The organism is Aestuariivita sp. (assembly GCF_021404545.1).
Lineage (GTDB): Bacteria > Pseudomonadota > Alphaproteobacteria > Rhodobacterales > Rhodobacteraceae > Aestuariivita.
The window spans coordinates 53,795-104,663 of the sequence record NZ_JAAWWD010000063.1; the positions used below are offsets into that span (position 1 = coordinate 53,795).

The 50,869-nt window shown below is 63.3% G+C and carries 49 protein-coding genes, 1 tRNA gene and 1 other RNA gene (1 of these 51 only partly in view); 25 read left to right on the forward strand and 26 right to left on the reverse strand.

Going from position 1 to position 50,869, the window contains the following annotated elements; translation table 11 throughout:
• Window positions 1–553 carry the end of an efflux RND transporter periplasmic adaptor subunit gene (locus HEP69_RS20325; RefSeq protein WP_290560338.1) on the forward strand. Its footprint begins 560 nt before the window's first position, so 553 of the gene's 1,113 nt are visible here — the last part of the coding sequence; its start codon lies beyond the left edge, outside the window; it ends in the stop codon at window positions 551–553.
• On the forward strand, window positions 553–3,714 hold the full coding sequence (locus HEP69_RS20330; RefSeq protein WP_290560339.1) for an efflux RND transporter permease subunit: 3,162 nt from the start codon (window positions 553–555) through the stop codon (window positions 3,712–3,714). Before HEP69_RS20325 ends, HEP69_RS20330 begins: the two co-directional genes overlap by 1 nt.
• Before the next feature lie 182 nt (window positions 3,715–3,896).
• Here the strand turns inward: HEP69_RS20330 and metG are convergent, their stop codons facing one another.
• Both metG and HEP69_RS20340 read right to left on the reverse strand, forming a co-directional pair.
• Window positions 3,897–5,615 carry a methionine--tRNA ligase gene (gene metG, locus HEP69_RS20335; protein ID WP_290560340.1) on the reverse strand — a complete coding sequence of 573 codons (1,719 nt, stop codon included), beginning with the start codon at window positions 5,613–5,615 and terminating at the stop codon, window positions 3,897–3,899.
• Between the two features lie 79 nt (window positions 5,616–5,694).
• The gene (locus HEP69_RS20340) at window positions 5,695–6,936 is read right to left on the reverse strand and encodes an MFS transporter (protein WP_290560341.1); all 1,242 of its coding nucleotides are present in this window, start codon (window positions 6,934–6,936) and stop codon (window positions 5,695–5,697) included.
• A gap of 219 nt (window positions 6,937–7,155) precedes the next feature.
• On the opposite strand from HEP69_RS20340, the gene HEP69_RS20345 reads away from it, so the two are divergent.
• The 4 genes from HEP69_RS20345 to HEP69_RS20360 all read left to right on the forward strand — a co-directional run bounded on the left by HEP69_RS20345 (window position 7,156) and on the right by HEP69_RS20360 (window position 12,293).
• Window positions 7,156–7,229: transfer RNA gene (locus tag HEP69_RS20345), tRNA-Gly, on the forward strand.
• A gap of 163 nt (window positions 7,230–7,392) precedes the next feature.
• Window positions 7,393–9,204 (forward strand): ABC transporter transmembrane domain-containing protein, encoded by a 1,812-nt coding sequence (locus tag HEP69_RS20350; protein ID WP_290560342.1) that lies wholly within the window; start codon window positions 7,393–7,395, stop codon window positions 9,202–9,204.
• A gap of 283 nt (window positions 9,205–9,487) precedes the next feature.
• Window positions 9,488–11,365 (forward strand): acyl-CoA synthetase, encoded by a 1,878-nt coding sequence (locus tag HEP69_RS20355; RefSeq protein ID WP_290560343.1) that lies wholly within the window; start codon window positions 9,488–9,490, stop codon window positions 11,363–11,365.
• Window positions 11,337–12,293 carry an alpha/beta hydrolase gene (locus tag HEP69_RS20360; RefSeq protein WP_366111713.1) on the forward strand — a complete coding sequence of 319 codons (957 nt, stop codon included), beginning with the start codon at window positions 11,337–11,339 and terminating at the stop codon, window positions 12,291–12,293. Before HEP69_RS20355 ends, HEP69_RS20360 begins: the two co-directional genes overlap by 29 nt.
• 158 nt (window positions 12,294–12,451) lie before the next feature.
• On the opposite strand, the gene HEP69_RS20365 is transcribed toward HEP69_RS20360, so the two are convergent.
• Window positions 12,452–13,288, reverse strand: a complete 837-nt coding sequence (locus HEP69_RS20365; RefSeq protein WP_290560344.1) for an alkaline phosphatase family protein — start codon at window positions 13,286–13,288, stop codon at window positions 12,452–12,454.
• 197 nt (window positions 13,289–13,485) lie between these two features.
• Here HEP69_RS20365 and HEP69_RS20370 point away from each other — a divergent pair, with 197 nt between their 5' ends.
• Window positions 13,486–13,794, forward strand: coding sequence for a hypothetical protein (locus HEP69_RS20370; protein WP_290560345.1), 309 nt, complete (start codon window positions 13,486–13,488; stop codon window positions 13,792–13,794).
• Between the two features lie 15 nt (window positions 13,795–13,809).
• On the opposite strand, the gene HEP69_RS20375 is transcribed toward HEP69_RS20370, so the two are convergent.
• The 8 genes from HEP69_RS20375 to HEP69_RS20410 form a co-directional block, all read right to left on the reverse strand.
• Window positions 13,810–15,447: an ABC transporter ATP-binding protein gene (locus tag HEP69_RS20375; protein ID WP_290560346.1), complete on the reverse strand. Its 1,638-nt coding sequence runs from the start codon at window positions 15,445–15,447 to the stop codon at window positions 13,810–13,812.
• A gap of 61 nt (window positions 15,448–15,508) precedes the next feature.
• Complete coding sequence (locus tag HEP69_RS20380) at window positions 15,509–16,366, reverse strand: ABC transporter permease (RefSeq protein ID WP_290560387.1); 858 nt, start codon at window positions 16,364–16,366, stop codon at window positions 15,509–15,511.
• A 106-nt stretch (window positions 16,367–16,472) separates the two neighbouring features.
• Window positions 16,473–17,429, reverse strand: coding sequence for an ABC transporter permease (locus tag HEP69_RS20385; protein WP_290560347.1), 957 nt, complete (start codon window positions 17,427–17,429; stop codon window positions 16,473–16,475).
• Window positions 17,430–17,440: 11 nt separating this feature from the next.
• Entirely contained in the window at window positions 17,441–19,036 is a 1,596-nt protein-coding gene (locus HEP69_RS20390) for an ABC transporter substrate-binding protein (RefSeq protein WP_290560348.1), read from the reverse strand.
• A gap of 122 nt (window positions 19,037–19,158) precedes the next feature.
• Window positions 19,159–21,132: a CocE/NonD family hydrolase gene (locus tag HEP69_RS20395; RefSeq protein ID WP_290560349.1), complete on the reverse strand. Its 1,974-nt coding sequence runs from the start codon at window positions 21,130–21,132 to the stop codon at window positions 19,159–19,161.
• Between the two features lie 100 nt (window positions 21,133–21,232).
• A complete protein-coding gene (locus tag HEP69_RS20400; protein WP_290560350.1) occupies window positions 21,233–22,324 on the reverse strand; it encodes a DUF4147 domain-containing protein in 1,092 nt (363 codons plus the stop codon).
• A complete protein-coding gene (dtd, locus tag HEP69_RS20405; protein WP_290560351.1) occupies window positions 22,321–22,764 on the reverse strand; it encodes a D-aminoacyl-tRNA deacylase in 444 nt (147 codons plus the stop codon). Before dtd ends, HEP69_RS20400 begins: the two co-directional genes overlap by 4 nt.
• 18 nt (window positions 22,765–22,782) lie before the next feature.
• Window positions 22,783–23,457, reverse strand: coding sequence for a nitroreductase (locus tag HEP69_RS20410; protein ID WP_290560352.1), 675 nt, complete (start codon window positions 23,455–23,457; stop codon window positions 22,783–22,785).
• Window positions 23,458–23,601: 144 nt separating this feature from the next.
• Here HEP69_RS20410 and HEP69_RS20415 point away from each other — a divergent pair, with 144 nt between their 5' ends.
• Window positions 23,602–24,021, forward strand: a complete 420-nt coding sequence (locus tag HEP69_RS20415) for an Hsp20/alpha crystallin family protein (RefSeq protein ID WP_290560353.1) — start codon at window positions 23,602–23,604, stop codon at window positions 24,019–24,021.
• 23 nt (window positions 24,022–24,044) lie between these two features.
• Here the strand turns inward: HEP69_RS20415 and HEP69_RS20420 are convergent, their stop codons facing one another.
• The 7 genes from HEP69_RS20420 to HEP69_RS20450 form a co-directional block, all read right to left on the reverse strand.
• A complete protein-coding gene (locus HEP69_RS20420; RefSeq protein ID WP_290560354.1) occupies window positions 24,045–25,151 on the reverse strand; it encodes a TFIIB-type zinc finger domain-containing protein in 1,107 nt (368 codons plus the stop codon).
• Window positions 25,148–25,573: a hypothetical protein gene (locus HEP69_RS20425; RefSeq protein ID WP_290560355.1), complete on the reverse strand. Its 426-nt coding sequence runs from the start codon at window positions 25,571–25,573 to the stop codon at window positions 25,148–25,150. Before HEP69_RS20425 ends, HEP69_RS20420 begins: the two co-directional genes overlap by 4 nt.
• 6 nt (window positions 25,574–25,579) lie before the next feature.
• Window positions 25,580–26,701, reverse strand: coding sequence for an SPFH domain-containing protein (locus HEP69_RS20430; protein WP_290560356.1), 1,122 nt, complete (start codon window positions 26,699–26,701; stop codon window positions 25,580–25,582).
• A gap of 26 nt (window positions 26,702–26,727) precedes the next feature.
• Entirely contained in the window at window positions 26,728–27,687 is a 960-nt protein-coding gene (locus HEP69_RS20435; RefSeq protein WP_290560357.1) for a DUF2927 domain-containing protein, read from the reverse strand.
• A 9-nt stretch (window positions 27,688–27,696) separates the two neighbouring features.
• On the reverse strand, window positions 27,697–28,887 hold the full coding sequence (locus HEP69_RS20440) for a toxic anion resistance protein (protein ID WP_290560358.1): 1,191 nt from the start codon (window positions 28,885–28,887) through the stop codon (window positions 27,697–27,699).
• 35 nt (window positions 28,888–28,922) lie between these two features.
• Window positions 28,923–29,819: a 5-bromo-4-chloroindolyl phosphate hydrolysis family protein gene (locus HEP69_RS20445; protein ID WP_290560359.1), complete on the reverse strand. Its 897-nt coding sequence runs from the start codon at window positions 29,817–29,819 to the stop codon at window positions 28,923–28,925.
• Window positions 29,820–30,024: 205 nt separating this feature from the next.
• A complete protein-coding gene (locus HEP69_RS20450) occupies window positions 30,025–30,873 on the reverse strand; it encodes a pseudouridine synthase (protein WP_290560360.1) in 849 nt (282 codons plus the stop codon).
• Window positions 30,874–30,935: 62 nt separating this feature from the next.
• On the opposite strand from HEP69_RS20450, the gene HEP69_RS20455 reads away from it, so the two are divergent.
• The gene (locus HEP69_RS20455) at window positions 30,936–31,388 is read left to right on the forward strand and encodes a nucleoside deaminase (protein WP_290560361.1); all 453 of its coding nucleotides are present in this window, start codon (window positions 30,936–30,938) and stop codon (window positions 31,386–31,388) included.
• 15 nt (window positions 31,389–31,403) lie between these two features.
• Here HEP69_RS20455 and HEP69_RS20460 read toward each other — a convergent pair whose 3' ends face one another.
• Window positions 31,404–32,096: a metal-dependent hydrolase gene (locus HEP69_RS20460; protein WP_290560362.1), complete on the reverse strand. Its 693-nt coding sequence runs from the start codon at window positions 32,094–32,096 to the stop codon at window positions 31,404–31,406.
• Between the two features lie 54 nt (window positions 32,097–32,150).
• On the opposite strand from HEP69_RS20460, the gene HEP69_RS20465 reads away from it, so the two are divergent.
• Window positions 32,151–32,801, forward strand: coding sequence for a ceramidase domain-containing protein (locus tag HEP69_RS20465; protein WP_290560363.1), 651 nt, complete (start codon window positions 32,151–32,153; stop codon window positions 32,799–32,801).
• On the opposite strand, the gene HEP69_RS20470 is transcribed toward HEP69_RS20465, so the two are convergent.
• The 3 genes from HEP69_RS20470 to HEP69_RS20480 all read right to left on the reverse strand — a co-directional run bounded on the left by HEP69_RS20470 (window position 32,798) and on the right by HEP69_RS20480 (window position 34,464).
• Window positions 32,798–33,433, reverse strand: a complete 636-nt coding sequence (locus tag HEP69_RS20470) for a ferric reductase-like transmembrane domain-containing protein (protein WP_366111723.1) — start codon at window positions 33,431–33,433, stop codon at window positions 32,798–32,800. The genes HEP69_RS20465 and HEP69_RS20470 overlap by 4 nt on opposite strands.
• Before the next feature lie 6 nt (window positions 33,434–33,439).
• The gene (locus tag HEP69_RS20475) at window positions 33,440–33,928 is read right to left on the reverse strand and encodes a twin-arginine translocation pathway signal (protein ID WP_290560364.1); all 489 of its coding nucleotides are present in this window, start codon (window positions 33,926–33,928) and stop codon (window positions 33,440–33,442) included.
• 128 nt (window positions 33,929–34,056) lie between these two features.
• Window positions 34,057–34,464 (reverse strand): VOC family protein, encoded by a 408-nt coding sequence (locus HEP69_RS20480; protein WP_290560365.1) that lies wholly within the window; start codon window positions 34,462–34,464, stop codon window positions 34,057–34,059.
• 184 nt (window positions 34,465–34,648) lie between these two features.
• Between HEP69_RS20480 and gatC the strand changes: the two genes are divergently transcribed.
• From gatC to HEP69_RS20520, 8 genes are all read left to right on the forward strand, one after another.
• On the forward strand, window positions 34,649–34,936 hold the full coding sequence (gatC, locus tag HEP69_RS20485; protein WP_290560366.1) for an Asp-tRNA(Asn)/Glu-tRNA(Gln) amidotransferase subunit GatC: 288 nt from the start codon (window positions 34,649–34,651) through the stop codon (window positions 34,934–34,936).
• Between the two features lie 71 nt (window positions 34,937–35,007).
• Window positions 35,008–36,495: an Asp-tRNA(Asn)/Glu-tRNA(Gln) amidotransferase subunit GatA gene (gene gatA, locus HEP69_RS20490; RefSeq protein WP_290560367.1), complete on the forward strand. Its 1,488-nt coding sequence runs from the start codon at window positions 35,008–35,010 to the stop codon at window positions 36,493–36,495.
• 41 nt (window positions 36,496–36,536) lie between these two features.
• Entirely contained in the window at window positions 36,537–37,337 is an 801-nt protein-coding gene (locus HEP69_RS20495) for a hypothetical protein (RefSeq protein WP_290560368.1), read from the forward strand.
• Entirely contained in the window at window positions 37,298–37,993 is a 696-nt protein-coding gene (locus tag HEP69_RS20500) for an N-acetylmuramoyl-L-alanine amidase (RefSeq protein WP_290560389.1), read from the forward strand. The genes HEP69_RS20495 and HEP69_RS20500 overlap by 40 nt, the downstream gene beginning before the upstream one ends.
• An 88-nt stretch (window positions 37,994–38,081) precedes the next feature.
• Window positions 38,082–38,483, forward strand: an RNA gene (gene rnpB / locus HEP69_RS20505) — RNase P RNA component class A.
• A gap of 395 nt (window positions 38,484–38,878) precedes the next feature.
• Entirely contained in the window at window positions 38,879–39,331 is a 453-nt protein-coding gene (locus HEP69_RS20510; protein WP_290560369.1) for a PAS domain-containing protein, read from the forward strand.
• 121 nt (window positions 39,332–39,452) lie between these two features.
• On the forward strand, window positions 39,453–39,620 hold the full coding sequence (gene rpmG, locus HEP69_RS20515) for a 50S ribosomal protein L33 (protein ID WP_050927593.1): 168 nt from the start codon (window positions 39,453–39,455) through the stop codon (window positions 39,618–39,620).
• A 106-nt stretch (window positions 39,621–39,726) separates the two neighbouring features.
• Window positions 39,727–40,251, forward strand: a complete 525-nt coding sequence (locus HEP69_RS20520) for a GNAT family N-acetyltransferase (RefSeq protein ID WP_290560370.1) — start codon at window positions 39,727–39,729, stop codon at window positions 40,249–40,251.
• A gap of 152 nt (window positions 40,252–40,403) precedes the next feature.
• On the opposite strand, the gene HEP69_RS20525 is transcribed toward HEP69_RS20520, so the two are convergent.
• Together HEP69_RS20525 and HEP69_RS20530 are read right to left on the reverse strand one after the other, a co-directional pair.
• The gene (locus tag HEP69_RS20525) at window positions 40,404–41,141 is read right to left on the reverse strand and encodes a Bax inhibitor-1/YccA family protein (protein ID WP_290560371.1); all 738 of its coding nucleotides are present in this window, start codon (window positions 41,139–41,141) and stop codon (window positions 40,404–40,406) included.
• 168 nt (window positions 41,142–41,309) lie between these two features.
• Window positions 41,310–41,519 carry a DUF1127 domain-containing protein gene (locus HEP69_RS20530; protein WP_290560372.1) on the reverse strand — a complete coding sequence of 70 codons (210 nt, stop codon included), beginning with the start codon at window positions 41,517–41,519 and terminating at the stop codon, window positions 41,310–41,312.
• Between the two features lie 128 nt (window positions 41,520–41,647).
• On the opposite strand from HEP69_RS20530, the gene HEP69_RS20535 reads away from it, so the two are divergent.
• Entirely contained in the window at window positions 41,648–42,529 is an 882-nt protein-coding gene (locus tag HEP69_RS20535) for a LysR family transcriptional regulator (RefSeq protein WP_290560373.1), read from the forward strand.
• Between the two features lie 107 nt (window positions 42,530–42,636).
• Here HEP69_RS20535 and HEP69_RS20540 read toward each other — a convergent pair whose 3' ends face one another.
• Window positions 42,637–43,596: an NADPH:quinone oxidoreductase family protein gene (locus tag HEP69_RS20540; RefSeq protein WP_290560374.1), complete on the reverse strand. Its 960-nt coding sequence runs from the start codon at window positions 43,594–43,596 to the stop codon at window positions 42,637–42,639.
• Window positions 43,597–43,953: 357 nt separating this feature from the next.
• Here HEP69_RS20540 and HEP69_RS20545 point away from each other — a divergent pair, with 357 nt between their 5' ends.
• The 4 genes from HEP69_RS20545 (at window position 43,954) to HEP69_RS20560 (ending at window position 47,107) form a co-directional block, all read left to right on the forward strand.
• On the forward strand, window positions 43,954–44,328 hold the full coding sequence (locus HEP69_RS20545) for a helix-turn-helix transcriptional regulator (RefSeq protein ID WP_290560375.1): 375 nt from the start codon (window positions 43,954–43,956) through the stop codon (window positions 44,326–44,328).
• Window positions 44,329–44,401: 73 nt separating this feature from the next.
• Window positions 44,402–45,202 carry a histidinol-phosphatase gene (gene hisN, locus HEP69_RS20550; protein WP_290560376.1) on the forward strand — a complete coding sequence of 267 codons (801 nt, stop codon included), beginning with the start codon at window positions 44,402–44,404 and terminating at the stop codon, window positions 45,200–45,202.
• A 124-nt stretch (window positions 45,203–45,326) separates the two neighbouring features.
• A complete protein-coding gene (locus HEP69_RS20555; RefSeq protein ID WP_290560377.1) occupies window positions 45,327–46,670 on the forward strand; it encodes an 8-oxoguanine deaminase in 1,344 nt (447 codons plus the stop codon).
• Window positions 46,671–46,675: 5 nt separating this feature from the next.
• On the forward strand, window positions 46,676–47,107 hold the full coding sequence (locus HEP69_RS20560) for a CAP domain-containing protein (RefSeq protein ID WP_290560378.1): 432 nt from the start codon (window positions 46,676–46,678) through the stop codon (window positions 47,105–47,107).
• Window positions 47,108–47,206: 99 nt separating this feature from the next.
• Here HEP69_RS20560 and guaD read toward each other — a convergent pair whose 3' ends face one another.
• Complete coding sequence (guaD, locus tag HEP69_RS20565) at window positions 47,207–48,514, reverse strand: guanine deaminase (protein ID WP_290560379.1); 1,308 nt, start codon at window positions 48,512–48,514, stop codon at window positions 47,207–47,209.
• A gap of 165 nt (window positions 48,515–48,679) precedes the next feature.
• Between guaD and mgtE the strand changes: the two genes are divergently transcribed.
• Complete coding sequence (mgtE, locus tag HEP69_RS20570; protein ID WP_290560380.1) at window positions 48,680–50,074, forward strand: magnesium transporter; 1,395 nt, start codon at window positions 48,680–48,682, stop codon at window positions 50,072–50,074.
• On the forward strand, window positions 50,071–50,655 hold the full coding sequence (locus HEP69_RS20575; RefSeq protein WP_290560381.1) for a 5-formyltetrahydrofolate cyclo-ligase: 585 nt from the start codon (window positions 50,071–50,073) through the stop codon (window positions 50,653–50,655). Before mgtE ends, HEP69_RS20575 begins: the two co-directional genes overlap by 4 nt.
• Window positions 50,656–50,869: the final 214 nt, after the last annotated feature.

Consider the following 50,869-nt stretch of genomic DNA (forward strand, 5'->3'; position numbering starts at 1 on the left):
TGTTGTGATCGAGGTGACGACGATTCCGGGCGCGTTCATTCAGGCCGGCTCGCCGGTTGTCCGGCTTCTCGATACCGATGCGTTCGAGGTGACGGCGGGCGTGCCTGCGCGCTACATTCCCTATCTTGAGGTGGGCCAGAGCGTGCGGGCCAGTGTCGAGACCGGCGTCGAGCTGGAGCTGGAACTGCGCGCCATCCTTCCGATCGAGGATCCGTCGACCAGGACGCGGTCGGTACGCTTTGCGGCGCCCGGACTGGCCGATCTCGACAATGTGGCGGTGGGTCAGTCGCTGACCGTGATGATCCCGGTCGGCGCCGCGCGCGAGGTCGTGTCGGTGCCCAAGGATGCGCTGGTACAGGCGCGCGGGGGCTGGACGGTCTTTGTGGCTGCCGAAGGCAAGGCGCAGCCGCGCCCGGTGACATTGGGTGTGCCGCTGGGCGACCGGTATGAGGTGCTTGGCGGGGTCGAGGCCGGTGATCTGGTCGTTGTACGTGGCAATGAACGCCTGCGCCCCGGTCAGGATATCAACCCCAGCCCGGTGGAAACCAACTGATGGATGTCATCCGCTATGCCATCGAGCGTCCCGTCGCGGTCGTGGCACTGGTTCTGATCGCATTGTTGTTTGGTGGTATCGCGCTGTCGCGCATCCCGATCCAACTGGCCCCCGATGTCCGCAAACCCATTGTTGTGATCGAAACCAGTTGGCCCGGTGCGGCCCCTTCCGAGATCGAGCGCGAGATCGTCAATCCGCAGGAAGAGGCGCTGCGCGGGCTCGACGGGCTGGAGATCATGACATCCCGCTCGCGCACCGGTTCTGCCGAAGTGACGCTGGAATTCGCGGTGGGCACCGATATGAGCCAGTCGCTCCTTTTGGTGTCAAACCGGCTCGACCGGGTCAGCGGATACCCCGATGAGGCCAATGAACCCTCGCTGAACACATCCGGCTCGGACGACAGCCCGATTGCCTGGATCCTGCTCACCGCGCAGGACGGCAACACGCGGCCGATGCCGACCTATGGCGATTTCGTCGAGGATGTGATCAAGGACCGGCTGGAACGGATCGAAGGCGTGTCGGCAGTCAATGTCTTTGGCGGCGTGACGCGCGAGTTGCAGGTGGTCATCGACCCGCGCCGCCTCTCGCGTTTCGGGCTGACGGTGCCGCAGGTGGTGCAGATCCTGCGCACCGAGAATATCTCGATCTCGGCCGGGGATGTGGACGAGGGCAAGCGCCGCTATGTGGTGCGCACCGAAGGCAACCTCAATACCGAAGAGGCGATCCGCGACGTGGTTCTGCGCTCGGGCGCGCCGGAGGGCGGGATCGGTCGGGTCCGGGTGGCGGATGTGGCGGATGTGGGGTTTGCCTTCAAGGAACCCGGCAGCCGATTGCGCTATAGGGGCGAGCCGGGGCTGGCCTTCAACGTGGTGCGCGAGGCCGGCGCCAACGTGATCAGCGTGATGGAGGAATTGCGCCTGGTGCTTTCGGAACTGGCGGACGGTCCGATCAACGATGCCGGGCTCGATGTGCAACAGGTCTATGACGAGACGATCTATATCAACGGTGCGATTGATCTGGTGACGCAGAACATCTGGATCGGCGGCGCCTTGGCCGCTCTGGTGCTGATGCTGTTTCTGCGCAGCCCGCGCGCAACGCTGGTGGTGTCGCTGTCGATCCCTGTGTCCATCGTGGCGACCTTTGTGGTGATGGCGATCACCGGGCGCACGCTCAATGTCATATCGCTGGCCGGCATCGCCTTTGCCGTCGGCATGATCGTCGATGCGGCCATTGTGGTGCTGGAGAACATCTTTCGCCTGCGTGAAGAGGGCAAGAGCCGTCGTGAGGCCGCCTATCTGGGCGCCAGTCAGGTCTGGGGCGCGATCCTGGTTTCGGCCCTGACCACGGTTCTGGTCTTTGTGCCGATCCTGATCATGCAGCTGGAGGCAGGGCAGCTTTTCCGCGATATCGCGGTTGCGATCTCGGTCTCGGTCCTGTTGTCGCTTGTCGTCGCCGTGACCGTGATCCCGGCGCTGGCCAGCCGCCTGCTGCGCCCGGGCGATCAAAAGCCGATGCGGATCTGGGGCCTGGATCATCTGGCGTTGGGGTTTCGGTCACTGGTGATGGCCTATGTCCGGATGACCGTGCGGGTGCGCCCGATCGGTATCTTGATGGTCGTGACCATCGCAGGCAGTGCGGCGGTGGCGAGCTATGCGTTCCTGCCGCGCCTGGAATACCTGCCCGAGGGCAATCGCAATCTGGTCTTTGGCCTGATCATTCCGCCACCGGGTTACAACCTTGAAACCACCGAGACCATCGCCGAACGGATCGAATCCGTGGCGCGCCCTTTGTGGGAGGCCACGCCTGCCACCGAATTGGAGGATGGAACACCCACCATCGAAAACTTCTTTTTCGTGGCCACGCCGGGCAATTCCTTCGTGGGCGCCTCGGCGACGGACGGTCTGCGTGCATCCGAGCTGATCCCGGTGCTCAGCCGCCCGATCTTTGCAGAGCCGGGAACGTTCGGGTTTATGGCACAGCCCTCGCTTTTTGGGCGCGGTGTCGGAGGGGGCCGGACGATAGAGCTGAATGTCTCGGGTCAGGATCTGAATGACATTCTTGAGGTGGCGGGGCGGGCCGCCGGGATCATATCGGGCATCTTGCCGCGCTCGGACGGGCATCAGTTTCGACCCATTCCCGGGCTGGAGCTGGGCGCCCCGGAGGTGCGTCTGATCCCCAACCGGGTGCGGTTGGCCGATGCGGGTCTCGACAGTTCAGGTCTCGCGGCGACGGTGGATGCCTTCAACGACGGGCTGCGGGTTGCCGAAATCACGGTGGGTGCAGAGCGGGTCGATCTGGTGCTGAAGGGCGACCCATCGGTCAGCGACGCGGTGCGTACCCAGGATATCGGCAATTACCCGGTGGTCACACCGGGCGGTCAGATCGTACCGGTCTCGGCGCTGGCCGATGTGGTCCTGACAGCCGGGCCGACCGAGATCCGCCATCGCGACAGGTTGCGCACCGTCACCCTGGAGGTACGCCCCTCCGACACGCTGCCGCTAGAGGAAGCGGTCGAGCTTTTGCAGCGCGAGGTCGTGGCGGTGCTGCAAGAGCAGGGCATTCCCGCAGATATTCGGCTCAGCGTGTCGGGCACCGCAGATCAGCTCAGCCAGACATGGTCGGCCATTCAGATCAATCTCGCGGTTGCGCTGATCATCGTGTTTCTGGTGATGGCCATCCTGTTCGAGAGCTTCGTGCTGCCGCTGGTGATCATGATCTCCGTTCCCGTCGCCGCGGCGGGCGGGGTTGGAGGCCTTGCGCTGCTGAACACATATCAGACCCAACCGCTCGATATGCTGACACTCTTGGGTTTTGTCATCCTGGTGGGGATCGTGGTGAACAATGCGATCTTGATCGTGCACCAGACCCTTTATCATCTGCGCGTCGACGGGATGGAGCCGATCGCGGCCATTGAAGAGGCCACGCATAACCGTATTCGTCCGATTTTCATGTCGACCCTGACCAGTGTGATGGGGATGATGCCCTTGATCATCTTTCCGGGCGAAGGGTCCGAGCTCTACCGGGGTTTGGGCGCGGTTGTGGTCGGTGGCCTGTCGATGTCTGCGTTCCTGACCCTGCTGACCGTTCCGCCGCTTTTGCGGCTTTGCGTGCGCAAACCCGATCCCAAGGAGCTTTCGGCCGGACAGGTTCGCGAGGCGTAGCGCGCCTGATCCTTCGCCCGAAAGCTGTTCGGCGTTCAGGCGGTCGGGGCCGTTCAAGCGCCGGTCTGCCTCCGGGCGTCCAGAAAATGACACATTTTCTGGGAAGATTTTGACGCAAAATCTGGGTCACGCGCATGTAGAAACTGCGTCAGTTTCTTCCCAGATTTTGCGTCAAAATCTGATCAGTCGCGCGTGCCGGAAAACCGTGTTTGCCAGTCTTCGCGTTGCTCGTCGGTGATCTTGGCAAACAAGACATCCGGCACCGTAAATGCATGCCCGCCGGGCAAAGCGCGCAGCGCCGCGTCCACATCGGTCGGCCAATCGGTCTCAAGCGTGTTCATCGCGCTCAGCATCCGGGCCGAGGCCGTGGGGATGAAAGGCGCCGAGATCACCGCATAGAACCGGATCAGGTTCAGACCCATCCGCACCTGTGCGGCGGCCCGCTCAGGGTCTTCCTTGACCGTGGCCCAAGGGGCGGCCGATTGCAGATACTCGTTCCCGGCCACCCAGATCGCACGCAGCTCTTGCGCGGATTTGCGGACCTCCATCGCCTCCATGCAGGTCTCGTAGCGGCGCAGACGGGCTTGCAAATCCGCAATCAAGACCTCTTCCTGCGCACCGTAAGCGCCCCCGTCGGGCACGGCTTCGCCGAATTTCGACCGGCAGAATTTGGTAATGCGGCTTACGAAATTGCCCAGTACATCGGCCAGGTCCTTGTTCACCGACGCCTGGAAATTCTCCCATGTGAACTCACTGTCCGAGCTTTCGGGCGCATGGCTGAGAAGCCACCAGCGCCAATAGTCGGCAGGCAGGATCTCCAGCGCCTGATCCATGAACACGCCGCGCCCCTGGCTGGTCGAGAATTGCCCGCCATCGTAATTCAGATAGTTGAACGACTTGATGTAATCGACCATCTTCCAGGGCTCGCCCGACCCGATCAGCGTGGCCGGAAAGCTCAGCGTGTGAAAGGGGACGTTGTCCTTGCCCATGAACTGGGTATAGCGCACATCCTGCGCGCCCTTGTCGGTGCGCCACCACCGCTCCCACTCGGCGTCCGCGCGACCCGTGGCTTCGGCCCATTCGCCCGCGCAGGCGATATATTCGATGGGCGCATCGAACCAGACATAAAAGACCTTACCCTCCATGCCCGGCCAATCGTCATCGCCCTTTTTGACCGGAATGCCCCAGTCGAGATCGCGCGTGATGCCGCGATCCTGCAACCCGTCGCCATCATGCAGCCATTTCTTGGCGATCGAGGTGGTCAGGATCGGCCAGTCGGTCTTGCCATCGATCCAGGCGTCGAGCTGATCTTTCAGCCCGGATTGACGCAGATATAGATGCTTGGTCTCGCGCACCTCCAGATCGGTAGATCCGGAGATTGCGCTTCGCGGCTCGATCAGATCGGTGGGATCGAGCTGTTTGGTGCAGTTCTCGCACTGATCCCCGCGCGCCTTGTCATATCCGCAATTGGGGCAGGTGCCTTCGATATAGCGGTCGGGCAGAAAGCGGCCATCGGCATTGGAATAGACCTGCTTTTCGCTGACCTCACCGATCAGCCCAGCCTCGGCCAGACGGCCCGCGAAATGCTGGGTCAGCCGGTGGTTCTGCGGGCTGGAGGAGCGTCCGAAATGATCGAATGACAGACCGAACCCCTTGGCGATCTCGGCCTGGATCGCGTGCATCTCGCGGCAATACTCCGCCACGGGCTTGCCTGCCTTGGCAGCGGCCAGCTCGGCGGGGGTGCCATGCTCGTCGGTGGCACATAAAAACAGCACCTCATGGCCACGTCCGCGCTGGTAGCGCGCATAGAGATCGGCTGGCAACTGGCTGCCTACCAGATTGCCCAGATGCTTGATCCCGTTGATATAGGGAATGGCCGAGGTGATAAGGTGACGGGTCATGCGCGCCTGCTTTGCAACAAAAAAGGGTCCGGGACTGAGCCGCTGCTTTAGCGTATTGACTGGGCGGTGACCAGATGGCTCAACTGTCCGCGTCGGTCTTTGAGCGGTCGCGTTGGCTGCCCATCAACCGGCCGATGATAAAGCTGGTGCGCGGTGCATAGACAAAGGCGGTGCGTTCGGTCCGGGTGGGCCGTGCCCGCATCCGGGTCAGGCCAAAGACCACCAGCACCACATGTCCCACCGCGATCAGCACAAAGAGGGCAGGCGGGCCATAAAGCCCGATCAGGACAGAGGCCAGATAAGGCGCTGCGATCGCCCCGGAAGCGAACCAGAACATCAGCGCCGCGGACAGCTCCACCCGTTCATGGCTCTGGGCGAAATCATGGGCATGCGCGGCGGCCACAGAATAGATCGGGAAGCTGGTGAACCCAAACAGCCCCGCCATCAGCATCACACCCATGGTGCCCACATCCTGCGCGGCAATCGTGATCCCGCAACTGATCGTGGCGGCGACCGACAGCCAGATCAGCACCCAGCGGCGGTCATACTTGTCCGCCAGCCAGCCGACGGGGTATTGCGCCAGTGCGCCGCCCAGAACGAAGGCGGCCAGAAACCAGGCGATCTGATCGATGCTCAGCCCGACCTCTTGCCCGTAAAGCGGACCCACCATCCGAAATGACGCGCCCGAAAGCGCCGCCACCACCACCCCTGCCGCCGCCAGCGGCGAGCGTGCGACCGCCAGCATCGGTTTCAGGCGTGGTGCGCTGGGGATCTCGGGCTGTTTGATCCGGGTCAGCGTGAGCGGCAGGATCGCGGCACAACAGATGATCGCCAGGATGTTGTAGGAGATGTACGAGGCGGGCTCCAATACGCTGATCACCATCTGGGCGGCCAGCGACCCGGTCATATCGACCAGGCGGTAAACGCCCATGGCGCGCCCACGCGTCGCGTTGGTGACCTTGGCCTGAAGCCAGCTTTCGATCACCGTATAACAACCGGCCACACACATGCCCGACGCGATCCGCATCAGGGCCCAGGCATAGGGATCGATCACCAGCATATGGGCCAGAAGGCCAATCGCCCCGGCTGCGGTAAAGGCCGCGAAGGCCCGCGAATGACCGACCGCCCCCATCAGCCGGGGCGCCCACCAGCAACCGATAAAAAAGCCCAGAAAATGCGCCGAGCCCAAAAGGCCGATCTCTTGCGTCGAAAACGACAGTGCAATGCCCGAGAGCGCATCCAGAGGGCCCAGACCGCCGGAGGAGAGTTGCATCAGCAAGACCGACAGGAACAGGGCCGCAAATGAAATCAGCATACGCATTTGCGCCCACCGTCGCAGTGTTGGTGCGCATCGCTTGTGCTTAATCGACCAAGTCAGGTCGTTTTTCGCCGTTCCTGCCCGGCAGATGCGCAGGCATCGTCAAAGCGGTCCTGGAAGGGCCGAACCGGACCCAATTTGCAGATCACCCTGTCTGTACCCGACGGGCAGACATCGCGCTTGACGCCGAAAATCGGTTGAAATATGCACCAACCCTGCTGGGCGGGTATGGTGAAATGGTATCATAAGAGCCTTCCAAGCTTAAGGTGCGGGTTCGATTCCCGCTACCCGCTCCAGCCTGTGCTCTCATACCAGACCCCTTTGCTTGAACATCGCTCCGCTCGCGGGGCGCGGCATCTGGCCGCTTGACCATTACGCGCCTGGCGGTCAAGAAACACCGACCTTAAATGCATGTTTGCGGGCATGACCCGCAAGCACGCCCGATACGCAAGAGCGCGAATGGCCCGAATGGATACCGCCGCCCCTCCCTCGAAACTTGGCGAGGAAGAGCGCGAGAAATCGAAGAACATGCGAGCGCTGTCCGCGCTCTGGCCATTCTTGCTGCCCTATCGCGCGCTGATGGGGGCGGCCTGCGCGGCGCTGATCCTGACCGCGATCGTGTCGCTGACCCTGCCTTTGGCCGTGCGTCGGGTCGTCGACAATTTCGAAACCGAAGATGGCGCGCTGCTGGATGTCTATTTTGCCGGCGCTCTGGGAATTGCGGCACTGCTCGCGCTGGGAACGGGCCTGCGCTATGCGCTGGTGACCCGGCTGGGCGAGCGGGTCGTAGCCGATATCCGCAAGGCGGTCTTTGGCCGGGTGATCGGAATGAGCCCCGCCTTTTACGAGCGCATCATGACCGGTGAGGTGCTCAGCCGGATCACCACCGACACCACGCTGATCCTGTCGGTGCTGGGCTCATCCGTGTCGATTGCCCTGCGCAACCTTCTGATCTTTGTGGGCGGGCTGGCGCTGATGCTGCTGACCTCGGCCAAGCTGTCGGGACTGGCGTTGTTGCTGGTGCCTGCGGTGATCGTCCCCATTCTGGTGCTGGGGCGCCGGTTGCGGGTGCTCAGCCGCGAGAATCAGGACTGGATCGCGGCCAGTTCCGGCAATGCATCCGAGGCGTTGAGCGCGGTGCAGACCGTGCAGGCCTTTACCCATGAGGCCGAGAACCGCGCCGCGTTCTCGGACGTGACCGAGCGCAGCTTCGACGCCGCGCGCAGGCGTATCTGGACCCGCGCCGTCATGACGGTGATCGTGATTTTCCTGGTCTTTTCGGGCATTGTCGGCATCCTGTGGATCGGTGCCAATACGGTCCGCGCCGGTGAGATGACGGTCGGCACGCTGGTGCAGTTCGTGATCTATTCGGTGATGGTTGCGGGATCGGTCGCGGCGCTTTCGGAGATATGGGGCGAGTTGCAGCGCGCGGCGGGCGCCACCGAGCGGCTTGTTGAGCTGTTGAACAGCATCGACACGGTCAGCGATCCCGCAACGCCGATCGCTGCGCCGGCGGTGATCGAAGGCCGAATAACCTTCGAGGACGTAACCTTCCACTATCCGTCTCGCCCCGGGATCGCGGCCCTCGATCATGTATCTTTGGACATCGCCCCGGGTGAGACGGTGGCCTTTGTCGGCCCCTCGGGGGCGGGCAAGACAACGATCATCCAGATGTTGTTGCGGTTTTATGATCCCGATAGCGGCCGCATCTGCCTTGACGGGACAGATCTGGCGGCGATGGCGCGAAGCGATTTTCGCAAGCATATCGCGCTGGTGCCGCAGGATCCTGTCATCTTTGCCGCCTCGGCCCGGGAGAACATCCGTTTCGGCAGACCTGACGCCAGCGATGCGCAGGTCGAGGCCGCCGCGCGGGCTGCGGCGGCGCATGAGTTCATCTCGGCCCTGCCGGACGGGTATGACAGCTATGTGGGCGAGCGCGGCGTGATGCTGTCGGGCGGGCAGAAACAGCGGATCGCCATCGCGCGGGCCATTCTGCGGGACGCGCCGGTGCTGCTTCTGGATGAGGCGACCAGCGCGCTGGATGCAGAAAGCGAACGCGCGGTGCAGCAGGCCGTCGATGAGCTGAGCGAGGGGCGCACAACCCTGATCGTGGCGCACCGGCTGGCCACCGTGAAGAAGGCCGACCGCATCGTCGTGCTGGATCAGGGCCGCGTCGTGGCCACCGGCAGCCATGATGCGCTGGTGTCCGAAGGCGGCCTTTATGCGCGGTTGGCGCGGCTTCAATTCACCGATGGAATTGCAGCGGAATAAGCCCGACAGGCACCGGAACCGCCCATTCAAAAGCCTGAACACGGACCAGATCTGAACCCTGAACACCGCTCTTTCAGCGGGGTCGGGGGTACGCCTTTCGCTGGTCGAAACGGGTGGTGCGCCCAGGGCATGTCAATCCTTGACGCGGCTTGGCGCAACGTCACCTTGCAAAATGACCCTGCGTGCAACCTTGCCAAAGCTTGCACGGATGCTCATTTGCCCCCATTTTGGAACGCAACAAGGAAGCCGCCCGAAAAACGGGTGAAATGGGGAGGATGTCGACATGGCCTTTACGGGTCTGCCAGACAAGCACGCAATCGAAACCGAAATGCCCTGGGCCGAACGGGACGTCGCCAAGACGCTCTATGCGCAACTGAGCCAGACCGCGGGCAAGTTCCCGAATCACAGCGCGATCAGTTATCAGATCTTTTCCGGCCCCGGCGACAAGGCCGAAACGCTGACCTGGTCAGAACTCAAGGATCAGGTGAGCCAGGCGGCAAACCTCTTTCGGTCGCTGGGCGTCGGTGAGACGGATGTCGTGGCCTATGTGCTGCCCAATTGCAACGAAACCGTGGTGACCCTGCTGGGCGGTGCGGTGGCGGGCATTGCCAATCCGATCAACCCCTTGCTGGAACCCGAACAGATCGGCTCGATCCTGCGGGAGACCAAGGCCAAGGTCGTGGTCACGCTGCGGCCGTTCCCGAAAACGGATGTGGCCCAAAAGGTGGCCGAGGCCGTGCGGCACGCGCCCAATGTCACAACCGTGCTCGAAATCGATCTTGTGCGGTATCTGACCGGCGCGAAAAAGCTGATCGTTCCGATGATCCGGCCCAAGCTGCCTGGCGAGAAACACGCCGATTACAAAAGCTTTCACAAGGAGATGGCCAAGCAGCCCAAGACATTGCGGTTTGAGGCCTCGACCGAGAATCGCGTCGCCTGCTTTTTTCACACCGGTGGCACCACGGGCATGCCGAAAGTGGCCCAGCACACCTATGAAGGCATGATCTATAACGGCTGGCTGGGGCATGAGCTGCTCTTTACCGAAGACGACAACATCATGTGTCCGCTGCCGCTGTTTCATGTATTCGCTTGCCATGTGATCCTGATGGCGGCGGTGTGTTCGGGCGCGCATGTGGTCTTTCCCACGCCGCAGGGCTATCGCGGCGAAGGGGTGTTCGACAATTTCTGGAAGCTGTGCGAGCGTTGGAAAATCTCGTTCATCATCACGGTGCCCACGGCGATTTCGGCCAAGATGCAGCGGCCGGTGGACGCGGATGTCTCAACCGTCAAGACCGCGTTTTCGGGCTCTGCCCCGTTGCCGATGGAGCTATTCCGCCGCTTTGAGGAGGCCGCGGGCATCACCATCGTCGAAGGCTATGGCCTGACCGAGGCAACGTGCCTGGTGTCGTGCAACCCGGTGGATGGCGAAAAGAAGGTGGGCTCGATCGGGATCCCGTTCCCCTATACGGATGTGAAGATCTTCACCGCCACCGATCAAGGCCCCATCGAGGCCGAGATCGACCAGATCGGCGAGATCTGCGTGTCCAATCCCGGCGTGACCGTCAAGGCCACCTACACCGAGACCGACAAGAACCGGGATCTTTATCACGGCAATTACCTGCGCACCGGCGATCTGGGCCGGATCGACGCGGACGGGTATCTGTGGATTACGGGCCGGGCCAAGGATCTGATCATTCGCGGCGGTCACAACATCGATCCCGCCGAGATCGAAGAGGCGCTGCTGGGCCACCCGGCCGTGGCCTTTGCCGGGGCCATCGGCCAGCCCGACAGGCATTCGGGCGAGATCCCTTGCGCCTTTGTCGAACTGGTCGACGGGGCAACCGCCGATCCTCAGGAATTGCTGGAATACTGCAAGACCCATGTGCATGAACGTGCCGCTCATCCCAAACATCTCGAAGTGCTTGATGAGTTGCCCAAAACGGCCGTCGGCAAGGTGTTCAAACCGGATCTGCGCAAGAGCGCGATCACACGGATCTACAATGCGGCGTTGGAAGACAGCAAGGTTCAGGCCCGCGTGGTGAATGTCATCGATGACAAGAAACGCGGGCTGGTTGCCCAGTTGCAGCGCAACGGCGCGGATGAAGACGATGTCGCCAAGGTGCTGGGCGGATTTGTCCGACCGTGGGAGTGGGCGGCCTAGGCCGTTGAATTACGACAGCTATCTGGATGAGGAGGTCCGCGCGTTCATCGCGCGGACCGATGCGCTCTCTCCCCCCGACGCGGTCAATCTGAGCATTTCCGATCAGCGGCGGGTCTATGACGATCTCTGCCGCGCGTTCGATACGGGATATCCCGACGGTGTTGCCACACGCGACCTGGACGCGGGGGGTGTACCGGTGCGCCTTTATGAGGCGGGCGCGCCATCGGTCTCGGTGATCTACCTGCATGGCGGTGGGTTTGTCGTGGGCGGGCTTGAAAGCCATGACAGCATCTGCGCCGAGATCTGTTCGGGCACCGGACATCGTGTGATCTCGGTCGATTATCGGCTGGCACCGGAGCATCCGCACCCGGCAAGCTTTGACGATGCCGTGACCGCGACCGCCTGGGTTCTGGAGCGGTTTCCAGGGCCGGTCGTTTTGGTGGGCGACAGCGCCGGAGGTACTCTGGCCGCCGCCGTGACCCATGCGATGCGGGGGCGCACGGATCGGATCACCGGACAGTTGCTGATCTATCCCGGCTTGGGTGGGGACATGACCAGAGGGTCTTATGTGACCCATGCCAATGCGCCTGGGCTGACCACGGCCGATATCGGGTTTTATCAATCCGTGCGCACAGGCGGGGCAATCCCCGAGGGCGATCCAAGCTATGCACCCCTACAGGACAGCGATTTCACGGGCCTGCCGCATACGATCATCGTGACCGCGCAATGCGATCCGCTGGCCGATGATGGTGCAGCCTACCGCGACGCGATCCGTGCTGCGGGGGGCAAGGTGCATTGGATCTCAGAAGCGGGGTTGATCCACGGATATCTGCGGGCGCGGACCCTGTCGACGCGGGCGCGTGACAGCTTTGCCACCATTGTCGCGGATCTTCAGTGTCTGGGCCAAGGCGTCTGGCCCTACGACTGACAGGGGCGGCTGCGCCGCATTCCATTTTATTCGTGCGCGGCCGCACGGGCCTTGGGACGCTGTCCCAAACCCTGGGAATATTGAGAGCCAGAAGAAGCAAGCGGGTTGTGAACCTCCCTGTTTCGGTTGCAGGCGTCGATGTGGCTGGGCGCTCGGTCTCAGCGGAGAAACGGCGATGCCTTCATCGTGTCGGGGATCGGCGCGCCCAGCCGTGACAGGATCGTCGGGGCCAGTTGCAACTGATCAATGACGGTGTCTTCGGGCGGCCCCTCTGCGGGTCCGAAATAGTAGAGCGCCGTCTCCTGTTGCAGGGCGCCCCGGCCGCCGTGATGGCCGCGCGCGTCCTGGCCATGATCGGCTGTGACGATCACCTCATAGCCCAATTGACGCCAGCGTGGGATGAAAGGGGCCAGCATTTCGTCCATCACGAAACAGGCGTGATCCATCTCATGGCTTTCGTGCTGAAAGCGGTGTCCCATGCTGTCGAGGGTGCAGGTATGCAGCATGCCATAGTTCAGCCCGAAGCGCAGGCAAAGGTTGGTAAGTGAGGCAAAGAGATCCACATCCGACGGTGTCATCTGATTGTCCCGGCCATAGCCGGTCATCGAATGGAACCGGCCATGTGCGATGGTCTGTGCCTCCGGTTCGTCATATTCCACATCGCGCACATAATCGAAGGGGTGGCGGTTGAAGAACTGGCTCCAGAAGCTGTGCGCGACTGCCCCCGTGACCCCACCAGCGCGCCGGGCTTCGGAGAAGATATCCGGATGCGTCAGGCGAAAGACATTGCCGTTGCCGGTGCAGCCATGCTCGGCCGGGGTCACGCCGGTGTGGATCGAGGCATAGCAGGAGGCTGAGATCGATGGCAGCACCGCGCGATGGGTCCAGACGCGCGCGTCCCCGCTGTCCACCCAGCCTTCGAGATTGCCAAAGAGGCGGCGGAAGTTGCGATGGGGCACCCCGTCGAGGATGATGAGAAGAAGCTTGGCGTCCATTGCGATCCTTCGGGATTATGAGGCGATCCGGTCCCGCAGGGGTAGGACGCTTTCTCACGGGCTGTCAACTTCCTGAAAGGACATGGCGATAATCGCACCCGGCGCCCCAAATGTAAGACAGGACGCGGGATCGTCCCGTGTCTTTGGGGCGCGGTTGACCCGTCATGTCGGCTCGGCCCGAAAGGGAGGGAAGATCGATGTGGAAGCGTCTCATTTCAATGTGTTTTGTGTTTGGGTTGGCAGCGACCGCGCCCCCCGTTCTGGCGCAATCCAGGTGTGATGTGCATGATCGGATCGCCGCCCGGCTGGATCAGACCTTTGGCGAGGTCCCGATCGGGCGCGGCTTGCAATCGCCCCAGCGCATGTTCGAGATCTGGCACTCGGCGCGAACCGGAAGCTGGACGATCCTCTTGGTCCGTCCCGATGGAATGGCCTGTATCATGGCGGCGGGCACCGCATGGGTAGAGGCGCGGCGGGCCACACCCAAACCGGATCCCGATCGTTGATCCTTTGGCAGGGCCTCAGTTCCCGGCGCTTTCCATCTTGCGATTGGCCAGAACGTCTTCGAGCCAGCCCAGCTTCATCTCCGGCACGGAGCTGAGCAGCAGATCGGTATAGTCATCAAAGGGTGGGCTGAGCACATCGGTTTTGGTGCCATAGCGCTGCACGCGGCCCTGATACATCACCGCGATACTGTCGGCGATCGCGCGCACCGTGGCCAGATCATGGGTGATAAAGAGATAAGCCACGTTTTCCGACGCCTGCAAATTCAGCAGCAGTTTGAGAATGCCGTCCGCCACCAGCGGGTCGAGCGCCGAGGTTACTTCATCGCAGATGATGAGCTTTGGCTTGGCCGCCAGGGCCCGTGCGATGCAGACGCGCTGTTTTTGCCCTCCCGACAGCTCGGCGGGATAGCGATCCTGAAACCCGTCGCCCAGCTCGATCTCGTCCAGAAGCTCCTGAATGCGCTTTTGCTTTTCTGCGCCCTTGAGGCCGAAGTAGAATTCCAGCGGCCGACCGATGATCGTGCCCACGGTCTGGCGCGGGTTCATGGCGGTATCGGCCATCTGGTAGATCATCTGCAATTCGCGCAGATCTTCGATCGGCCGGGAGGGTTGATCGGGGGTCAGCTCGCGCCCGTCAAACACGATCTTGCCCTGGCGCGGCGGCAAAAGCCCGGTGATCACGCGGGCGAGGGTGGATTTACCGGATCCGGATTCGCCCACCACGGCCAGCGTCTGCCCGGGGTAAAGCGCGACAGTCACGTCATGCAGCACGTCGAAACTGGTGCCCTTGTAGCGCGCGGTGATATGTTCGCATTTCAGCACCGGCTCTCCGGCGGGGGCTTTTTCGGGATGGTCGATGGACCGGACCGAGACGAGCGCCTTGGTGTAATCCTCTTGTGGATGGTTGATGATCTGATCGGTGGGGCCATACTCGACCATGTCGCCCATGCGCAGCACCATGATGTTGTCGCTGACCTGGGCGACGACCGCCAGATCGTGGGTGATATAGAGAGCCGCCACACCAGTGTCGCGGATGGCGTCCTTGATGGCGGCCAGCACGTCGATCTGCGTGGTCACATCCAGCGCCGTGGTGGGTTCGTCAAAGACCACCAGATCGGGTTCGGGGCAAAGCGCCAGTGCGGTCATGCAGCGTTGCAACTGTCCGCCCGACACCTGATGGGGATAGCGTTTGCCGATCGTGTCTGGGCCGGGCAGACCCAGTTTGCGGAAGAGGGAGACCGCGCGGTCCTCGGCCTCTTTCTTGCCGAACTTGCCCTGGCTGATCGCGGCTTCGGTCACCTGTTCCATGATCTGCTTGGCTGGGTTGAAGCTGGCTGCGGCGGATTGGGAGACATAGGTGACCTCTCCGCCGCGCAGTTTGCGGACATCGCCCAGGCTGGCCTTGAGGATGTCACGGCCATTGACCCAGACCTCGCCTCCGGTGATCTTCACGCCGCCCCGGCCATAGGCCATGGAGGCAAGACCAATGGTGGATTTGCCCGCGCCGGATTCTCCGATCAGCCCAAGCACCTTTCCCGGCATCAGATCGAAATCGACGCCATGCACGATCTCGATGTCATGGGGTTTTTCACCGGGGGGATAGACCGTGGCCCCGATCCTGAGGCCGCGGACTTTGACGAGGGGGTCTGTCATGAGCAGCTCCACCGGATAGGGTTCAGGGGCAGGGCCGGGCAGGGGGCGGGGTCAACGCGCATCATCCCCGACCCCCTTTCAGCGATGTGGTCCGGTTCAGGACCCAATCTGCCACCAGATTGACCGAGATCGCCAGCGTCGCAATCGCGAGGGCCGGGTAGAGTGCCGCGCCGATCCCGAAATTGATGCCGTCCTTGTTCTCTTTCACGATGCCGCCCCAATCGGCCAGCGGCGGTTGAACGCCGATCCCAAGGAAGGACAGGGTCGAGATGAAGAGCACCATGAAGATAAAGCGCAGCCCCATTTCCGCGACCAGAGGCGAAAGAGCGTTTGGCAGGATTTCGCGAAAGATGATCCAGGCGAGTTTCTCGCCGCGCAGGCGGGCGGCCTCGACATAGTCCATGACCGAGATATCGACGGCCACGGCACGGGCCAGACGGTAGACGCGGGTGCTGTCGAGCAGACCCATCAGCACGATCAGCGTCAGTACGGTGGCCTCGATCGACGACAAGATCACCAGCGCCAGGATCAGCGACGGGATCGCCATCATCAGATCGACGAACCGTGACATCAACTGGTCGAACCAGCCGCCCGTCACGGCCGCCAGAAACCCCAGAACCGAGCCTGTGACAAAGCTGAGGATGGTCGCGGCGGTGGCGATAAAGATTGTGGTCTGGCCGCCATAGATCATGCGGGTCAGCAGATCGCGCCCGATCTGGTCGGTGCCCAGCCAATACTCGGGCCTGGGCGTGCCTTCGGGCATAAGGCCCAGCATATATCCGATGCGCGACGGCTCCCACACATCACCCACGGTTTCGGCCATGCCATAGGGCGAGATCACCGAGGCGAAGATCGCCGCCAGAAAATAGCTTGCCGTTATAAACAGGCCGATTACGGCTGACAGAGGGACATTCTTCAGCACTGTGTTCCCCCCTTGGCACCGGGGGCGGTGGATAGGCAACGCGTTCCGCCAGTTTGTCTTGCAAGCCCGCCCGGTCGACGCGATACGATGTTTTGCAGAATACTCATTTTGGGTGCCTCAACCGCGGGTTGGCGAGGATCGACACCACATCGGCGATGATGTTGAGCACGATGTAGACGGCGGCGAAAATCACACCGCAGGTCAGCACCACCGGCACGTCGCGTTTGACCACCGCATCGACCAGATACTGGCCCATGCCGGGATAGGCGAACACCACCTCGACCACCACGACACCCACCACCAGATAGGCAAGATTGATCATCACCACGGTGACAATCGGTGCAATCGCGTTGGGGAAAGCGTGGCGATAGATCACGTTGAACGTGGTCAGGCCCTTCAGCTCGGCCGTCTCGATATAGGCCGATTGCATCACGTTGAGGATTGCCGCGCGGGTCATGCGCATCATATGCGCCAGCACCACCAGCGTCAGCACCGCCACCGGCAATGAGATCGCGTGCAACTGCTCCAACAGCGTCATGCCGTCATTGATCGACGCAAAGGACGGTGCCCAGAAAAGCTGCACCGCGAAGAAGAAGATCAGGATATAGGCGATCATGAATTCGGGCAGCGAGATGCTGGCCAATGTCACACCCGAGATCAGCTTGTCGGGCCAGCGGTTCTGATAGCGCACCGCGATCAGACCCAGCAGGATCGCCAGCGGGACCGAGATCAGCGCGGCCCAGAACGCCAGAAACAGCGTGTTCGACATGCGAAACGCGATCTGATCGGCAATCGGCAGCTTGTTGGTCAGGGCGTTGCCCATATCGCCGGTGACGATACCGCCCAGCCATTCGAAATATCGGGTCAGCGCCGGGCGATCCAGGCCCATCTCTTCGCGCAGGTTGGCGAGGTTCTCGGCGGTGGCGGCCTGACCCAGAATGGCCTGGGCGGCGTCACCGGGCAGGATTTCGGTCAAGCCAAAGATCAGCGCAGATGCGGCCAAGAGCAACAGGATGCCCAGCGCAAGGCGCTGGACAACCAGGGTAAGAACGGGATGCATGCCTGCGTCCCTTACGCTTTCCAGGTTTTCTTGGATGCGTACCAGTTCATCTGCGGGCCGTTGGGATCAGCCGACCAGTTCTGGATCTGGTTCGAGACGCCATCGACGAAATTGTTGAACATCGGCAGGATCAGACCGCCCTCGTCGCGCAGCATCCGACCCATTTTGGAATAGATCTCCTTGCGCTTGGCCTCATCCAGCTCGGCGCGCGCCGCCAGCAACATCTCGTCGAATTCAGGAACTTTCCAGCGCGTGTCGTTCCAATCCGCGGTCGACAGATACGCGGTCGTATACATCTGGTCCTGCACCGGACGCCCGCCCCAGTATGAGCAGCAGAAAGGCTGCACGTTCCACACTTCGGACCAATAGCCGTCATTGGGCTCGCGCCGGACCTCCAGCGGGATGCCCGCCGCCTGGCAGGACTGCTGAAAGAGCGCCGCCGCATCGACCGCGCCGGGGAAGGCCCCGTCCGCCGTGCGCAGGATGATCGGAGAGCCGTCATGGCCGGACTTGGCATAATGCTCACGCGCCTTTTCAAGGCTGTGTTCACGCTGCGGGATGGTCGCGTCAAAGAGCGGATAGGCCCCGTTGATCGGAAAGTCATTGCCGACCGAGCCATAGCCCTGGAGGATCTTGTCGACCATGTCCTGCCGGTCCAGCGCGTATTTCAGCGCCAGCCGCAACTCATTGTTGTCGAAAGGCGCTGTGTCGATATGGGCGATGAACACGTAATGCCCACGGCCTTCGGTCGCACGCACCGACAGGGTAGGGGCGCGGTCCAGCAGGGCGGCGATCTTGGGTTCGACGCGGTTGATCGAATCCACCTGGCCCGATTGCAGCGCCGCTGTCCGCGCCGTGGCGTCGTTCAGCACGATCACCTCGACCTCGTCGTAATGGGCGATCTCGTCCTGACCGCCAGCCCAGTAATTCGGATTGCGCTTGAAAGTCATGCGCACGCCCGGCTCGTCGGTCTCCAGCGTATAGGGGCCGGTGCCAATCGCGGCCGTCGGGTCGTCGAAGCCGCCATCGGGTTGAATTTTCAGATGATAATCCGTCAACAGGTACGGAAGGTCGGCGTTGCCGATGCCCAGGGTCACCTCAAAGACGTCACCGTCCACGCGCATGCTCTCGATGGATTGCACGATGCCCAAGGCGCCCGATTGCGAATCCTCGTTGGAATGACGCTCCATCGTGCGCAGCGCGTCTTCGGCTGTCACGGTCTTGCCGTTGGAGAACTCGATGCCATCGCGGATCTTGAACCGCCAGGTCTTGGCATCCGCCGTGCTCTCCCAGCTTTCGGCGACGAACCCTTCGATAGATCCGTCGGGTGCGACCTCGACCAGGCTTTCGCCCCAGCAGTTGCCGCCCGCGATCGGCACATCCGAGGCCCAGCTGGCCGGATCCTGGCTGTTGGTGGATTCTCCGCCCTGTACGCCCATCCTAAAGACACCGCCCGCAACCGGGCTCATGGCGCGGGCCGCAGCGGCAAACAGCGTCGATGCCATCGCCGCACTTACCCCCAGCGCGGCGGCCTTGCCCATAAATTCACGACGGTTCATTTTGCCGGCGGTCACACGCGCGGCGTAATGGTCGAGTTGATCTTTCATGAAAATCTCCCAGTTTATTTATGATCCGCGTCTTGGATGAGCGGTTTGTTGATTGGCCGGTCAAGGTTTGCGTATTTGGCCCAAGGTCGCAAGGGCTAATGACCACCAGGTGGCTGGCATCCCTAGATCTGGTCCCGTTCGATCCGGTCCGTGACGCTGCGTTCATAGATGAGCGCGTCGTTCTCATAGGCGTGCAGTGTTGCACTGAGATGAAAGTGGGTGGTGTCGGACCACATCCGACATTTGGCCTCGGTCCGCAACCGGATAGCGCCGCGTTCGATCTCGTCCGTCCAGTGGCAGTCGCCCCGCGCAGAAAGCGGATCGTCGGGGTGGATGGTCCAGATCTCGCGCGCCACCGATCCGGTGACCAGATCGTGATCCGCATCGCGCAGCTTGCCGAAATCATCCTCAATAGAAAGGGATACCGCGCCCGTGACATGATCGGTGCTGGACCGGCGGGTATGGCGTTCCGGGCGCAACGTCTCGGCCCGCCAGGGGGCCTCTGCGTCGGGCGGCGGAAAGCTGCGCTCGCTGCCCGCGGCGGTGGGTCGGACCGGCAGGTCGATCCGCCCTTGGGTCAGGGTCAGCCGCGCGCGCGCCGGTCCAGGCCAGATCAAAGGCCAATAGGCGTTCGAGATCGCCAGCCGCAGCCGGTGCCCTTTGGGCACATGATAGGCGATGTGATCCAGCGACAGCGTGATGATCTGGGCCTCTCCCACCGGCATCGGGGTCGGATCTGCGGGATTTGCGCGGTGGGAAAGGTTCAGCACGCCATATGTGATTCGCGTCGAGGCGCCATCGGGGTGCACATGGGTCAGCCGTACGGCGATCCGGCCCTGGGGTCGGTCTGAGGTCAGCCTCAGCGTGACCCGGGGCGCACCCGCGATATCCGCTCCGGTCTCCAGCGGCGGGGTGTCGAAACACACCGATTTGCCATCGTCGGCGCGCTGATCGCCGGGCAGTTCGGGGCCCAGCCAGATCGCGCAGTATTCGCCCGCGTCCGCCCCGGTATCCTGCGGGGAGGCGATCACTGCCTCAAAGGGGGCTGCCTCGCCCAGACGGCCCTGTGACAGATGCAGCACCTCGATCGCCTCCGGTGCGGGTGTTGTGTTGATCCAGCGCCCCGGGCGCTCGGTATACCAGGTGGCGGGGCGGACCCCATCCATCAGATAGACGGAGTAATCCGGATCTGCCTCGACCCCCGTCTCGATCCCCTTGAGCCAGCGGTCCCACCATCTCAGCGCCTCCTGCAAGAACCCGATGCGTGGCTCGGGCACGGCGAAGTGGGGGTACTTGTGGACCCAGGGGCCGATGATCCCCTTGGCGCCGGGGATGTTCTCGACGATCTGCGGCACGGCATTCTTATAGGCATCCCCCCAGCCACCCACGGCCAGCACCTTGGCGGTGATGGCCGAGAAATCCTCGCAGACCGATCCGTGGCGCCAATAGGCATCGCGCCGCTGGTGACGCAGCCAGAGCGCGGGCAGAAACGGTTCGGCCTCCAGCCGTTCGAGCCACATCTCGCGCCAGTCGGGGCGCAGCGCGGGATCCGGTGCGCGTGAGGAATAAGACCACATCGTGGCCCCCCAGCCGAGGTTTTCATTCAACAGGCAGCCGCCCTTGTAGTGAATGTCATCGGCAAAGCGATCCACCGTCGAGCAGAGCGTAATCACCGCCTTCAACGCCTCGGGCCGCATCGCCGCCACTTGCAAACCATTGAACCCGCCCCAGCTGATCCCCATCATGCCCACCTGGCCCGAACACCAGGGCTGCGTGGCGATCCAGCCGATCACCTCGACCGCATCGCTCAGCTCCTGGGGGCTGTATTCATCCTCCATTACTCCCTCGCTGTCGCCGTTGCCGCGAATGTCCACACGGATGCAGGCATAGCCGCGCTTGGCAAACCAGGGATGGGTCAGCGCATCGCGCGCGCAGGTCCCGTCGCGCTTGCGATAGGGCAGGTATTCCAGGATCGCGGGCACCGGATCGGCATCGGCATCCACCGGCCGCCAGACCCGGGCCGAAAGGCGGGTGCCATCGGCAAGCGTGATCCCCAGATCGGGCAGCTCTTCGATGTCGCGCAAGGTATTGATCATGCCGCGACACTCAGAGCGCGCCACCCCCCTGTCAAGCGCCCCTGCTTCTTCTGGCCCAAAATATTCCCGGGGGTTTGGGGGCAGAGCCCCCAGGCGCGGCTCATGCTTTCACCGCCACCAGCAGATCCATGACATTCGTGCCCGTGGGCCCGGACACCAACAGCGCCTCATGTGCCGCCAGATAGGTCCCACTATCGGCGGCGCGCAACGCATCTGCGGCGCCATCTCCCCAGGTGGCACCGTCGACACAGCCCCCCGCCGCCTCGGTCGGGCCGTCCGAGCCATCTGTGCCGCCCACCACAACAGCGATATTGTCGTGACCGGCAATCTCGCGCGCCAGCGCCAGGGCGAGGGCCTGATTGCGCCCGCCCTGACCGGGTGTGTCGGGCAGGACCACAGTGGGCTCGCCCCCCAGGATCAACACGCCCGGTGCCATCTTCCGCAGCCGCGCGCCGATCTGCAGGGCCAGCACGCGCACATCGTCGTAAAGACACTCCTGATTTGCCAGAACAGGCCGATCGCTCGCAGCCTCCGCCGCAGCCCGCGCGATCCGGTTGGAGGCCACGATGCGGCAATCATAGGCAAAACGCACGCTTTGCGGCGCCGCCCCGACGCCGGATCCGATCACGGCGATCTCGTCGCGGGGCACATCGGAAATGGCCAGCACCCGCACCTCCGTGCCCTTGAACCCCGACAAGAGCCCGCCCCCCTTGATCCGCGAGATCTCTCTGCGCCGCGCGTTCATCGCCCCGATATCCAGCCCCTGCGACAGAAGGCTCCGGTTGAGCGCGGCAAGGCTCTCCAGCGTTTCGCCCGGCACCAGATCCTCGGCCAGGGACGACGCCCCGCCCGAAACCAGCAGTATCAGCCGCGCGGTGCGCCCAAGCTCCGTAACCGCCTGCCTCAACGCGGCCCCCGCGACAAGGCTGCGCGCGTCGGGGACGGGGTGGGCGGCTTCGATCACGCGCACATGGCCCGGCAAACCGGGGCAATGCCCGTCCTTGGTGACCACCAGACAGGGCACCGGCCCGTACCGGTCAAGCGCCGCGCGCGCCATGGTCCCCGCGGCCTTGCCGACCGCCAGGATGCAATCCGGCGCAGGCCCCTCCAGCGCGCGGGCGGTCGCGGCATAGCCGTCGACGGCCGCCACACCGGCTTGCCAGAGGCCGAGCGCCTCATCGCGCAGGGTCATGTGGACGTGTCCAGCCAGATCGTGACCGGCCCGTCATTGACCATAGACACGGCCATCTCGGCGCCGAATTCTCCGGTTTCGACCGTTATGCCAAGATCCGCCAGCGCGCGCGCGAAATAGGCATAGAGCCGTTCGCCCTCCGCCGGGGCGGCGGCCTGGGAAAACCCGGGCCGGTTGCCGCGCGACGTATCGGCGGCCAGTGTGAACTGGCTGACCACAAGGGCGGCCCCGTCCATATCCGCGACAGACAGGTTCATCTTGCCCGCCGCATCGCGAAAGATGCGCAGCTTGGCGATCTTGGTGGCCAGCCGATCGGCCTCTAGCTCGCCATCGCCCTGCATGGCGCAGATCAGGATCATCAGCCCCGGACCGATCTGCCCGACGGTGGTGCCCGCCACATCGACGCGGGCCTCGGACACTCTCTGGATCAATGCGCGCATGTCGGTTCCTTTCTGTGGTCAGCCGCGCCAGTCGACGATATCGGCGACCTCTGCACGGGTGGTGCGAAACCGGTTCGCGGGAGCCTGCGTATCCGCATAACCAAACGAGATCGCACACAGCACCAGACGATCATCGCCAATATCGAAATGGCGATGCACGAAGGGCGCATAGGACGCAATCGCCGCCTGCGGGATGGTGGCGATGCCCAGAGCCTGCGCCGCGACGGTAAAGGCGGTCACGAACCCACCGCAATCCATCGCGCCATAAGGCCCCAGTTCGGTCGGTGAGGTGATGATGGCCACATGCGGCGCATCAAAGAGCGCAAAGTTGCGCAGCATCTGGGCGGAGCGTCCGGCGCGGTCCGACTTCTCGATGCCCACCGCATCGTAAAGTTGAAAACCACAGGTCCGGCGCCGGTCCTGATAGATGCCGGAATAGCCATCGGGAAAGGCGATGTCGGGGCTGTGGTTGGCGGTGGCGACTTCGGCCAGAAGGGCAGAGCGAAACCGCTCGGTCTCTGCCCCGCTGGTTAGGGTCACTTGCCAGGGCTGGGCGTTGCACCAGCTGGGTGCGCGGCGGGCCAGCGCCACGATCCGCTCGATATCGGCGCGCGGCACCGGGTCGGGGCGAAAGGCGCGGCAGGAAAACCGCGCGGCAAAGACCTGCTCCATCGTGGTGTAGGCGTCGCTCATATCCCTCTCCCTCGGGGTCGTTTTCGCGGCACAATGGCGATGGGCGCGGGCAATCGCAAGGGGCCCGTTTTGACGCGGATCAATGAGCCCGGTCCCGGCCTCGGCGATAATATGGGCGTTCTCAAAGCAACAGGAGCATTCGACATGGTGGAGAAATCTGAAACCGGGCATTTCTGGCCTTCGCTCTACGAGCCATTTCGCACCTTTGGCACTCGTCTGGCCGACTGGCTGAGCCCTGCGGCCGAAGCCTCCGGCGACGGGCAGGCCTATGTGATCGACATGGAGCTGCCCGGTGTCAGCGAAGCCGATATCGAGCTGATGATCGAGGATGGTGTTGTTACCATCCGTGGAGAGAAGAAGACCGAGCAGGAGAAAAAAGGGGACACCTGGTATTTCAGCGAGCGGCAATACGGCGCTTTCCGCCGGTCGTTCCGGTTGCCCGCGGATGCCGATGCCGACGGCGTCAGTGCCCGAATGAAGGATGGGGTGCTGCGCGTGAAGGTGCCGCGGACAGCGCCGCAACCTTCTGAAAAGGCACGTAAGATCGAGATCGCCAAGGGTTAGCGGGCAGATCCAGACGGCGGCTGCTACTGGTTTTGGGCCACGACAAAACCGATGGCGCCCGCCACCACCAGACCCAGCACGACGGCAATCGCGATCTTGACGACCGACCAGGGGCGTTCGCCCTGCACCCGCCCGGTGCGCCCATTGACCACGAACCGGTATGTCTCACCCCGGTATCTGTAGGCCGCCAGCCAGACCGGCAGCAGGACATGCTTGAAGGTCACATCGCGGATATCGGTGTCGATGGCATGAATGCGCTGGCGATCGCCACCGATGTCGAACCGCACGTCACGTTCGATCACCCGGGCCATTTTCTGGCGCGCCTCGTCATGACCTTCGGGCAGCGTGACGGCATAGCCTTCGGCGCGAAAGCCTGCCAGAAACTCGGGCCGGTAGGGTTCGAGTGCCGGCAGATCCCACGGCTCCAGCGCGTCCGTAAAGCGCTTGGGCAGGCTGTGCGAGGCCAGCACCAGCACATCGTCGAAAAACCGCGCAACCCGGCCGGAGGCAGGGCGCCAGCGGACTTTGGGGACCCGGACCTGGGTACGTTTGCCGTCGCGCATCACGGTGCGCGTCTGATAATAGACCGTGCCCCGTTCGCCGCGGTAATCCGATGTCGTTTCGGCATCAAATGTCCAGTAGGGCACGTAGATGCCCTGCATTTTCCGCCCCTTGCGCGCATAATCCTGCAACCCGTTCGGCGCGAACCACAGCCGTCCCAGCCAGGCTTTCATCGCATCGCGCGCGGCCTCTTCGGTCAGGGCAAAGGGCAGAACACCGCGCGGTTTGATATGCCTGTGGATACCGGTATCGGTGACCACCGGTGTGGCGCAGAACGGGCATTCCTTGGCATGGATCTGTGGGTCGTATTCCACCTGTGCCGCGCAGTTGGGGCAGGACAGGACCCGGGTTTCCTCCATCTGCGTCTCGGGCAGGGCCTGTGCCTGGGCCGCGTCGAAATCCAGCTCTCGCAGGCTGGCGCCTTCCCATGGGCCCGCGCGGACTTCTTGGGAATGGCCGCAATGCGCGCAGGTCAAGGCGCCGGACTGAGGGTCGAACCGGTAGTCGGCGCCGCATTGCTCGCATGGAAAGCGGTGTTCCTGAAGGGGTGCGGTTGGCGTGTCAGTCATAGCATGTCATGCAGGGGTTTGGGGGTAATGCGCCGCAACGCGCCGTCACCCAGGGCGGTATGGCGCCAAAGGTGGAACACCGCATGAAGCGACGCGGCCCCCAACGTATAGAAATAGATCTCTCGCAGCGAGGCGGGTGCCGTCCATTGTCCCAGAAGGGCAAGCGCCGTGAGCGCGGCGACCGCGGCAAGGCCCAGATACATCGCCCAGCTCAGAACAGGATGCGCGCTGCGCAAAAACCCGGTCAGTTTCGGTCCGGGCCCGTTCAAAAGGCCTCGCAACAGTGCCAGCCCCGTCATCATAAACGCGCTGGCCACAAAGACCCAGGCCAGCGCCGGAACCGGACCCGCGGCGACCAAAAGGATCAACAGCAGCAAGTTCAGCCAGTGCAAGGCAACTGTCAGCGACCGTCGGTCCAGCATGTCCGATCACACCCCCGGCGGAGGTGGCGGCGGCAACACGGTGAAAAGCTGCGCCAGTTCGGCCACATCCTCGGCCCGCAGCCAGCCGTCCTGGCCCGCAGTCCACACGAACGTGTCGCGGGTCAGTGTGCCATCGGCGGCCATCCGCCCCAGCTTGGCCTTGGAAAACGGGCCGGTGGTGGCGCCGTTCTCGGCGATATGCCAGACATGCTCGACCGGCGGCGGGGGCGGTGCGAGGGCCGCAGGCTGCGGCGATTGCGCCACCTGGCGCGCGCCCCAGGGTCCGCCCTGCGCGGCCTGCTGGCCGATCTGCATACCCAGCCCTGCACCCAGCCCCGTCTGGATTGCCGCGGCCCCCGCGCCATCGCGGCCCAGGGCCTCGGCCGCCTGAAACTGCATGTATTCGTTGAGATTTCCGATCACCCCCATGGAGGTGCGCTTGTCCATCACCTGCTCGACCGCGGGCGGCAGCGAGATGTTTTCGACATAAAGCTCAGGAATCGCCAGCCCGTACCCAGCCAGCGTTCCAGCGATGTCTCCGGCAACAAGCTGGCCCAGCTCACGGGTGTTGGCGGCCATGTCCATCACCGGGATGCCCGCCCGCGCGATGGTGCGCGAAAACTCCTGCACGATGATGTTGCGGATCTGAAAGCTGATCTCGTCCATGGTGAACTCGCCATCGGTGCCGACGATTTCGACCAGGAATTTCGCCGGGTCCGCGACCTTGACAGTATAGGTTCCGAAGGCGCGCAGCCGCACTGGCCCAAATTCGGGATCGCGGCAGATCACCGGGTTCTTGGTGCCCCATTTGAGGTTTGAAAACCGGGTGGTATTGACGAAATAGACCTCGGATTTGAAGGGACTTTTGAAGCCGTGGTCCCAATGCTGGAGCGTGGTCATGACGGGCATGTTGTTGGTCTCAAGCATATAAAGACCGGGGGTGAAGACATCCGCCAGCTGCCCTTCATGCACGAACACCGCCGCCTGACCTTCGCGCACGGTCAGCTTGGCGCCGTACTTGATCTCGTGCCCCTCACGTTCGAACCGCCAGACCATGGTGTCGCGGGTGTCGTCGACCCAGTGGATGACGTCGATGAACTCGCCGGTGAGAAAGTCGAAAATGCCCATGAATGATCTCCTTGGGGGTCAAAGGCTCAGAGCTGCTGGCCCATCAGCTCGCGCGCCAGGATGCGGATCACGGGGCGGGCGGCGTCGGCGTCCATGCCCTGGTTGAGGCGCGGATCGTAGAGCATCGAAAGCAGTTGCTCGTCATGGCTGGTCAAGAGCGCGAACTCGTCATCGTCGTTAAAGATCGACGGGCGCGCATCCGGGCTGTCATTTGCCAGGCCAAGTCCCTGCGCCAGTTCCTCGTGAATACACGACAGCCGGATCAGGTCGGGATGTTCGGCCCGGATCACGGCCACGGCGCGGGTATAGTTCTGCGGGTTGTCATTGCCGGAAAACGCCACGACCAGACAATGGATCGACCGGGGCAGGGAGGTGATCACCTCCAGCGTCCGATCAGAGATGTTGGGCACCTTCTGACGCAACAGGGCAATCATCTGATCGGTGTCATCCTCGCTCATGAACAGAACGTGGAAATTGCCCTGACCGGCATAGCTGATCGGATGCCCGGTCACCCGCGCCAGACGCCGGACATAGTTCCGGACCGAAGCGCGGTCCTGGTCCCGTCTGGCGGTTGGCACGCTGTTGCCAAAGCTGATATCCATCCGGACCGGCCCGCTCCAACGTCGCAGCTTGCCCGCCGTGTCACGGGATGTGGCCGTCAGGCCGGCCCCTTGGGCGTATTCGTCGAAAAAGGCGATGCGCTCGAAATTGCGGGCCAGCACGTCGGCGGTGTAGGGTGTGTCGGGCCCACCGCCATCGGTTCTCAAGAGCCCTTGGGCCACCAGATCGGCCTGTAGCCGCCCGTAATAGCGGGTCAGTTGCTCGCTGCCCAGTGAGCGCGGCACATCGCCAGGCACCACCAAGGCGGCGGGGCGCGAGGGTGGGGTGGGCACCGGCTCCACCTGCTGGATCATGGCACAGCCCGCCAGCAGAACCCCAACCCCGGCCAGGGCGACTGCGTCGATATATGTGCGCACCCGCGTCATGCCCTGTGCTCAGCCCGGAACGGCCGTACCGGAGGTGTCGCCGACCCCGTCGCGGCGTGCCTTGGCCGAGGCCAGCGTGTCGCGCAGCTCGGCCTCCATCTTCTTGAGTTCCTCTTCGGCGGCGGCACGGCGGGCCTTGCCTTCATCCGCGATCTGGAGGCTTTCCTGGATGGTGCCGATCAGATCGGCATTGGCCTGTTTGACAGCCTCGATGTCAAAGACGCCGCGTTCCATTTCTTGCCGGATCATCTTGTTGCTGTCGCGCAGGTTCTTGGCATTGGCGGTCAAAAGCTCGTTGGTCAGGTCATTGGCGTCACGCACGGCAGCGGCTGCCTCGGCGCTGCGCTGGATGGTGACGGCCTGGGCCAGCTGGGTCTCCCACAGCGGCACGGTGTTGACCAGGGTCGAGTTGATCTTGGTGACCAGGCTCTTGTCGTTTTCCTGCACCAGCCGGATCGAGGGCAGCGATTGCATCGTCACCTGGCGCGTGAGTTTCAGATCATGCACCCGGCGCTCCAGATCGTCGCGCGCGGCGCGCAGGTCCCGCAACTCCTGCGCTTCCATCACCTGGTCGTTTTCGGCCGCGGCACTCACCTGCGCCTCCTTGGCTGGGATCGTCTCGGTATCCAGAACGCGCAGCTTTTCCTCGCCCGCCGCGATGTAAAGCGCCAGCTCGTCATAAAAGGCCAGCGTCTTTTCATAGAGCAGGTCGAGCGATTTGATATCCTTGAGCAGAACATGCTCATGACCCAGCAGATCGTCGGTGATCCGGTCGATCTGGCCCTGCACCTGTTCGAACTTGGCGCTGAACTGGGCAAAGGGAGCGGCACGCCCCAGCAGCTTTTCCCACCAGCTGCGCTCGCGGCGCACGTCCAGTTCCGACACTGAAAAGCCGCGGATCGTGGTCACGATATTGCGCAGGCTGTCGCCCGCGGGCCCCACATCCTTGTTGCGCACATCCGCCAGCATCGCCTGGCTGATCTGTTGCAGCTCTGCCTGCGCGCCCGAGCCAAAGCCGACGATCGAGCCGGTGCTGGAAATGTCGATCTCGTCCATCCGCTTGCGGATCTCGGCGCTGACCGGCGCGTCGGCCTCGGCCAGAGCCACGATCTCGCCTTTGGGTTCGGGCAGGATCACGGCCGACACGGCCTCGACCTCGGCCAGGGCGGCCTGGGCTTGTTCACGGGTCGTCTCAGACATGGGAGGTCCTCACTTGTTATGGATTGGGCGCGGGGTCACAATCGGACCCCTTCGCGTTCCAGACGCTCGCGCAACACATCGATTTCAACCGTCAGATCGCTGCGATCCTCCAGCAGCATCTTGCGGGTCCGGGCCGAAAAGCTCTGCTCCAGATCATCCAGCAGCGCGGCATAATCCTCACGCGCCTGCGCGTCGCGGGTGCGGGCGTAGATATCGGCGAATTTGGCGGTCGCATCGCGCGCACCCAAAAGGTACACGCCCAGATAGCGGCGCGCGCCGGTCAGATCGCGGGGGTCTTCCTCGACCGTGCGGAACATCTCGCGTGCGGTCTGCTGAAAGCGTTCGACGCGCGCCTCCATCTGACGATCTCCGGCGCGTTGGATGGCATCGGTCATGGCGCTCAGATGCCGCTCGGCCTCGTCCACAACGCGCGCGACGCGGTCCTGCTGGAAGGTGTCAACACCCTCCAGCCCCTTGTCCTTCAGCGGATCCACACCAAAGCTTGCCATGTGCAGCCCGCCCGCCGCCAGCGCAAAGATCGCCGGGGCGATCAGGCCGGGGTCGTTCTTGTAGGCGGCCATGCCAACCCCGATTCCGGTCAGCATCGAGGCAAAGATCTTGCGCGGGATCGCGGGGCGCTTGGCCACCTTGCGCGCGGTGTATGCGGCCTCCGCGCGCAGCCCGTCGCGCAAAAGCCACGCCGCCAGGATCAAGACGCCGGCAGCCGTCAGGCCCAGCGCCATTCCCAGCGCCCCGTCATTCAGCGAGAAGAACCCCAACAGCACCGGCGGCAGAAACAGCAGGTTCGACCGCGCACCGACCGGATCCACATCCGCGCCCTGAAAGGTGCCGCGCGGGGCCGGATCGGACCCCGTTTTACCCCCGACCTGCCCCGGAGTGGGGCTGTATTTGCCGCCAAAGCGTTTGGCCATGCCTCTCAGAGCCCCCCGAGCCAGCCGGTGGCGGTGCCGAACATGAGGATCAAAAGTGCTGCATAGGTGATCTTTTGCAGCCCGCTTGCGGACATGGGAACTCCCCGGCTTTCTGGTCTGGTCCGAGACTATGTCATGGCGCGCGCGCTTTCTAGGGGGAAGCGGCGCGGTGATGCGTCAGTTTTGCGATATTTCGCCTGTACGCTCAGGATTTAGGGCGCGCGGGCCGCGAGCCGGTGCGGCCCGGCGCGCGCGCGGGGCGGGGCGATGTCCGGCCGCCCGGTTTGGGGCGGGGTTTGCGCACGGGCTTGGGATCGGGTTCGGCCTCCAGTCCCAACTGATCGCGCACCACGCGGCGGCGCAGCTCTTCGACAGCACCGGGTTTGAGCGTGCCCAGCTGAAATGGGCCATAGCTGATGCGGATCAGCCGGTTGACGGTAAAGCCGATATCCTCGATCGCGCGGCGGATCTCGCGGTTCTTGCCTTCGCGGAGCCCGATGGTCAGCCAGGCATTGGCGCCCTGCTGCCGGTCGAGTGTCACCTGCATCGGCTGGAACCGGTCCGCGCCCACTGTCAGCCCGGTGCGCAGCGGTGCGAAATCCTCGTCCTTGGGCCGCCCCTTGATGCGCACCCGGTAGCGCCGCAGCCAGCCGGTGGAGGGCAGTTCCAGCTTGCGCTTGAGCTCTCCGTCATTGGTCAACAGCAACAGCCCCTCAGAGTTCAGATCCAGCCTGCCGATGCTCATCACGCGCGGCATCTCGTCGGGAAGATCGTCAAAAACCGTGGCGCGCCCCTTGTCGTCGCGCGCGGTGGTCACCAGCCCGGGGGGCTTGTGGTAAAGCCAGACGCGCGCGGGCTCGGGCTCGGCCAGAGGTTTGCCGTCGACGGTGATGCGGTCCTTGGCAGTCACATTCAGCGCCGGACTGTCGATCTGTTTGCCGTTGACCGCGATGCGGCCTGCGGTGATCATCCGTTCGGCTTCGCGGCGCGAAGCGATGCCCGCGCGGGCCAGAACCTTGGCGATGCGGTCGCCGGGTGTGGGGGTGTCTGTCATGCGCTGTGGCTTAGCCGATCTGGGTGACTTGCGAAAGCGGCGATTGCTGGTCATGTTGGGGTATGGTGTTCAAATCCTATATGAATCAGGCACTTGATCAGGCACGGGCAGCCGCCGCGCGGGGCGAAGTCCCGGTGGGCGCGGTGCTGGTCGCCCCGTCCGGCGCGGTGGTTGCGGCGGACGGGAACCGCACGCGCGAGAGGTGCGATCCCACGGCCCATGCCGAGATCCTGATCCTGCGTCAGGGCTGTGCCGCCGCGGGATCGGAGCGGCTGACGGGTCATGATCTCTATGTCACGCTGGAGCCCTGCGCGATGTGTGCCGCCGCCATCGCAGCGGCCCGGATCGGTCGCGTCTATTACGGCGCGGCCGACCCCAAATCGGGCGGTGTGGCGCATGGCGCGCGGGTCTTTTCCCACCCTCAGGCACATCACGTGCCCGAGGTCTATGACGGCATTGGCGCGGCCGAGGCCGAAGCGCTGCTCAAGTCGTTTTTCGCCGAAAAGCGGCGCTGACCCGACCGGACCCGCCTAGAGCTCAATCGCCTGCATGACCTGCGGTTCGATCACATCGACCCCCGGCAAACCGGATCTGAGCGCGGCCGCATCCTGTTCCAGCAAGGGGAAGGTCTTGTAATGGCAAGGGATCACCGTTTTGAAATCGAAGTAGGTTTTCGCGGCATAGGCGGCCTGGGCCATGTCCATGGTGAAATGCCCGCCCGCCGACAGGATCCCGACATCGGGTTTGTAGTAGTCGCCGATCCAGCCCATATCGGCCATGATCGCGGTATCGCCCGAGGCATAGATCGTGTGACCCTCGCCGATGATTACGAACCCCACCTCGGACCCGCCGGTGCGCAGCCCATCGCGGGTCTGGAAGGTCGAGGAATGCGACGCGGGCACCATCGCCACCTTGACGCCGCCCAGATCGACGGTGCCGCCCTTGTTGAACCCGATGGTCTCGATCTCTTCGGTTTCCGACCAGAATGTCATCAGATCGTACTGTCCCACCGCCGGGACGTTCAGCTTTTTGGTGAGCGGCAGAACATCGACGACATGATCGAAATGGGTGTGGGTCAGCAGAATATGGCTGGCCCCCGTCACGGCGGCATCATGCTGCTCCTCGGGCAGGACCGGGTTGCCGGTCAGCCACGGGTCCAAGAGCAACACCTGCCCGCCGATCTCAAAACGGAAACTGCCATGGCCCAGCCAGATGATTTTCATGTCGCACTCCCTATCTATGCGAGGGGCAGGCTAGCATGAGGGTGGCAGAAATCCATGGATTTGACACGGGCGATCGACGCGTATTGTGAGCGGCTGGATCCGGGGTACTGGGCCGAGCCGATCAACGCGGTGACCAACGCCGCCTTTCTGATCGCGGCCTGGGTAATGTGGCGCCGGACGGCAGGTCTGCCCCTGGCTCGCGTATTGGCGGTGATCCTGGGCTGCATCGGGGTGGGGAGTTTTCTGTTCCACACTCATGCGCAGGTCTGGGCGGCGATGGCCGATACCACGCCGATCCTTTTGTTCATCCTGGTCTATATCTTTGCGATCAATCGCGATGTCTGGCGGTTTGGCACCTGGGGAGCGCTGGGGCTGACGGCTTTGTTTGTTCCTTATGCCGCAGCCACTGTGCCGCTCTTTCAGATGCTGCCGATCGGGGGGTCGGCAGGCTACGCGCCGGTGCCGCTCCTTATCCTGATCTATGCCGGGCTCCTGCGCGGGCGCGAGCCGGAACTGGCGCGTGGTTTTGTGATTGGCGCGGGGATCCTGATCCTGTCCCTGACCGCCCGCACGCTGGATGAGCCGCTTTGCGATCTGATCCCGATGGGCACGCATCTGTGGTGGCACATCCTGAACGCAATCATGCTGGCCTGGATGATCGAGGTGTATCGGCGGTATCGTCGCCTCGCCCCGCAGGCCGGTTAGCCCGATGACGCGTCCGACCGGGCGGATCTGGTCCAGACCCGCAGGTCCAGCATCACCTTGGCGGTGGCCACAAGGACAAAGAGGCACAAAAGCGCTTTGGTCACGGTCTCCATTGTGCCTTGGATCAATAGCGCATGCAGGATGGTTCCCACGACGATGATGGCGGCCAGGGCAGTATGCGCGCGCCGCCACAGCCGGGGTGGCACCCGCCAACGGCGGCGGAGCAGCGCCAGCGCCGCGGTGGCAAAGACCGCCCACATCGCGATCACCCCCCAGATCGAAAACGGGGTGGGCGAGACCAGAAGCAGCGCATCGATCACGTCAGGCGGTGTGGTGATCCAAAGACCCGCCACATGTCCCACCACGCAAGCGACCAGAGCCGCGCCGATCCAGCGGTGAACCCGGCGCCCCCGCATAGCGGGCAAGCCGGGCAGGTACCCCCCCGCAAGCAGCGGCTGAAACAGCATCAAGGCCAGACCGACCACCCCGGCAAACCCCGAAACGATATAGATCGGTTCGCGCCAGGCCAGGAGCGGGCTGAGCATGGCCGCGACGAGGGGCGCAGATACAGCCAGACCCAGCGCCATCCAGATCAGGATCGCGCGCAGCCGCCACTGACCGGTATCCGTCACGGTCTGTCAGGCCGGTTGCAGAACGAAATGCGCGGCCAGAGTGGTGTCGGAGGCATTGGGCATGATCGGACGCAGGAATACGGTTTCGAACGTGTCGTCGTCATAGGCCAGATGGCCGTGCGGTTGGCCAAAGGCCGGGACGATCTGCGGCATTTCCAGCCGGAACGCACCGTTTGCATCTGTCAGTGTCGCGCCGTGGCTTTCGGGATCGCGCTCATGGCCTTCGGTCGTATGGGCCCAGATCTGGATGCGTATATCGGGCAGAGGGGCGCCGTCGCCCGCCCGGCGTACGGTGCCGGTCATCCAAAAGCCGCCATTGCCGATCCGGTCGACGATGGGTGCTCCGGGCAAGTAGTTATTGGCGCCGCCGCGCATGGTTGGGGTGGGGGCCAACCCTGCGGCGCGGGCAGGCGCCAGCAGACCGGATGTGCCGGTGAGCAGGGCAGCACCGCTGGCCGCAAGAACGGAGCGTCGTGTCACGCCTGTGGTGGTCATGGGCGATCCTCCTGTCGCTGATCGGTCTGATGCAAGAAGCATAGCGCATCTGACAAAGTTTCGAAGGGCGAGCCGAGCGGAGACGTGACACATCGCCCTCACGACTGCGTGAAGCGCGCAAATCGCAGTCACTCATCCACTTCATGCACCTCGATCACATTGCCATCCGGATCGTAGAAAAAGATCTGGCTCCAGCCCGAGACCGCCTGATTGCCCCAATCTGCATAAGGAATGCCCTTTTCCTCCAGATGTGCCTTGAACGCGTCCAGATCATCGGTGCGATAGGCGATGTGGCCGTGGCTGAGCGGATTGACCGCGGTGCCGGTCTTGAACGCCGCATGCACGTCCTTTTGCGCCAGATGCATCTGGATCGCGCCGTCGGTGCGAAACGCCACATCGCCCACGATGTCGCGCCGCCGGTCGATGGTGGGCAGGCCGCCGGTCTCCGCGCTGAGCCCCAGCACATCGCGATAGAACCGGTCGAGGCGCGCGACATCGTCCGTCACCAGGTTGATGTGATGCAGTTTCAGCGTCATGGGATGGCCTTTCCAAGGTTGGTGTGCTGGGCGCGGTCGCGCGGCAAGCTGGGGCAGGGATGATGCCTGTTTTCCCACCGATCTTGCGATCTGGCCTTTAGGCAGGCAAGTGCAAACAACCACCGGTCTTGAAGCGCCGCGCGTGGGGCGGTAAACGGCGCGGGACCCTAGTGAAAGAGATCCCATGTCGATTGATCAAAACACCGCCGCCAAGGTCGCCAAGCTCGCACGTATCAAGGTGGATGACGACGCACTGCCTGCGCTGGCACAGGAATTCAACACGATCCTCGGTTTCATTGAACAGCTTGGCGAGGTTGATGTCGAAGGGGTAGAGCCGATGGTGTCGGTCACGCCCATGCGGCTGAAACGGCGTGCGGATGTGGTCACCGACGGCGATCAGCAGGACAAGGTGCTGTCGAATGCGCCCGATGCGCGTGAAGGCTTTTTTGCCGTACCCAAGGTGGTCGAGTAAGCGCCCGGCGCCGCAGGAGAGATTTTCAGCCCTAAACGGGCGCCCCCGCGGGGGTTTGAAGGACAAACGATATGACGGAACTGAACGCTCTGACCCTGGCCGAGGCCCGCGATGCCCTGCGCGCGGGCGACATCACCAGCGCCGAGTTGACCGAAGCCTGCCTGGCCGCGATCGACGCGGCAGACGCGCTCAACGCCTTTGCGCACAAGACGCCCGAGATCGCGATGGCGCGCGCGGCCGAGGCCGATCAGCGCATCCAAGCGGGCGATGCGCCGTCGATGTGCGGGCTGCCCATCGGGATCAAGGATCTTTTCTGCACCAAAGGCGTGCCCAGCCAGGCCGCGAGCCGTATCCTCGAAGGGTTCATGCCCGAATACGAATCCACCGTCAGCCAGAATTTGGCGGATGCAGGCGCGGTGATGCTGGGCAAACTCAACATGGATGAGTTCGCGATGGGCTCGTCCAACGAGACCAGCGTCTATGGCAACGCGATCAACCCCTGGCGGCGCGGAAACGAGGACACAGCGCTGACCCCTGGAGGCTCTTCGGGGGGGTCGGCTTCGGCCGTGGCGGCGGATCTTTGTCTGGCAGCCACCGGGACCGATACCGGCGGGTCGATCCGGCAGCCGGCGGCCTTTACAGGCATCACCGGCATCAAGCCCACCTATGGGCGTTGCTCGCGCTGGGGGATCGTGGCCTTTGCCTCCTCTCTCGATCAGGCGGGGCCCATGACCAAATCGGTGCGCGATGCCGCGATCATGCTTGAGGCGATGTGCGGCCACGATCCCAAGGACAGCACCTCGACCGAGCTGCCCGTGCCAAACTTCGAGGCGGCCCTCACCGGCGATATCCGGGGCAAGACCATCGGCATTCCGCGCGAATACCGGATGGATGGCATGCCGGACGAGATCGAGACGCTCTGGGCCGAGGGGCGCCGCATGATGGAGGAGGCGGGCGCCAAGCTCGTCGATATCTCGCTGCCCCATACCAGATACGCGCTGCCGGCCTATTATGTGATCGCCCCGGCGGAGGCGTCGTCGAACCTGGCGCGCTATGACGGGGTGCGCTATGGCCACCGTGCGACGCTGAGCCAGGGCGACGGCATTACCGAGATGTACGAAAAGACCCGCGCCGAAGGCTTCGGGCCGGAGGTGCAGCGCCGGGTGATGATCGGCACCTATGTCCTGTCGGCGGGGTTCTATGACGCCTATTACAACCGTGCCCGCAAGGTGCGCGCGCTGATCAAGAAGGATTTCGAGGATGTGTTCGCGCAAGGTGTGGATGCGATCCTGACGCCAGCAACCCCGTCGGCAGCCTTTGGTCTGGGCGAGATGACCGATGCCGATCCGGTGCAGATGTATCTCAATGACGTGTTCACCGTGACGGTCAACCTGGCGGGCTTGCCGGGCATCTCCGTGCCTGCGGGTATGGACAATCAGGGTCTGCCGCTGGGTCTGCAACTGATCGGGCGGCCTTGGGAGGAGGGCGATTTGCTCAATTCTGCCTATGCTCTGGAGCAGGCCACCGGATTTGTGGCAAAACCCGCCAAATGGTGGTAAAAAGAACCCAAACAAAGAACCTAAGGCAGGACAGCAGAGCGATGCGGAATATTTTGGCTGCGGTTGCAGTTGGGGTTTTGAGCGCCTGTGCGCCCGCCGTGCCGGACAGCGGTGCGGGCGTCGGTGTGGGATTTGACAATTCACTGAGTGCGCAGCGCGCGCGGGAGGCCGCCCTTGCCGGGCAGGCGCCTGTCCAGGCGATCCCGTCTGCGACCGCTGTCTCGGGCCAGGCGTTGCCGCCCGGCCCGGGGATCCGCAGATCCGCGACCACAGCTCCGGGCGCGCCGCTGAGTGCCACCTCCACCGCAGCGCTCCCGCAACAAGGCACGGCCGAGAGCGGGGACGCCATTCTCGAAGCGGCCGCCTCGCTGCGCGAAACCGAGGCGAATTCCGGCGTGGCCCCGCTTCAGGCGAGCCCGTCGAACCCGGCGCCTGCCTTGCTGAGCAACCCGGCGATTTCGGATGAGAACGATTTCAGCGCGGTGTCCCAGCGCGAATCGATCGAAAGCGATGCGGAACGGATCGCGCGCAACCGGGCGCAGATGCAGGTGATCCAGCCCACGGCGGTGCCCACGCGCGAGGGCATCGACCAGCCCAACATCGTGCAATATGCATTGGAGACGCGCCATGCCAAGGGCACCCGGCTTTACACCCGCGCCGGGATCAACCTGGCGGGCCGCTCGCAACGCAACTGTGCCGGGTTTGCCTCGGCCGATCAGGCGCAGATCGAATTTCTGGCCAATGGCGGACCGCGCCGGGACCGCCGCAGCCTTGATCCTGATGGCGACGGATTTGCCTGCGCCTGGGATCCGGCCCCATTCCGTGCCGCGGTGCAAAACTGAGCCGCATCCTTCAGCCGATCTGGCACCCTTCGCCGAATTTCGGGCCGCGTCGTGATGGGGGAAGGCCCGCTTTCGTCATTCTCCACTATACGGCCATGGTGAGCGCCGAGGCCGCGTTGGAGAGGCTCTGCGATCCGCAGGCCGAGGTTTCCGCACATTATCTGATCGCACGGGACGGGCGCCTTTGGCAGTTGGTGCGCGAGCAGGATCGCGCTTGGCATGCGGGGGTTGGATCATGGTGCGGGTTTGCGGATCTCAACTCACGCTCGATCGGGGTGGAGCTGGACAACCGAGGGGGCGAACCCTTCGCCGAGCCCCAGATGACCGCGCTGGAAGGCTTGCTGACGGGCCTATTGGCGCGTTGGTCAATCGCACCGCGGGGTGTGATCGGGCATTCCGACATGGCGCCGGGGCGCAAACGGGATCCTGGCCCTCGGTTCGACTGGGCGCGGCTGGCGCGTGGAGGGCTGGCGCGCCCGACCCCTGTCGAGACAGCAGAGATCCACGAACCGCTTGAGACGTTGTTGGTCCGGGCGGGCTATTCGGGGCAGGCATCGGTCGAGGATCGGCTTGCCGCCTTTCGGTTGCGCCACCGCCCATGGGGACAGGGGGCGGCGTGTAAGGCCGATTATGCGATTCTGCGGGGGCTGGGGTGAAAAGGTTTCGGCGAAACCGTTTTGTCGGCCCCTCCTGGCATCTGGCGGGCTTGACCGACGGGGCGTCGATGCGTACGTGACATCCTGCGCGGAAGGTCGGATGGCCGCGGGGGGCGTGCCCTTCGAGGAAAGTCCGGACTCCCTAAAGCAACGGTGCCGGGTAACGCCCGGACGGGGCAACCCGATGGACAGCGCCACAGAAAAGAAACCGCCTGCCCATGGGCCGGTAAGGATGAAACGGTGGGGTAAGAGCCCACCGCGCGTCTGGCAACAGGCGCGGCACGGCAAGCCCCACCGGGAGCAATGCCAAATAGGACCCCCGCGCGGGCAGGTCGGCCCAGGCCGGTACCGCCGCTAGGCCCGCTTTAGCCGAGAGGGGTCGGGTCGGCAGCTTGAGATCCGCGGGCAACCGCGCGATCCAGAGGAATGGTCATCATCGGGCGGGTTCGCCCGCTCGACACAGAATCCGGCTTACAGGCCTTCCGCGCAGCCTATCTGACCGGCCCAGAGCCCTGGGTCAGGCCGTCGTCGCCCCGCCGCGCTGAATTGACGGGGTGTTCGTCCGATGCCGCATGATGCGGCGGGACGGGGCGTTCGATGGACCGCCGGTAAGAGATCCCTTTTGGGATAGGACAGAGCGGTGTGCGAAAGCCGGAGATCCTGTCACAGTCACAGCAAAGCTCCGGCGCTCGGCGGCGCAGATCGAATGGGGGCGGTCGCTGCTGGTTTGGCCCGATGTGCACGCTATGGCAGAGAAGGCGACTTTCCTCTCGCCGTGCCTGAAATCTGCGCTAAAATAAAATGTATCGGGCATATACTTTATATTGTACGTTCAATCCGACGCTATTGTGCGTCACATCGCTTTGCGCGAAGAGGGGGACCGCGATGAAGGTCAGATTGCTGGAACGCCTGGTGCCACCGGGCCGGGACGAGGAAATCCTGGACGTTCTCGGTTTTGTCGCGCCGTCCTTTCTGGTGTCGATGATCCAGGCCACGTCGGATTGCGTAAAAATCCTGTCGGTGGATGGCCGTATTCTGTTTGTGAACCAGATCGGGCTGGATGAATTGATGGGCGGCTCTCTGGCCGAAGTGCGCGACACGGTCTGGAGCGCCTATTGGCCGGCCCCCACGCGCCCCGCGCTGGAGGAGGCGCTGGATCTCACGACCCAGGGCCGCCACATCTATTGCGAGCTGCCGCGCGAAACCGTCGACGGGCAGGACCGCCTTTGGGCCTTGAACATGACCCCGGTCTTTGGCGAGGATGGGCAGGTGGCCGCGATCATCATTCTGTCGCGCGATCTGACCGCAAACCGCAATTATGCGCCCTTGGGAGAGTGACGTTCACACCCGGGTCCGGGAAGGCACTAATCTGGCTTGACTCGGGCTCCGAGCCGGGTACAAGCAGGCGCTCAGAGAAATTCCCCAAAAGGCGCACCCTTTTGGATGCAGGAGAGACATCATGGCGAAACCGACGACGATCAAGATCCGTCTGAACTCGACCGCTGGCACCGGCCACTTTTATGTGACCAAGAAGAACGCACGTACCATGACCGAAAAGATGTCGGTACGGAAGTACGATCCGGTGGCCCGCAAACATGTCGAGTACAAGGAAGGCAAGATCAAGTAAGCCGTTTCCAGATCGACAGAATTTGAAGGGGGTCACGTCATTGCGTGGCCCCCTTTTGCTTTGCACGGGGACGGTGATTGACAACCAAGAACGGAAGGGTCTGGAAATGGTGGATAAGCTGATACCTGCCGCGGGTCCTGTCCGTCATGTCCGTGCGAGCACTCCTGCCGATCTTGCTGCGGTCGATGCGCTATTGGCGGGCAGCTATCCGCGTCTGCTCAAGCGGGACTATCCTCCATCGGTTTTGGTGACGGCCTTGCCCTTGATCAGCCGCGCACAGCCCGCGCTGCTTGGGTCGGGCACCTATTATGTGGCCGAAGATGCGCAGGGCGAGATTATCGGGGCAGGAGGCTGGTCTGTGGACCGCCAGCTGCGCCACCGTGGCCATATCCGCCATGTGGTGGCCGATCACCGCTTGCAGCGCCGTGGAATCGCGCGCCGCCTTGTGGGTCATGCGCTGCGAATCGCGTCAGCGGCGGGTCTGCGTGAGATGGAGTGCTGGGCCACCCTGACGGCCGTGCGCTTTTACGAGGCGATGGGCTTTGCCGGAGAGGGGCCGATGGAGGTTCCGCTGGCCCCTGGCATTACATTTCCGTGCATGCGGATGCGTCAGCGTCTGGAGCAGCCGTAGGATCATGGCATGGGAGGGGGGGTATCGGTCTGCGGGTGGGATCTTCCGCGCATGGACCATCCCGGTATGGCGTCAAGATCGCAGCATCGGCCCAAGAAAAAAGCCGACCCTTTCAGATCGGCTTTCTGCGTGTTTCATATGGCGCGCTATGCTTATTCTCGATTGCCGAAAAGCGACAGCAGCATCATGAACATGTTGATGAAGTTGATATAGAGGCTCAGCGCGCCCATGATCGCGGCTTTGCCCATCCATTCCTGATCGCCATGCGCGGCGTGCGCCAGATAGGTGTTTTTGATGTTTTGCGTGTCATAGGCGGTGAGGCCTGCAAAAATCAGCACACCCAGGACCGAGATCGCGAACATGATCGCGGGCGAGCCCAGGAAGATGTTGACGATCATCGCTATCACAAGACCGATCACGCCCATGATCAAGAAGGACCCCCAGCCGGAGATGTCCTTTTTGGTGGTATAGCCCCAGAGCGACAGCCCCGCAAAGGCGATTGAGGTGATCAGAAAGACCTGCGCGATCGACATGCCGGTGAAGGCCTGGAAAATCCACGCGATCGACAAGCCCATCACCGAGGCGAAGGCATAGAAGAAGAGTTGCGCGCCCGCAGCCGATAGACGGTTGATGGCGGCGCCAAAGGCGAACACCATGATCAGCGGGGCGAACATCAGGATCCAGCCCAGGATATTGGGCGAGCCCGTCACAGGGTTATAGAAGACCGACAGCAGGGCAGGGCTCGTTCCAACGGCCCAGGCCACGGCAAAGGTCATCAGCATGCCTACGGACATCGTGCCGTAGACCTTATTCATATGTGCACGCAGCCCCTCATCAATCTGGGCAGCGCGCGCGCCAGCGGCAGTCCGGATTGTGTCGAATTCAGCCATTCAAGGTCTCCATAATACGACGTTATACACACCGCCGGAGGATACCGGCGGCTCTCGTGCTAAATATCGGCAACGGAGTCACCTTTTTCAAGTATTTCCCTCAGGATTCTGCGGATAATTCGGCGCAATCCGCCCGCGCGGGCGTGATTTGGGCGCGGGCGGTGTATCTCAGTTGCGCCAGGTGGCGGGCACATCCCAGATCGGGCGGCTGGCTTCTGCCTGCGCCTCGGACCGTGTCAGACCGATATCGGCCAATGCGCGGTCGTCCAGAACCTTGAGCTGTTGGCGCGAACGCCAGGCGGCCAGGACGGTCGACAAACCGATGCGGCGGCGGGCGGGGCGGCGGAAGGCGGCAGAGTGCGAGGCGGTATAGGTCATGGGGTGCGTCCTTTTCTGAGTTGTTGATGCGTGATCGCTCTTTCATCAATTTCCTTGATCTATATGGCGCCCTGTGGTGTATTTTAAAAACGAATGTTTGTGAGGCCATCAATCAAGGTTTGTGATCAATGCGAAATCTAGACATCACCACGCTCAGATCCTTTGTCGCGGTCGCTGACAGCGGCGGCGTCACCCGGGCGGCGGGGTTCCTGCATCTGACGCAGTCGGCGGTCTCGATGCAGTTGAAACGGCTGGAGGAGAACCTCGGCATTCCGCTCTTGGATCGGACCGGTCGCGGCATCGCGCTGACAGCGGCGGGTGAGCAGCTTTTGGGCTATGCCCGCCGCATTCTAGAACTGAATGACGAAGCCTGGGGACGTCTGACGGCCAATGAATATGAAGGCGAGATCACGCTGGGCGTGCCGCATGACATCATTTACCCCTATGTGCCGCACATCCTCAGACGGTTTGCGATGGATTTTCCGCGCATGCAGGTGCGGCTGATCTCGGCGCCCACGCGCAAACTGCGCGAGATGTTCGGGCGCGGGCAATGCGATGTGATCCTGACCACCGAAGAACAGGCCGGGCCCGGTGGCGAGGTGTTGGTGCGTCTGCCGCTGGTGTGGATTGGCGCGTTGGACGGGCAGGCCTGGAAACGTCACCCGTTGCCGGTGGCCTTTTGCTCCAACTGTATTTTCCGCACCGATGTGTTGCGGCGGCTGGAGGCGGCCCATCAACCCTGGGAGATGGCCGTGGAATCCGACCTCGACAATGCGGTGGAGGCGATGCTGAGCGCGGATCTGGCGATCTCGGCGGTCATTCAAGGGGTCTATCCGCGCCAGACCACGACAATCGACCATGGCGGCGCGCTGCCGGATCCTGGAGAGACGCGGATCGTCCTTTACATGGAGCGGACCGAAAACCCGGTGGCCAATGCGTTGCGGGAGTTGATCCGCACCACCTATCGGACCGGCTCGAAAACCGGGGACGAGGCGTTGTTGACCGCATAGCGCAACGCCGGGATATGGGCCGCTCGGGGTTTCGGCACGGCGCGCGTCCGCGGCGATTTCCGGTCGGAAAACACACAGGATTGCAGCCTGTTACGCCGGTAAGTTGATCAAGGTACAATCACCACCTTACCGGTTGATTTGCGGCTGCGCAGCAGTTCCATGCCCTGCGCCACTTCGCTCAGCGGCAAGGTATGGCTGATATGGGGCTTCAGCTTGCCGTCCACATACCAGTCGGTGAGTGTTTTCAGGCTGGACAGGATGACCTCAGGCTTGAACCCCATATAGCCGCCCCAATAGAACCCCAGAACCGAGATGTTCTTGACCAGCAGGTGATTGGCCGGAATGGATGGTACATCGCCGCTTGCAAACCCGATGGTGAGGATGCGCGCCTCGGGGTTGCAGGCCCGGAATGCAGACTTGAATGCGTCTCCGCCCACCGGATCATAGACCACGTCGGCGCCGCCTAGCGCCTTGATCGCGCCGCGCAGGTCTTCGATCTCGGCCTCAATCAGATGATCTGCGCCTGCGCGGCGCGCGATCTCCAGCTTGTCGGCGCCGCGGGCCACCGCGATCACGTTGGCGCCCATCAACTTGCCGATCTCAACGGCCGTCAGACCGACGCCACCGGCGGCTCCCAGCACGACCAGCGTTTCGCCTTGCTTGAGCCGCGCGCGATACGCGAGCGCCACGTGGCTGGTGCCATAGGCAACCTGAAAGGCCGCCGCATGTTCAAAGCTCATTTCATCGGGCAGGGTCGCGACCCGGCGTGCATCGAAGACCCCGTGTTGGGCCAGCCCGCCAGAGCCGCCGAAAACCGCGACACGGTCCCCGATCTCGATGCCCGAGACCGAATCCCCCACCGCGTCAACCTCGCCCGCAACCTCCATGCCAAGGGTGAACGGGGCGTCGGGCGTGTCCTGATAGGTACCCGATTGCATCAAAAGATCGGCAAAATTGAGACCGCAGGCACGGATCGTCAGACGCACCTCTGCGGGACCCGGTTCCGGCGTGGCGATCTCGGTCAGCGCCGGTGCATCCCCGACCTTGGCGATATGGTAAGCAAGCATGTTATTTTCCCTGTTTTCACCGCAATTAGCCGGATTTCGGGCTTGTATGTCAAACCGGGAAAGGCCGCCGTGACGTCGCGAAACACGCGGCGCAAACGCAGATCCTTATGCGGCATCGCCGACGGCATCGACAGGCAATTGGCAATGATCCATTAACCATGTGCCCCGATTGCCCGTCGGCGGTGAATCATAAATGTTGTATTCAACTTGATAATTGGACTACTGTCCGGATGCGCTGCACAGGCTCTATTGGGGGCAGCTGTGGTGATAAAAGAGGTTTGATCAAGGTACAGTTTTACAGGCCGCAAAAAGCTCAGCTGTACGATCAGGTAGAGACGTCTGTGACGGAGGTAAAGAATGGCTCACCCAGTTGACGTGCACGTGGGAAAACGTGTCCGGCATCGCCGATGGTTGATTGGCATGACCCAGCAGCAGCTTGCCGAAAAGGTCGGCATCAAGTTCCAGCAGATCCAGAAGTATGAAACCGGTGCGAACCGGGTCAGCGCCTCGCGGCTTTGGGACATTGCGGATGCGCTGGACGTGACGGTCAGTTTCTTCTTTGAAGGGCTCGATGAAGAGGCGACAGCGGGATCTCAGGGGCAGCCTGGGGTGCCGACCGATCTTTTGGGCGACAAGGAAGCACTGGATTTGGTGCGCTCCTATTACGCGATCCCCGAGAACCAGCGCAAACGCCTGTTCGAACTTGCACGCGTTCTCAGCGACGTGGCCTGACCCTGCGGCGCCAGCCAAGGGTCGCTGCTCTGGTCTCTTGCGCTGCTGACATGTCAGTGGCACAGGAGCGAGTATGAGTGACAGACCTTTGTCGGATATTAACCTGGCCCATACGCTTGCCGATGCAGCGCGCACGGTCATTTTGCCGTATTTTCGTGCAGCAACCCTCGTGTCTGACAACAAAGACAGCGCCGGGTTCGATCCGGTTACCGAAGCCGATCGCGCGGCCGAGGCCGCGATGCGGGATATTCTGGCCCGTCACCGTCCCGAGGATGGGATTTGGGGCGAGGAGTTTGGCCAGTCCCGCGGTCCTTCGGGGCGCAGTTGGGTTCTGGACCCGATTGATGGGACACGCGGGTTCATCAGCGGCACGCCCACATGGGGTGTGTTGATCGCGCTCAGCTCCGATGGCGCGGCCCCGTCCTTGGGGATGATCGACCAACCCTATATCGGAGAGCGGTTCTGGGGGGATGCCTCGGGCGCGTTCTTGCGCGGACCTCAGGGGTCGCGGCAGATCCGCGTGCGCGGCACCGGGGATCTGGGCGCGGCGACACTCTTTACCACCTTCCCCGAAGTGGGGCGGGACCGGGATCGCCAGGGGTTCGAGGCCGTGGCGGATAAGGTCAGGCTCGTGCGGTATGGCATGGATTGCTACGCCTATGCGCTGCTGGCGGCCGGTCAGGTCGATCTGGTGATCGAGGCCGGATTGCAGGCTTATGATATTCAAGGACCGATGGGCGTGGTCGAGGCGGCGGGCGGCATTGTGACCGATTGGGCCGGCGGTCCGGCGCAGGCCGGCGGTCAGGTCGTGGCGGCCGCCAATGCGGCGGTTCACGCGGCGGCGTTGGCCCTGTTGCGCCCGTTTGCGGACTGACTTGCCAGAGCGCGACCGGCGCCTCTAGACTGCGGGTGTCGGCGCGAGTCCTTCCTGTCGCGCGGATCCGGGGATGCCCGGATGTCACACCGAAAAAGGGTCGTGTGCGAAAAAGGTGTGAGCCATGCCCGATATTTTGATCCGAAACGCGCAGACCGTGCTGACCATGGATGACCGGCGCCGAGAGTTGCGCGGTGTGGATATCCGGGTCTCGGACGGGCAGATCGCGGCTTTGGGCAAAGGCCTTGAGGTCGGCCAGGCCGAGGTCATCGATGCGCGCGGCCTGGTGGTGACACCCGGTTTGGTCAACACGCATCATCATCTGTATCAGACCCTGACCCGGGCGGTGCCAGGCGGTCAGGACGCGCTGCTCTTTGGTTGGTTGCAGACGCTCTATCCGATCTGGGCACGGTTCGGACCCCAGGAGATGTTTGTCTCGGCTCAGGTTGGGCTGGTGGAGCTGGCGCTCTCGGGATGTACGCTGAGCGCGGATCACCTCTATCTCTACCCAAATGGCGCGCGGCTGGAGGATACGATCGACGCGGCGCGCGAGGTGGGGCTCCGGTTTCATCCAACCCGCGGCGCCATGAGCATCGGAGAGAGCGATGGTGGGCTGCCCCCCGATGCGCTGGTAGAGCGGGAGGCCGACATTCTGGAGGATATGATCCGGGTGATCGATGCCTTTCACGACCCCTCGCACGGCGCGATGCTGCGCGTCGGTGTGGCGCCATGTTCGCCGTTTTCGGTCAGCCGGGACCTGATGCGCGACGCGGCTCAGCTTGCGCGCGACAAGGGCGTGATGATGCACACTCATCTGGCCGAAAACGCCGAGGACATCGCCTATAGCCAGGCCCGGTTCGGCTGCCGCCCGGGTCAATACGCGCAGGATCTGGGCTGGGTCGGGGCGGATGTCTGGCATGCCCATTGTGTCCAGCTCGATCGGGCCGAGACCGAGTTGTTCGCGCGAACCGGAACAGGGGTGGCGCATTGTCCATGCTCGAACTGTCGTCTGGGCAGTGGCATCGCGCCGGTGCGGGCAATGCGGGATGCGGGCGTGCCGGTCGGTCTGGGGGTGGACGGCTCGGCCAGCAATGACATGGGAAACATGATGGCAGAGGCGCGGCAGGCCATGCTGTTGCAGCGGGTGGCGCATGGCGCGACCGCGATGAGCGCGCGTGAGGCGCTGGAGATTGCAACGCGCGGTGGGGCACAGGTGCTGGGGCGCGACGATTGCGGGCAGATTGCCGTGGGCAAGCGGGCAGACCTTGCGCTGTGGGATGTGTCGGGAGTTGAAACTGCGGGAAGCTGGGACCCTGCCGCGCTGCTGATGGCGGGACCTCAGAAGGTGTGTCACCTATTTGTCGAGGGGCGGCAGATCGTGCGCGATGGACAGGTGTTGACGGTCGATCTCCCAAAGCTGGTCGAGCGGCAAAACCGGTTGGCGGCGCGGCTGGCGGAGGAGGTGTAGGCACGATGCGATCCTTGAGAAAACTGGCGGTCATGACGGCCATCCTGCTGGCCCCTGGCGCACTGGCCGATCCGGGCGTGCTTGCGGATGTCAATGCGCAGCGGAGCGAGGCAGGCCGCGCACCGCTGGTCTATTCCGAGAGGTTGGAACGGGTCGCCGAAGGGCACGCGCGGGATATAGCGCGGGCCGGGTTTTTCTCTCACATCGGCAGCGACGGCAGCACATTGGCGGAGCGGGCCAGAGACAAGGGCTACGGGTTTTGTTTCATTGCCGAGAATATAGCGAAGGGTCAGCGCAGCGGAGCGGAAGCGATGGCGGGGTGGACAGCCTCGGACGGGCATCGGCGCAACATGCTGGACCGGCGGGCGACCGAGATGGGATTGGCCCGCGCCGATGGGGCGCTTTGGGTGATGGTGCTGGGGCGTCCAGGGTGTTGAACATGGGCCCGATCAGAAACTGACACAGTTTCTGGCCATTTTCTGACCCAGAAAATGGGGCGCGTCGTGCCGTGCCGGGTCCAGAAACTGTGTCAGTTTCTAATCATTTTCTGTGCCAGAAAATGAACCGGGTTGACCGTTGATCCAGACCTGCGCGATGGCGCGGTCGTCGCCCATCATGATCGTGGGAAAGATCGCTTCCCACAGATCCTCAGCCTCGGCGCTGCGCTGCGCAATGGCCGGAGTGGAGGCGAGATCGAGGGCGATGATGTCTGCCTCCGCCCCGACGGCCAGATTGCCGATCTGATCCTGCATCCGCAGGCTGCGTGCCGATCCCACCGTCGCCAGCCACAAAAGCTGCGCGGGATGCAGTGCGGTACCGCGCAACTGGCCAATCTCATAGGCCGCGGCCATGCTGCGCAGCATTGAAAAGGACGACCCGCCTCCGGTGTCGGTGGCCAACCCCACGCGATGCCCCTGAGAGATCAGCCCTGCCATGTCAAAGAGGCCCGATCCGATAAATGTGTTGGATGTCGGACAGTGGATCACCGCCGCTCCCACCTCCCGCAGGCGATCGCGCTCGCGGGGGTTCAGATGGATGGCGTGCCCGTAAAGGCCGTTTTCACCCAGTAGCCCATGGGCCTCATAGGTCTCGAGATAGTCACGCGCATTGGGGAAAAGCTCCTTGACCCAGGCAATCTCATCGGTCTGTTCGCTCAGGTGGGTCTGCATCAGGCAGTCGGGATGTTCGGCCCAGAGCGCGCCCAGCGCGTCGAGCTGTTGGGGGGTGGAGGTGGGCGAAAACCGGGGCGTGATCGCATAGGACAGCCGGTCGCGACCGTGCCAGCGCTCCAGCAGCGCAAGACTGTCGTCATAGGCACTTTGGGCATTGTCGCGCAGCCCCTTGGGCGCGTTGCGGTCCATGCAGGTCTTGCCTGCGACGACCCGCTGCCCACGCGCCTTGGCCTGCGCAAAGAACGCCTCCACGCTTGCCGGGTGGATGGTGCAATACGAGCAGACCGTGGTCGTCCCGGCCGCGGCCGTCAGATCGAGATAGCGTGCAGCGATCCGGGCGGCATAGGCGGGATCGGCAAAGCGCATCTCTTCGGGAAAGGTATAGCTGTCCAGCCAGTCGATCAGCCGCTTGCCCCAGCTGGCGATGATCGCGGTCTGCGGGTAATGCGCATGGGCATCCACAAAGCCTGCCATCAGGACATGGTCGCCGTGATCCTCGATCCCGGCGCTGGGAGAGGCCGCGCGCATTTCGGAGAGCGTGCCGATCGCGACAATCCGGCCCTGATCGACCACAAGCGCCTCGTCGAGCCGGACCGCCGCGCCGGGATCGTCCTGAAACGGGTTGCCGGTGAACGACAGGACCTTACCTTTGAGAATGAATGGCGCCGTCATCCAGAATGCCCTTGTGGTTTTTTGCGCTGCCCGCTTGCGTCAGGGCGCGCAACACACTAGCCGGGACAGGAGCGCCGGTAAATCGGCGCATTTTCATTGTTTTCCGACAGGACCTTCTCTTTTGCGTCACCTCTGTCGGACCCAAGGCCACTCCCGGGGGCAGGCATGAATAGAGATGACATCGCAACAGAGCCAGAGACCGGCGCGGATGATGCCACCTATGCCCTGGACCGCAAGGCGATTGCCGCGATCCTTTTTGCGGTGGATATGGAGGACAAGGCTCAGCTGACCGCGCTGATGGAGCCGCTCCATGCCGCCGACATTGCCGATATTCTGGAGCAGATCAACGCCTATGACCGGATCCGACTGATCCGGCTTTACGATCGCGAGTTCGATGGCGACATCCTGTCAGAGCTGGACGAAAGCATCCGCGAAGAGGTGATTTCCGTCCTCAGGCCCCAGGTTCTGGCAGACGCGGTGCGGGAACTTGAAAGCGACGATGTCGTCGATCTGGTGGAGGATCTGGGCGAGCCGCAGCAGGAAGCGATCCTCGATGCGCTTGAGGAGGCAGACCGGATCGCGGTCGAGCAATCCCTGGCATATCCTGAGTATTCTGCCGGCCGCCTGATGCAGCGGGAGGTCGTGATGGCCCCCGAACACTGGACGGTGGGCGAGACGATCGATTTCCTGCGCAGCTCGGACAACCTGCCGGAGCATTTCTATCATGTGGTGCTGGTGGATCCGCGGCTGCACCCTGTGGGCAACGTCACCCTGGGACAGCTCATGCGTTCGCGCCGCGAAGTGGCGCTCGGCGACCTGACCGAAGACCTCTTTCAGGTCATCCCCGCCACCCAGGACGAGGGTGAGGTTGCCTATGCCTTCAACCAGTATCACCTGATCTCGGCCCCGGTTGTGGATGAAGAGGGCCGTCTGGTCGGGGTGATCACCATCGATGATGCGATGATCGTGCTGGATGAGGAGCATGAGGAGGATATCCTGCGGCTTGCCGGTGTGGGAGAAGAAAGCTCGCTGGCTGATCGGGTGATCAGCACGACGCGGCGGCGGTTTCCCTGGCTGGCGGTCAATCTGGTGACGGCAATCCTGGCGTCCCTGGTGATCGCGCAATTCGATGCCGCAATCGGTCAGATCGTGGCGCTGGCGGTGTTGATGCCGATTGTCGCCTCCATGGGCGGCAATGCCGGGACCCAATCGCTCACGGTGGCGGTGCGCGCGATTGCCACCAAGGATCTGACGGGATCGAATGTGTGGCGGGTGATCCGGCGCGAGGTTTTGGTGGGCGTGATCAATGGCATGATCTTTGCCATTGTGATGGGCGTCGTGGGCTGGATCTGGTTCGGGTCTTTGGCATTGGGATATGTGATCGCGGCGGCGATGGTGATCAATCTGGTGGTCGCGGGGTTTGCCGGGACGGTGATCCCGGTCCTGCTCGACCGTATTGGGGTCGATCCGGCGCTGGCTTCGGGGGCGTTTGTGACCACGGTCACGGATGTGGTGGGCTTTTTTGCGTTTCTGGGTCTTGCGGCAGTGGTGCTGCTGTGAGCGGGTCGGCGACTGCAAAGGCCGCCCTGCGCAAGCTGGCATTCGGGCGTCGCAAGGCGGCCCATGCCTCGCAGGCGCCCGGGATGGCGGCGCTCCTGTCGGGGGTGCTGGCGGGATATCGGGGCGTGCCGCTGGCCGGATACATGCCGATTCGGACAGAGATCGATCCACTGCCCGCAATGGCCGAGGCAGCGGCGCACGGCCCCGTGGGCGTGCCGGTCATTCAGGGTACGGGGCAGCCCTTGCGGTTTTGCCGGTGGGAACCGGACGCGCCGATGACGGAGGGGCCGTTCGGTGCGCGGATTCCGCTGGTTCACGAAGTCATCGAGCCGGAGATCCTGATCGTCCCGCTGGTGGGGTTTGACAGCTCAGGCGGGCGTCTGGGCTATGGCGGGGGATTTTACGATCGCACACTGGAAGGTCTGCGCGCGCGGCGCGCGACGCTGGCCATCGGTTTCGCCTATACCGCTCAGGAGATGCAGACCATCCCTGTCGAGCCGACAGACCAGCCGCTCGACATGATCGTGACCGAGCGGGAGGTGCGCCGGATCCCTCGCCGCGCGCGCATCTGTCCAACCTGAGCGCCCATGGGCTTGCCCGACCGGAGCGGCTGCGCCGCATTCTATTCTATTTGTGCGCGGCCGCACGGGCCTTGGGACGCTGTCCCAAACCCTGGGAATATTTAAGGCCAGAAGAAGCAAGAGGGGCCCCGTCCTTTCTTTTTCTCTTTCAAAAACCGGCGGGGGGGGCCCGGCGGGGGGGCCGGCCCCCCCCAAACCCAAGACAAAACACTCG

Coding starts and splice junctions, on each gene's coding strand:
- HEP69_RS20455 (WP_290560361.1), top strand. CDS start 30,936: ATGGTGTTCAAATCCTATATGAATCAGGCACTTGATCAGGCACGGGCA.
- HEP69_RS20355 (WP_290560343.1), top strand. CDS start 9,488: ATGGCCTTTACGGGTCTGCCAGACAAGCACGCAATCGAAACCGAAATG.
- HEP69_RS20555 (WP_290560377.1), top strand. CDS start 45,327: ATGCCCGATATTTTGATCCGAAACGCGCAGACCGTGCTGACCATGGAT.
- HEP69_RS20530 (WP_290560372.1), bottom strand. CDS start 41,519: ATGACCTATACCGCCTCGCACTCTGCCGCCTTCCGCCGCCCCGCCCGC.
- HEP69_RS20400 (WP_290560350.1), bottom strand. CDS start 22,324: ATGACCCTGCGCGATGAGGCGCTCGGCCTCTGGCAAGCCGGTGTGGCG.
- HEP69_RS20480 (WP_290560365.1), bottom strand. CDS start 34,464: ATGACGCTGAAACTGCATCACATCAACCTGGTGACGGACGATGTCGCG.
- HEP69_RS20435 (WP_290560357.1), bottom strand. CDS start 27,687: ATGACGCGGGTGCGCACATATATCGACGCAGTCGCCCTGGCCGGGGTT.
- HEP69_RS20535 (WP_290560373.1), top strand. CDS start 41,648: ATGCGAAATCTAGACATCACCACGCTCAGATCCTTTGTCGCGGTCGCT.
- HEP69_RS20395 (WP_290560349.1), bottom strand. CDS start 21,132: ATGATCAATACCTTGCGCGACATCGAAGAGCTGCCCGATCTGGGGATC.
- HEP69_RS20425 (WP_290560355.1), bottom strand. CDS start 25,573: ATGCTGGACCGACGGTCGCTGACAGTTGCCTTGCACTGGCTGAACTTG.
- HEP69_RS20445 (WP_290560359.1), bottom strand. CDS start 29,819: ATGGCCAAACGCTTTGGCGGCAAATACAGCCCCACTCCGGGGCAGGTC.
- HEP69_RS20440 (WP_290560358.1), bottom strand. CDS start 28,887: ATGTCTGAGACGACCCGTGAACAAGCCCAGGCCGCCCTGGCCGAGGTC.
- HEP69_RS20450 (WP_290560360.1), bottom strand. CDS start 30,873: ATGACAGACACCCCCACACCCGGCGACCGCATCGCCAAGGTTCTGGCC.
- HEP69_RS20430 (WP_290560356.1), bottom strand. CDS start 26,701: ATGGGCATTTTCGACTTTCTCACCGGCGAGTTCATCGACGTCATCCAC.
- HEP69_RS20525 (WP_290560371.1), bottom strand. CDS start 41,141: ATGGCTGAATTCGACACAATCCGGACTGCCGCTGGCGCGCGCGCTGCC.
- dtd (WP_290560351.1), bottom strand. CDS start 22,764: ATGCGCGCATTGATCCAGAGAGTGTCCGAGGCCCGCGTCGATGTGGCG.
- HEP69_RS20420 (WP_290560354.1), bottom strand. CDS start 25,151: ATGACTGACACGCCAACCGCACCCCTTCAGGAACACCGCTTTCCATGC.
- HEP69_RS20330 (WP_290560339.1), top strand. CDS start 553: ATGGATGTCATCCGCTATGCCATCGAGCGTCCCGTCGCGGTCGTGGCA.
- HEP69_RS20520 (WP_290560370.1), top strand. CDS start 39,727: ATGGTGGATAAGCTGATACCTGCCGCGGGTCCTGTCCGTCATGTCCGT.
- HEP69_RS20340 (WP_290560341.1), bottom strand. CDS start 6,936: ATGCGTATGCTGATTTCATTTGCGGCCCTGTTCCTGTCGGTCTTGCTG.
- mgtE (WP_290560380.1), top strand. CDS start 48,680: ATGAATAGAGATGACATCGCAACAGAGCCAGAGACCGGCGCGGATGAT.
- HEP69_RS20385 (WP_290560347.1), bottom strand. CDS start 17,429: ATGCATCCCGTTCTTACCCTGGTTGTCCAGCGCCTTGCGCTGGGCATC.
- gatC (WP_290560366.1), top strand. CDS start 34,649: ATGTCGATTGATCAAAACACCGCCGCCAAGGTCGCCAAGCTCGCACGT.
- HEP69_RS20415 (WP_290560353.1), top strand. CDS start 23,602: ATGGTGGAGAAATCTGAAACCGGGCATTTCTGGCCTTCGCTCTACGAG.
- HEP69_RS20410 (WP_290560352.1), bottom strand. CDS start 23,457: ATGAGCGACGCCTACACCACGATGGAGCAGGTCTTTGCCGCGCGGTTT.
- HEP69_RS20375 (WP_290560346.1), bottom strand. CDS start 15,447: ATGACAGACCCCCTCGTCAAAGTCCGCGGCCTCAGGATCGGGGCCACG.
- HEP69_RS20350 (WP_290560342.1), top strand. CDS start 7,393: ATGGCCCGAATGGATACCGCCGCCCCTCCCTCGAAACTTGGCGAGGAA.
- HEP69_RS20540 (WP_290560374.1), bottom strand. CDS start 43,596: ATGCTTGCTTACCATATCGCCAAGGTCGGGGATGCACCGGCGCTGACC.
- gatA (WP_290560367.1), top strand. CDS start 35,008: ATGACGGAACTGAACGCTCTGACCCTGGCCGAGGCCCGCGATGCCCTG.
- HEP69_RS20460 (WP_290560362.1), bottom strand. CDS start 32,096: ATGAAAATCATCTGGCTGGGCCATGGCAGTTTCCGTTTTGAGATCGGC.
- HEP69_RS20510 (WP_290560369.1), top strand. CDS start 38,879: ATGAAGGTCAGATTGCTGGAACGCCTGGTGCCACCGGGCCGGGACGAG.
- rpmG (WP_050927593.1), top strand. CDS start 39,453: ATGGCGAAACCGACGACGATCAAGATCCGTCTGAACTCGACCGCTGGC.
- HEP69_RS20370 (WP_290560345.1), top strand. CDS start 13,486: ATGTGGAAGCGTCTCATTTCAATGTGTTTTGTGTTTGGGTTGGCAGCG.
- HEP69_RS20465 (WP_290560363.1), top strand. CDS start 32,151: ATGGATTTGACACGGGCGATCGACGCGTATTGTGAGCGGCTGGATCCG.
- HEP69_RS20545 (WP_290560375.1), top strand. CDS start 43,954: ATGGCTCACCCAGTTGACGTGCACGTGGGAAAACGTGTCCGGCATCGC.
- metG (WP_290560340.1), bottom strand. CDS start 5,615: ATGACCCGTCACCTTATCACCTCGGCCATTCCCTATATCAACGGGATC.
- HEP69_RS20560 (WP_290560378.1), top strand. CDS start 46,676: ATGCGATCCTTGAGAAAACTGGCGGTCATGACGGCCATCCTGCTGGCC.
- HEP69_RS20390 (WP_290560348.1), bottom strand. CDS start 19,036: ATGAAAGATCAACTCGACCATTACGCCGCGCGTGTGACCGCCGGCAAA.
- hisN (WP_290560376.1), top strand. CDS start 44,402: ATGAGTGACAGACCTTTGTCGGATATTAACCTGGCCCATACGCTTGCC.
- HEP69_RS20365 (WP_290560344.1), bottom strand. CDS start 13,288: ATGGACGCCAAGCTTCTTCTCATCATCCTCGACGGGGTGCCCCATCGC.
- HEP69_RS20495 (WP_290560368.1), top strand. CDS start 36,537: ATGCGGAATATTTTGGCTGCGGTTGCAGTTGGGGTTTTGAGCGCCTGT.
- guaD (WP_290560379.1), bottom strand. CDS start 48,514: ATGACGGCGCCATTCATTCTCAAAGGTAAGGTCCTGTCGTTCACCGGC.
- HEP69_RS20475 (WP_290560364.1), bottom strand. CDS start 33,928: ATGACCACCACAGGCGTGACACGACGCTCCGTTCTTGCGGCCAGCGGT.